55 protein-coding genes, 1 pseudogene and 1 riboswitch (2 of these 57 running past the window's edge) are annotated in these 55,908 nt (G+C 71.4%); of the genes and pseudogenes, 29 read left to right on the top strand and 27 right to left on the bottom strand.

Features of this window, described 5'->3' with window-relative positions; all coding sequences use genetic code 11:
• Both OG456_RS42660 and OG456_RS42655 read right to left on the bottom strand, forming a co-directional pair.
• Positions 1-691: the 5' portion of an FAD-dependent monooxygenase gene (locus OG456_RS42660; RefSeq protein ID WP_266570455.1), read on the bottom strand. The gene continues 521 nt to the left of window position 1, outside the view; the window shows 691 of its 1,212 coding nt (coding positions 1-691); its start codon is at positions 689-691; its stop codon lies beyond the left edge, outside the window.
• A 119-nt stretch (positions 692-810) separates the two neighbouring features.
• Positions 811-1,605: an AraC family transcriptional regulator gene (locus tag OG456_RS42655; RefSeq protein WP_266570454.1), complete on the bottom strand. Its 795-nt coding sequence runs from the start codon at positions 1,603-1,605 to the stop codon at positions 811-813.
• Between the two features lie 58 nt (positions 1,606-1,663).
• Between OG456_RS42655 and OG456_RS42650 the strand changes: the two genes are divergently transcribed.
• Together OG456_RS42650 and fusA are read left to right on the top strand one after the other, a co-directional pair.
• Positions 1,664-2,146: a DUF2000 domain-containing protein gene (locus OG456_RS42650; RefSeq protein ID WP_266570777.1), complete on the top strand. Its 483-nt coding sequence runs from the start codon at positions 1,664-1,666 to the stop codon at positions 2,144-2,146.
• 375 nt (positions 2,147-2,521) lie between these two features.
• Positions 2,522-4,621, top strand: coding sequence for an elongation factor G (gene fusA / locus OG456_RS42645; RefSeq protein ID WP_266570453.1), 2,100 nt, complete (start codon positions 2,522-2,524; stop codon positions 4,619-4,621).
• A gap of 68 nt (positions 4,622-4,689) precedes the next feature.
• Here the strand turns inward: fusA and OG456_RS42640 are convergent, their stop codons facing one another.
• Positions 4,690-5,688, bottom strand: a complete 999-nt coding sequence (locus OG456_RS42640; protein ID WP_266570452.1) for a zinc-binding dehydrogenase — start codon at positions 5,686-5,688, stop codon at positions 4,690-4,692.
• Positions 5,689-5,922: 234 nt separating this feature from the next.
• Here OG456_RS42640 and OG456_RS42635 point away from each other — a divergent pair, with 234 nt between their 5' ends.
• Both OG456_RS42635 and OG456_RS42630 read left to right on the top strand, forming a co-directional pair.
• Positions 5,923-6,894: a class I SAM-dependent methyltransferase gene (locus OG456_RS42635; RefSeq protein WP_266570451.1), complete on the top strand. Its 972-nt coding sequence runs from the start codon at positions 5,923-5,925 to the stop codon at positions 6,892-6,894.
• Positions 6,891-7,394, top strand: a complete 504-nt coding sequence (locus tag OG456_RS42630; RefSeq protein WP_266570450.1) for a hypothetical protein — start codon at positions 6,891-6,893, stop codon at positions 7,392-7,394. The genes OG456_RS42635 and OG456_RS42630 overlap by 4 nt, the downstream gene beginning before the upstream one ends.
• A 24-nt stretch (positions 7,395-7,418) precedes the next feature.
• On the opposite strand, the gene OG456_RS42625 is transcribed toward OG456_RS42630, so the two are convergent.
• The 4 genes from OG456_RS42625 to OG456_RS42610 form a co-directional block, all read right to left on the bottom strand.
• Positions 7,419-9,044: an amidohydrolase gene (locus tag OG456_RS42625; protein WP_266570449.1), complete on the bottom strand. Its 1,626-nt coding sequence runs from the start codon at positions 9,042-9,044 to the stop codon at positions 7,419-7,421.
• Between the two features lie 77 nt (positions 9,045-9,121).
• Positions 9,122-9,781, bottom strand: a complete 660-nt coding sequence (locus OG456_RS42620) for a TetR/AcrR family transcriptional regulator (RefSeq protein ID WP_266570448.1) — start codon at positions 9,779-9,781, stop codon at positions 9,122-9,124.
• 147 nt (positions 9,782-9,928) lie between these two features.
• Positions 9,929-10,258, bottom strand: coding sequence for a deoxyxylulose-5-phosphate synthase (locus tag OG456_RS42615; RefSeq protein ID WP_266570447.1), 330 nt, complete (start codon positions 10,256-10,258; stop codon positions 9,929-9,931).
• A gap of 44 nt (positions 10,259-10,302) precedes the next feature.
• Positions 10,303-11,196, bottom strand: a complete 894-nt coding sequence (locus OG456_RS42610) for a LysR family transcriptional regulator (protein ID WP_266570446.1) — start codon at positions 11,194-11,196, stop codon at positions 10,303-10,305.
• Between the two features lie 615 nt (positions 11,197-11,811).
• On the opposite strand from OG456_RS42610, the gene OG456_RS42605 reads away from it, so the two are divergent.
• Entirely contained in the window at positions 11,812-13,146 is a 1,335-nt protein-coding gene (locus OG456_RS42605; protein WP_266570776.1) for a transposase, read from the top strand.
• On the opposite strand, the gene OG456_RS42600 is transcribed toward OG456_RS42605, so the two are convergent.
• Complete coding sequence (locus tag OG456_RS42600) at positions 13,080-13,823, bottom strand: YitT family protein (protein ID WP_266570445.1); 744 nt, start codon at positions 13,821-13,823, stop codon at positions 13,080-13,082. The two genes, OG456_RS42605 and OG456_RS42600, sit on opposite strands and share 67 nt — an antisense overlap.
• 102 nt (positions 13,824-13,925) lie before the next feature.
• On the opposite strand from OG456_RS42600, the gene OG456_RS42595 reads away from it, so the two are divergent.
• Both OG456_RS42595 and OG456_RS42590 read left to right on the top strand, forming a co-directional pair.
• Positions 13,926-15,413 carry a PLP-dependent aminotransferase family protein gene (locus OG456_RS42595; RefSeq protein WP_266570444.1) on the top strand — a complete coding sequence of 496 codons (1,488 nt, stop codon included), beginning with the start codon at positions 13,926-13,928 and terminating at the stop codon, positions 15,411-15,413.
• Positions 15,414-15,439: 26 nt separating this feature from the next.
• The gene (locus OG456_RS42590; protein WP_266570443.1) at positions 15,440-16,015 is read left to right on the top strand and encodes a hypothetical protein; all 576 of its coding nucleotides are present in this window, start codon (positions 15,440-15,442) and stop codon (positions 16,013-16,015) included.
• Here the strand turns inward: OG456_RS42590 and OG456_RS42585 are convergent.
• Entirely contained in the window at positions 15,963-16,841 is an 879-nt protein-coding gene (locus tag OG456_RS42585; RefSeq protein WP_266570442.1) for a bifunctional 5,10-methylenetetrahydrofolate dehydrogenase/5,10-methenyltetrahydrofolate cyclohydrolase, read from the bottom strand. The genes OG456_RS42590 and OG456_RS42585 overlap by 53 nt on opposite strands.
• Before the next feature lie 22 nt (positions 16,842-16,863).
• A riboswitch (ZMP/ZTP riboswitch) is annotated at positions 16,864-16,954 on the bottom strand.
• Positions 16,941-17,837, bottom strand: a complete 897-nt coding sequence (locus OG456_RS42580; RefSeq protein ID WP_266570441.1) for a helix-turn-helix domain-containing protein — start codon at positions 17,835-17,837, stop codon at positions 16,941-16,943. It overlaps the preceding riboswitch by 14 nt.
• A 97-nt stretch (positions 17,838-17,934) precedes the next feature.
• Here OG456_RS42580 and OG456_RS42575 point away from each other — a divergent pair, with 97 nt between their 5' ends.
• Both OG456_RS42575 and OG456_RS42570 read left to right on the top strand, forming a co-directional pair.
• The gene (locus OG456_RS42575) at positions 17,935-18,729 is read left to right on the top strand and encodes an NAD(P)H-dependent oxidoreductase (protein ID WP_266570440.1); all 795 of its coding nucleotides are present in this window, start codon (positions 17,935-17,937) and stop codon (positions 18,727-18,729) included.
• A gap of 85 nt (positions 18,730-18,814) precedes the next feature.
• Positions 18,815-19,108: pseudogene (locus tag OG456_RS42570) on the top strand (NAD-dependent epimerase/dehydratase family protein); the annotation flags it as partial.
• Positions 19,109-19,207: 99 nt separating this feature from the next.
• On the opposite strand, the gene OG456_RS42565 reads toward OG456_RS42570, so the two are convergent.
• A complete protein-coding gene (locus OG456_RS42565; protein WP_266570439.1) occupies positions 19,208-19,915 on the bottom strand; it encodes an SDR family NAD(P)-dependent oxidoreductase in 708 nt (235 codons plus the stop codon).
• A 207-nt stretch (positions 19,916-20,122) separates the two neighbouring features.
• The gene (locus OG456_RS42560) at positions 20,123-21,049 is read right to left on the bottom strand and encodes a helix-turn-helix domain-containing protein (RefSeq protein ID WP_266570775.1); all 927 of its coding nucleotides are present in this window, start codon (positions 21,047-21,049) and stop codon (positions 20,123-20,125) included.
• Between the two features lie 185 nt (positions 21,050-21,234).
• Here OG456_RS42560 and OG456_RS42555 point away from each other — a divergent pair, with 185 nt between their 5' ends.
• From OG456_RS42555 to OG456_RS42530, 6 genes are all read left to right on the top strand, one after another.
• The gene (locus OG456_RS42555) at positions 21,235-22,311 is read left to right on the top strand and encodes a trans-acting enoyl reductase family protein (protein WP_266570438.1); all 1,077 of its coding nucleotides are present in this window, start codon (positions 21,235-21,237) and stop codon (positions 22,309-22,311) included.
• A 361-nt stretch (positions 22,312-22,672) separates the two neighbouring features.
• Complete coding sequence (locus tag OG456_RS50945; protein WP_354006147.1) at positions 22,673-22,999, top strand: hypothetical protein; 327 nt, start codon at positions 22,673-22,675, stop codon at positions 22,997-22,999.
• Positions 23,000-23,254: 255 nt separating this feature from the next.
• On the top strand, positions 23,255-23,818 hold the full coding sequence (locus OG456_RS42545) for a winged helix-turn-helix domain-containing protein (protein WP_266570436.1): 564 nt from the start codon (positions 23,255-23,257) through the stop codon (positions 23,816-23,818).
• A gap of 134 nt (positions 23,819-23,952) precedes the next feature.
• Positions 23,953-24,801, top strand: coding sequence for an oxidoreductase (locus OG456_RS42540; RefSeq protein WP_266570435.1), 849 nt, complete (start codon positions 23,953-23,955; stop codon positions 24,799-24,801).
• 355 nt (positions 24,802-25,156) lie between these two features.
• Complete coding sequence (locus tag OG456_RS42535) at positions 25,157-27,157, top strand: hypothetical protein (protein WP_266570434.1); 2,001 nt, start codon at positions 25,157-25,159, stop codon at positions 27,155-27,157.
• Positions 27,158-27,264: 107 nt separating this feature from the next.
• Positions 27,265-27,768 carry a GNAT family N-acetyltransferase gene (locus OG456_RS42530; protein ID WP_266570433.1) on the top strand — a complete coding sequence of 168 codons (504 nt, stop codon included), beginning with the start codon at positions 27,265-27,267 and terminating at the stop codon, positions 27,766-27,768.
• A gap of 223 nt (positions 27,769-27,991) precedes the next feature.
• Here the strand turns inward: OG456_RS42530 and OG456_RS42525 are convergent, their stop codons facing one another.
• The gene (locus OG456_RS42525) at positions 27,992-28,879 is read right to left on the bottom strand and encodes an alpha/beta fold hydrolase (protein ID WP_266570431.1); all 888 of its coding nucleotides are present in this window, start codon (positions 28,877-28,879) and stop codon (positions 27,992-27,994) included.
• A gap of 94 nt (positions 28,880-28,973) precedes the next feature.
• Between OG456_RS42525 and OG456_RS42520 the strand changes: the two genes are divergently transcribed.
• Entirely contained in the window at positions 28,974-29,561 is a 588-nt protein-coding gene (locus OG456_RS42520) for an ABATE domain-containing protein (RefSeq protein WP_266570430.1), read from the top strand.
• A gap of 182 nt (positions 29,562-29,743) precedes the next feature.
• Here the strand turns inward: OG456_RS42520 and OG456_RS42515 are convergent, their stop codons facing one another.
• On the bottom strand, positions 29,744-30,211 hold the full coding sequence (locus tag OG456_RS42515) for a nuclear transport factor 2 family protein (RefSeq protein WP_266570429.1): 468 nt from the start codon (positions 30,209-30,211) through the stop codon (positions 29,744-29,746).
• 146 nt (positions 30,212-30,357) lie between these two features.
• Between OG456_RS42515 and OG456_RS42510 the strand changes: the two genes are divergently transcribed.
• The 3 genes from OG456_RS42510 (at position 30,358) to OG456_RS42500 (ending at position 31,914) form a co-directional block, all read left to right on the top strand.
• Positions 30,358-30,795: a nitroreductase/quinone reductase family protein gene (locus tag OG456_RS42510; protein WP_266570428.1), complete on the top strand. Its 438-nt coding sequence runs from the start codon at positions 30,358-30,360 to the stop codon at positions 30,793-30,795.
• An 86-nt stretch (positions 30,796-30,881) separates the two neighbouring features.
• Positions 30,882-31,418 (top strand): NUDIX hydrolase family protein, encoded by a 537-nt coding sequence (locus OG456_RS42505; RefSeq protein WP_266570427.1) that lies wholly within the window; start codon positions 30,882-30,884, stop codon positions 31,416-31,418.
• 142 nt (positions 31,419-31,560) lie between these two features.
• The gene (locus tag OG456_RS42500) at positions 31,561-31,914 is read left to right on the top strand and encodes a DUF1330 domain-containing protein (RefSeq protein WP_266570426.1); all 354 of its coding nucleotides are present in this window, start codon (positions 31,561-31,563) and stop codon (positions 31,912-31,914) included.
• Positions 31,915-31,938: 24 nt separating this feature from the next.
• Here the strand turns inward: OG456_RS42500 and OG456_RS42495 are convergent, their stop codons facing one another.
• On the bottom strand, positions 31,939-32,448 hold the full coding sequence (locus OG456_RS42495; RefSeq protein ID WP_266570425.1) for a hypothetical protein: 510 nt from the start codon (positions 32,446-32,448) through the stop codon (positions 31,939-31,941).
• Between the two features lie 142 nt (positions 32,449-32,590).
• Here OG456_RS42495 and OG456_RS42490 point away from each other — a divergent pair, with 142 nt between their 5' ends.
• Both OG456_RS42490 and OG456_RS42485 read left to right on the top strand, forming a co-directional pair.
• On the top strand, positions 32,591-33,022 hold the full coding sequence (locus OG456_RS42490) for a PPOX class F420-dependent oxidoreductase (protein WP_266570424.1): 432 nt from the start codon (positions 32,591-32,593) through the stop codon (positions 33,020-33,022).
• A 207-nt stretch (positions 33,023-33,229) separates the two neighbouring features.
• Complete coding sequence (locus OG456_RS42485; protein ID WP_266570423.1) at positions 33,230-35,917, top strand: SpoIIE family protein phosphatase/ATP-binding protein; 2,688 nt, start codon at positions 33,230-33,232, stop codon at positions 35,915-35,917.
• Between the two features lie 37 nt (positions 35,918-35,954).
• On the opposite strand, the gene OG456_RS42480 is transcribed toward OG456_RS42485, so the two are convergent.
• From OG456_RS42480 to OG456_RS42470, 3 genes are all read right to left on the bottom strand, one after another.
• Positions 35,955-37,049, bottom strand: coding sequence for a DUF6183 family protein (locus tag OG456_RS42480; protein ID WP_266570422.1), 1,095 nt, complete (start codon positions 37,047-37,049; stop codon positions 35,955-35,957).
• 18 nt (positions 37,050-37,067) lie between these two features.
• Entirely contained in the window at positions 37,068-37,487 is a 420-nt protein-coding gene (locus tag OG456_RS42475) for a hypothetical protein (protein ID WP_266570421.1), read from the bottom strand.
• Positions 37,488-37,582: 95 nt separating this feature from the next.
• On the bottom strand, positions 37,583-39,007 hold the full coding sequence (locus tag OG456_RS42470) for a hypothetical protein (protein WP_266570420.1): 1,425 nt from the start codon (positions 39,005-39,007) through the stop codon (positions 37,583-37,585).
• A 61-nt stretch (positions 39,008-39,068) separates the two neighbouring features.
• Here OG456_RS42470 and OG456_RS42465 point away from each other — a divergent pair, with 61 nt between their 5' ends.
• Positions 39,069-39,851 carry a TetR/AcrR family transcriptional regulator gene (locus tag OG456_RS42465; protein ID WP_266570419.1) on the top strand — a complete coding sequence of 261 codons (783 nt, stop codon included), beginning with the start codon at positions 39,069-39,071 and terminating at the stop codon, positions 39,849-39,851.
• An 80-nt stretch (positions 39,852-39,931) separates the two neighbouring features.
• A complete protein-coding gene (locus OG456_RS42460; RefSeq protein ID WP_266570418.1) occupies positions 39,932-40,987 on the top strand; it encodes a CdaR family transcriptional regulator in 1,056 nt (351 codons plus the stop codon).
• Positions 40,988-41,002: 15 nt separating this feature from the next.
• Here the strand turns inward: OG456_RS42460 and OG456_RS42455 are convergent, their stop codons facing one another.
• Positions 41,003-41,539: an RNA polymerase sigma factor gene (locus OG456_RS42455; RefSeq protein WP_266570417.1), complete on the bottom strand. Its 537-nt coding sequence runs from the start codon at positions 41,537-41,539 to the stop codon at positions 41,003-41,005.
• 257 nt (positions 41,540-41,796) lie between these two features.
• Between OG456_RS42455 and OG456_RS42450 the strand changes: the two genes are divergently transcribed.
• Positions 41,797-43,890 carry an acyltransferase family protein gene (locus OG456_RS42450; RefSeq protein ID WP_266570416.1) on the top strand — a complete coding sequence of 698 codons (2,094 nt, stop codon included), beginning with the start codon at positions 41,797-41,799 and terminating at the stop codon, positions 43,888-43,890.
• Here OG456_RS42450 and OG456_RS42445 read toward each other — a convergent pair.
• Both OG456_RS42445 and OG456_RS42440 read right to left on the bottom strand, forming a co-directional pair.
• Positions 43,874-45,064: an amidohydrolase family protein gene (locus OG456_RS42445; RefSeq protein ID WP_266570415.1), complete on the bottom strand. Its 1,191-nt coding sequence runs from the start codon at positions 45,062-45,064 to the stop codon at positions 43,874-43,876. The two genes, OG456_RS42450 and OG456_RS42445, sit on opposite strands and share 17 nt — an antisense overlap.
• A gap of 193 nt (positions 45,065-45,257) precedes the next feature.
• Positions 45,258-46,052: a phytanoyl-CoA dioxygenase family protein gene (locus OG456_RS42440; RefSeq protein WP_266570414.1), complete on the bottom strand. Its 795-nt coding sequence runs from the start codon at positions 46,050-46,052 to the stop codon at positions 45,258-45,260.
• A 35-nt stretch (positions 46,053-46,087) separates the two neighbouring features.
• On the opposite strand from OG456_RS42440, the gene OG456_RS42435 reads away from it, so the two are divergent.
• Entirely contained in the window at positions 46,088-46,981 is an 894-nt protein-coding gene (locus OG456_RS42435; RefSeq protein WP_266570413.1) for a helix-turn-helix domain-containing protein, read from the top strand.
• Between the two features lie 107 nt (positions 46,982-47,088).
• Entirely contained in the window at positions 47,089-47,715 is a 627-nt protein-coding gene (locus OG456_RS42430) for a hypothetical protein (protein WP_266570412.1), read from the top strand.
• Here the strand turns inward: OG456_RS42430 and OG456_RS42425 are convergent.
• The gene (locus OG456_RS42425; RefSeq protein WP_266570411.1) at positions 47,703-48,557 is read right to left on the bottom strand and encodes a helix-turn-helix transcriptional regulator; all 855 of its coding nucleotides are present in this window, start codon (positions 48,555-48,557) and stop codon (positions 47,703-47,705) included. The genes OG456_RS42430 and OG456_RS42425 overlap by 13 nt on opposite strands.
• A 188-nt stretch (positions 48,558-48,745) precedes the next feature.
• On the opposite strand from OG456_RS42425, the gene OG456_RS42420 reads away from it, so the two are divergent.
• Positions 48,746-49,231: a hypothetical protein gene (locus OG456_RS42420; protein ID WP_266570410.1), complete on the top strand. Its 486-nt coding sequence runs from the start codon at positions 48,746-48,748 to the stop codon at positions 49,229-49,231.
• 81 nt (positions 49,232-49,312) lie between these two features.
• Positions 49,313-49,723 carry an SgcJ/EcaC family oxidoreductase gene (locus tag OG456_RS42415; protein WP_266570409.1) on the top strand — a complete coding sequence of 137 codons (411 nt, stop codon included), beginning with the start codon at positions 49,313-49,315 and terminating at the stop codon, positions 49,721-49,723.
• An 81-nt stretch (positions 49,724-49,804) separates the two neighbouring features.
• Here the strand turns inward: OG456_RS42415 and rox are convergent, their stop codons facing one another.
• The 5 genes from rox to OG456_RS42390 form a co-directional block, all read right to left on the bottom strand.
• Positions 49,805-51,232 (bottom strand): rifampin monooxygenase, encoded by a 1,428-nt coding sequence (gene rox, locus OG456_RS42410; protein WP_266570408.1) that lies wholly within the window; start codon positions 51,230-51,232, stop codon positions 49,805-49,807.
• Between the two features lie 571 nt (positions 51,233-51,803).
• Complete coding sequence (locus OG456_RS42405; protein WP_116513102.1) at positions 51,804-52,304, bottom strand: hypothetical protein; 501 nt, start codon at positions 52,302-52,304, stop codon at positions 51,804-51,806.
• A 213-nt stretch (positions 52,305-52,517) separates the two neighbouring features.
• A complete protein-coding gene (locus OG456_RS42400; protein WP_266570407.1) occupies positions 52,518-52,697 on the bottom strand; it encodes a hypothetical protein in 180 nt (59 codons plus the stop codon).
• A gap of 51 nt (positions 52,698-52,748) precedes the next feature.
• A complete protein-coding gene (kdgD, locus tag OG456_RS42395; RefSeq protein WP_266570406.1) occupies positions 52,749-53,681 on the bottom strand; it encodes a 5-dehydro-4-deoxyglucarate dehydratase in 933 nt (310 codons plus the stop codon).
• Between the two features lie 201 nt (positions 53,682-53,882).
• Entirely contained in the window at positions 53,883-55,064 is a 1,182-nt protein-coding gene (locus OG456_RS42390; protein ID WP_266570405.1) for a mandelate racemase/muconate lactonizing enzyme family protein, read from the bottom strand.
• A 206-nt stretch (positions 55,065-55,270) separates the two neighbouring features.
• On the opposite strand from OG456_RS42390, the gene OG456_RS42385 reads away from it, so the two are divergent.
• Positions 55,271-55,908, top strand: the 5' portion of a protein-coding gene (locus OG456_RS42385; protein WP_266570404.1) for a LysR substrate-binding domain-containing protein. Its footprint extends 238 nt past the window's final position; the window shows 638 of its 876 coding nt (coding positions 1-638); the start codon lies at positions 55,271-55,273; its stop codon lies off the right edge, out of view.

Genomic DNA, 55,908 nt, shown 5'->3' with positions numbered 1-55,908 from the left:
ACGCGAAGATTCCCTCCAGGCGGCGCAGGGCCTCCGGCTGGGGCAGGCGGTCGAGTTCGAGGCCCTGCCAGGTCGCCTTGGAGCACTCGACGACGCAGGTGCTGTGCTCGCCGCTGTACCCGTACGCGTAACACCAGATCCAGCCGTGCGCGGTCTGTGCGAAGGCGAACGTGAAGGAGCGGAACACCTTGGTCGTGCCGAGCCAGAGGTAGGGGTTGCGGCCCAGGGTGGTGTGCGTGCCGAAGTGGCCGGCATGGCGGTCGCGCAGCGTGCTGTTGGCGCCGTCACCGGCCACGATCAGGTCGGCCTCGGGCAGTTGCTCGCGGTCGGGGACCTCGCGGCCGTACTCGATGTCGACGCCGAGGGACCCCGCGCGGCGGGCGAGGATGTCGAGGAGCTTGTGCCGGCCGATGGCGAAGCCCTCGTCGCCCTCGTGGGTCGTGGTGCGCTCCCCGACATGGGCGACCCCGTCACGCCAGCGCAGCGACCCCTCGCTGATCGCGGACGCGGAGTGCGGGTCGTGGCGCCTGAGCCGCTCCAGCATGTCCGGCCAGTAGGTGACGCCCCAGCCGTAGGTGGAGCCGGCCGGGTTCCGCTCGAAGACGGTGATGTCGTGCGAAGGGGCCTGGAGCTTCAGCAGGATCGAGAAGTACAGGGTGGCGGGTCCTCCACCGACACAGACAACCTTCACGCACACTCCCTGGGTCTTGTCGCGGCCCGGCCTCGGCGTCCGGCGGCATCCGTGCAACGACGGTAGGGGGAAGTGGTTCCGCGAACGTGTGCAACACCCGCTAAAAGCACCCGAAGTGCTCAGGGGGCGGTGCGGGCGTAGCGGCCCGGGGTGGTGCCGAGGACCCGCTTGAAGTGCCGGGTGAGGTGCGGCTGGTCGTAGAACCCGGCGGCGGTCGCCACCTCGCCCGGCGGCTGCCCGCCGAGGAGCAGACGGCGCGCCAGATCGACACGGCGGGACATCACGTATTGGTGCGGCGGGATGCCGAAGGCCCCGCTGAAGGCGCGTACGAGATGGGTCGGGTGGGCGTGGACGAGACGCGCCGCCTCGTCCAGGGCGATGCCGTCCAGGAGCCGTGCGTCCAGAAGGTCCCGCAGGTCGTGGGCGATGCCCCGGCGGGGCGGCCCGGTGTCGGGGACCCCGGGGCGCAGGTGGGTGCGCAGCCGTTCGCCGATCAGGGCGAGGCGGCTCTGCGCCTCGAACTCGTCGCCGGGGTGGGCGAGGGCGCTGTGGAGCCGGCTGACGCGGGTGCGCAGGACGGGGTCGGTGAGGTCGGGTCCGTCCACCGCCGCTCCGATCAAGGTCTCGTCGAGCAGCGTCATGTCGAGGTAGAGGACGCGCTTGCGGAAGCCGTGTGCGGTGGCGGGCGACCCGTTGTGCGGCACGCGCGGCGGAAGCAGGCTGACGGTGTCGTTCGGTGTGCCGCGCTCGTGGCGGTCCAGGCGGTAGCGGACCGCGCCGTCGTCGACGATCAGCAGCGTCCACGCGTCGTGGACGTGCATGGGGTACGCGTGCTCGGTGAAGTGGGCGTGGAACACCTCCACGACACCCGCGACCCGCGGGCGCCACGCGGAGATCTCCGGCCGGGGCACCATGCAAGGAACGTACAAGACCGGACCGGCCTGGACAGCGCAGTCTCGAAGCATGAGAACGATGGACGAGATCCCCACCGACGTTGCGAGCCCGGCGCCGGCCGCGGCGGATGATCATTCCGGCCCCGCGCCGGTCCGTTTCGACACCAAGATCGCCGTCCTGCTGCGCGACGACCTGGAGCCCTGGCAGCGGCTCAACGTGACCGCGTTCCTGGTCAGCGGGCTCGGTACGGCGGCCCCCGAGGTGGTCGGAGCCCCGTACGAGGACGCCGACGCCACCGCGTACCTGCCGATGTTCCGCCAGCCGGTGCTGGTCTTCGAGGGGGCGAAGCAGACTCTGGCCACGGCACACGGACGTGCCCTGTCGCGCTCGCTGCCGACGGCCGTGTTCACGGCGGAGCTGTTCGGCACGGGCAACGACCGGGACAACCGCGCGGCGGTCCGGGCCGTGCCCGCCGACCGGCTGGACCTGGTGGGCATGGCCGTGTACGGCCCGCGCAACGCCGTCGACAAGGTCCTCAAGGGGGCGCGGATGCATCCCTGAGCGACGAGCCCGCGGGCCGCTTTTGGACGAGTCCGGGGGCCGGTTTTAATCGGGTGCCCGGCACGGGTCCGGTTCCCTACACTCGCCACGTATTCACGCCGCTGCCCTTCGTCGCAGCGCGCGCCGTGACAAGTGAGGGGAGCCGGGCCGTGCGTCACCGCACCGCTGTCGTCGTTCCCCGGTCACGGTTCGAGGTGATCCTGGTGTCTCGGTGCGCCCGGCACCGGCTGCGCGGCCGGTACCGGACCCCCGCGACGAACATCTGACACCTCACGTGTCCGCACGCCCTCGAACCGACCCTTCGGCGGGGCTCGTTGCGCTGTCCGTCCGGTAATCGCGCTGCCTCTGTGTGGAACCACCCGAAAGGCCACAGGCGTGCGTACCGACCTGCACCGTCATGACACCGACCCCCTGACCGCCGTCCGCAACGTGGGCATCCTCGCCCACGTCGACGCCGGCAAGACCACCGTCACCGAACGGATCCTCTACACCACCGGCGCCACCTACAAACGCGGCGAGGTCCACGACGGCACCACCGTCACCGACTTCGACGTCCAGGAACGCGAACGGGGCATCACCATCTCCGCCGCGGCCGTCAGCTGCGCCTGGGACGGGCACCGGATCAACCTGATCGACACCCCGGGCCATGTCGACTTCGCCGACGAGGTCGAGCGCTCCCTGCGCGTGCTGGACGGCGCCGTCGCGGTGTTCGACGCCGTGGCGGGCGTCGAGCCGCAGAGCGAGTCGGTCTGGCGGCAGGCCGACCGCCACGGCGTGCCGCGCATCGCCTTCGTGAACAAGCTCGACCGTGCCGGTGCCGACCTCGACACGGCGGTCGAGTCGATGCGCCGGCGCCTCGACACGGTCCCGATGGTGGTCCAGTTGCCGGTCGGCCGCGAGGACGCGTTCACCGGTGTCGTCGACCTGATCCGCATGCGCCTTCTCACCTGGCGCGAGGGCGGCGACACCTACGAGGAGGGGCCGGTACCGGAAGAGCTGCGCGAGGAGGCGCGGCGGCGCAGGCGGCTCCTCGAGGAGACGGTGGCGCAGCTGCATCCCGGCGCCCTGGAGGAGTTCTGCGACGGATCGGCTCTGTCCGCCGGGACGTTGGCAGGAGCGCTGCGGGATCTGACACGCGGCGGTGAGGGCGTCGTCGTGCTGTGCGGATCGGCGTACCGCAACCGCGGTGTCGAGCCGCTCCTGGACGCGGTCGTCGCCTACCTGCCGTCACCGCTCGACGTGCCCGCGGTCCGCGGGGCCGTCGGCGACGACGAGCAGGAGCGGGCCTGCGATCCGGCGGCACCGCTGGCCGCGCTGGTGTTCAAGGTGCAGGCGACTCCTCGCGGGCGGCTGACCTATCTGCGGGTGTACTCGGGAACGGTTCACAGGGGAGAGGCGGTGTGGGATGCGGGCGCACGGCGTACGGAGCGGATCGGCCGGATCCTGCGCGTCCAGGCCGACCGGCACACCGAGGTGGAGCGCGCGGTGGCCGGGGACATCGTCGCGGTGGCCGGAGTGAAGGCCGCCCGCAGCGGCGCGACCCTGTGCGCACCCGACGCGCCTGTCGTCCTCGAACCGCCCACGGTGGCCGAACCGGTCGTCTCCGTGGCGGTCGAGGCACGCAGGAACGCCGACAGCGCCCGGCTCGTGTCCGCGCTGGCACGACTCGTCGAGGAGGACCCCTCGCTCGTCGTCAGGACGGACCGCGAGAGCGGCCAGACGGTGCTCTCGGGCATGGGTGAACTGCATCTGGAGGTGGCGGTGGAGAAGATCCGCCGGGCCCACGGCCTGGAGGTCGGCGTCGGCAGGCCGCAGGTGGCCTACCGGGAGACGGTCTCGCGCGGGGTATCCGGTCTGGTGTACCGGCATGTCAAACAGGAGGGAGGAGCAGGCCAGTTCGCGCACGTCGTCATCGACGTACGGCCGCTGCCGGCGGCGCAGGACGGCGCGGGCGACGGCGCGGTGGACTTCGTGTTCCGGTCGGTCGTCACCGGCGGACGGCTGCCGCGGGACTACGTCCAGGCCGTGGAGGCCGGGTGCAGGGACGCCCTGAGCGAGGGCCCCCTCGGCGGCCATCGGGTCACCGGGGTGCAGGTCACGCTCACCGACGGGTCCACGCACCCCAAGGACTCATCGCCGATGGCGTTCCGTACGGCGGGCCGATTCGCGCTCAGAGCGGCCTTCCGGGCGAGCGTCATGGCGCTCCTCGAACCGGTCGTCGAGGTCACGGCCACCGTGCCCGAGGACGCCGTGGGCGGGGTGCTCGGGGACCTGGCGGCGCGACGCGGACAGATCTCCGCCTCCGCGATGCGCGCGGGCACCGCGGTCGTCACGGCGACGGTGCCGCTGGCCGAACTCTTCGGCTACGCGTCCCAGTTGCGTGGCCGGACCCAGGGCCGGGGCACGTTCACCAGCCGGGCGACCGGCTACGCGCCGGTGCCGGGTGCGGTGTCCGATCAGGTGGTTGCGCGGTAGCCGCGAGAGCGATGGCCCCGTCCGTCCGAGGGCGGGCGGGGCCGTCCGGCCCAGGTGCGGGCAGGAGTTCAATCGGCCACGGACAGGACCGTCTTCGCCGGGGCCGTCCGGCTCTCCAGGGCCTCGTGCACCTTGCCGGCGTTCTCCAGCGGCTCGACCGCGGGCAGTGGCTCGTCCAGGATGCCGCGGGCCACCAGGGAGATGACGGCGGTGAGTGCCTCGGTGCAGGTGGCGGGGCGCAGATGGGCGACGCCGCCGATGCTCAGGCCGGACACCGTGCGCGTCGCCAGCCAGGTCTCGTCACCGGAGAAGGGCCGGTCGTCGCGGCTGGCGTTGCCGAGGACGACGTGGCGTCCGAAGGGGGCGAGGCGCCGGAACGCGGCGGCGCGCAGCGGGCCGCCCACCGGGTCGATGACGACGTCCACCGATCCGTCCGGCGTGAGCCGGTCGAGAGCGTCGGGCAGCGCGTCCGCGACCACCACGTCCGTGCACTCGTCCGGCGCCCGGTCCGGGTCGCGGCCGACGACCCCGATCACCTGCCGGGCCGGGAAGAGCGTCGCCATCCGCGCCGTGGTGGCGCCCAGGCCACCGGTCACCCCGAGGACGAGGACCCGGTCCCGGGCGTCGAGCCGCGCGACATCGTGCAGGGCCACCCACGCGGTGACGCCGTTGACGAGGGCGGCGGTGACGCGTCGCAGGTCGACGCCGTCCGGCACCGGCGCGGCCATCGTGTGGTGCGCGACGGCGACCTGCGCGTAGCCGCCGGCGCGCTGTCCGCGCCCGAAGTCGTTGAGCAGCGCGGCGACGCTCCGGCCGACGGTGAACCCCTGGACATCGCGGCCCACGGCGCGCACCCGGCCGGTGACCTCGATCCCGGGGACCATCGGCGTCCACAGCGGGAACGCCCCCGAGCGCAGCAGCGTGTCGACGAACCCGACGCCCGCGTACGTGACATCGATGCTGATCTCCCCGGGACCCGGCTCGGGAACGGGACGGCGTGACACGGTGAGAGCGGAGGCGGGCCCGAACTCGTCGACCCCGGCGGCGAGCATGGTCTCGGCATTCATCAGCGGATCTCCTCTCCAGACAGCCCGGCAGTGCATGGTGTCGGGACCCGGCCGCATCCCCGGGGAAGGCGCCCCGGTCCACGACCGCATCCCTACGGACCGACCTTGCCACCGCGGCGGCCCAACGGCGGGACCACACGCGAGAACACGACACCGGGCCGCCGGCACCACCTCCCGTTTCCCGCCTCCCGGGGCGCGGCGGCGACGTCCTCCCCAGCCGCGTACCTTCTCCCTGTGCAGCTCATCGAGATATCCGATCTGGTCGTGGACCACGACCCCGGCACGCGCGCACGCCTGCCGGTGCGGGGCGCCGACGTCGTCGCGCGGCTCGTCGCCGCGGGTGACCGCAGTGGTGCCCGTATCGCCGCCGGGCTGGCGTGCGACGACGACGGGAACCTCGATCCGCTCGCCGTGGACCGCCGGCTCGTCGCCGTCCACACCGAACTCCAGCGGCTCAGCGAGGAACTGCGCCTCGGTGACCGCATCGCCGAACTCCTGCGTCCCCTGCTCGCCGTGATCCGCGCCGCCGGGCGGACCGACGGCCCGCTGCGGGTCGTCGACGTCGGCTGCGGCCTCGGCTACCTCGTGCGGTGGCTGGCCTCGTCGGGTGCCCTCGGCGCCGATGTCGACCTGGTCGGTGTGGACTTCAACGCGGCCCTGGTCACCGAGGCCGGACGGCTCGCCCGCGAGGAGGGACTGCCCTGCCGTTTCGTACGGGGTGACGCGTTCGCCCTCGACGAGCCCGCCACCGTGTACGTGTCGACGGGCGTCCTGCACCACTTCCGGGGCGACGACCTCGACGCCTTCTTCGCCGCCCAGGCCACGCCGGGCACCGCAGCGTTCTGCCACTTCGACATCGCCGCCACCGGTCTCGCCCCGATCGGCGCGTGGGTCTTCCACCGGGCGCGGATGCGTGATCCGCTGGGCCGCCACGACGGCGTGATGTCGGCCCGCCGCGCCCATGACGACGAGACACTGCTGGCGGCCGCCGCCCACGCCGACGGGCTGACCCCGCTCGTGTACGAACCGCGGGGCCGCAGCAACCCGTTCTGCACCACGCTGCGCCCCGTCATCGGCGTACGCCCGGACCTGCTGCCGCCGCTGCGGGCCGAGCTGGGGCCCGGACCGTCGGGCCGCCTGGTCGGGCGTGCGGACACCGTGGGCGGGACACCCCAGGGGGCTTCGGCGGGGGAGGGCGCAGGGTGAACGCCTTCCTGCTCGCCGCTCTGGCGCTCGTCGACGCGGCGTTCGCCGGGTTCCGTGCCTACACCGGGCGGGACGGCCGCATCCGTAAGTCGAAACGGGCCCTGCTCGCGGCCCGCCGCGGTCTCGCGCTCGGCGCCCCTGCGCTGCTGATGAGCGCGGCCCTCGCCGTGACGCTGCTCGTCGCCGCGGCGGACCGGGGCGCGCGCTACGCCGAACTCGACGCCGCCGCCCACCGGATGCTCCTGTGCTACGCGCCGTACGCGGTGATCGTCGCACTGAGCTTGGGCTGTTATCTGTGGGGCCCGTTCCGGGCCGGCACTCTCGCCGTGGTCGTCGGCCTGGGGCCGCTGACCCTGGTGCGCCCGCTGGTGGTGCTCGCCGGGGCGGTCGCGGCCGCGTGGGGTTCGCGTCCGGCGGCCTCGGTGGCGACGGTCGCGGCGGTGGGGGTGCTCCTGGTGGAGCCGTTCGTCCACCGCCGCTGGTACGCGGAGCCGGTGTGAGCGGCGCCGCGTACCAGCGGACGACTACAGGCTCGCGTCGCGGTGCGTGGGGCGGCCGTCGAGGACGGTGAGCAGCACCGGCAGGTCCGGCAGCACGGTGTCGGCCGTGGTGAGCGGGTTGTCGGCGAGAACGGTGAGGTCGGCGCGATGGCCGACGGCGATCCGCCCGGCCTCGTGCTCCTTCCCCGCCGCGTAGGCCGCGTTGACCGTCAGACCCTGGAGCGCCTCCAGCGGCGTGAGCGCCTGCTCGGGTCCGTGCGGGTCCTGGGTGAGGTCGCGGCTCGGGCGGCGGTGGCGCGCGCCGGCCATGACCCCGAGCGGCGGATACGGGGCGATCGGCCAGTCGGAGCCGAGGACCACGGTGGCGCCCGAGTCCCGCAGATCGCGGCAGCGCCAGGCGCGGGACGCGCGCTCCTCACCGAGGCGGCGCGACCAGTTGTCGGTGTGGTCGGCCCGGGTGAAGTCGCAGCAGTGGGTGGGCTGCATGGACGCGATGACGCCGAGCGCGGCGAACCTGCCCAGGGTGTCGTCGGGCACGGTCTCGATGTGCTCGACCCGGTGGCGCGGCCCGCGCCCGCCGGCGGCCTGCGCCTTCTCGACGGCGTCGAGGACATGGCGTACGGCGGCGTCGCCGATCGCATGGGTGGCGGTCGGCACTCCGGCGCGGTGCAGCTCGCCGACGATCCGCGTGTAGACCTCGGGGTCCGGCCAGAAGGCGTGGGTGGGCTCGCCGTGGCAGTCCGGGCGCTCCAGCCAGGCCGTGCCGTTGTCGATGGTGCCGTCCATGAAGATCTTGACGCCGTCGGTGCGCCACAGCGCGCCGCCGGCGCCCTGCTGCTCGATGAGCGCCCGTACTCCTTCCGCGTCGGTGCCGGGCTGGCACCACGGCGCGACCCGCAGTCGGAGCGCGAGCTCACCGGCGGCATCGAGCTCGGAGAACAGGGCGAGGCTGTCGCCGTTCGCGTCCATGACGTGACCGCCAGTGAGCCCCGAGGCGGCCATGGCGCGCAGCGCGGCGGCGAGCCGGTCGCGGCGCTCCTCCCGCGTGGGCTGCGGGGCGACCCGTTCCACCAGCTCGCAGGCGGCGTCCTCCTGGAGGAGACCGGTGGGACGGCCCCGCTCGTCGCAGACCACCTCGGCGGAGGCCTGGCCGAAGGTGCGCGGGCCGTCCACACCGGCCAGTTCCAGCGCGCGCCGGCTGGCCAGCATGGAGTGGGCGTCGAACAGCAGCAGAAGGGCCGGTACTCCGTCGAGGACGGAGTCGAAGGGGGCGATCCCGACGGGCCGGTCGCCGAAGACGTTCGGGTCGAGCCCCCAGCCGTGCAGCCACGCCCCCGGCGCCAGGTTCCGCACCTCGGCGGCGAGCGCCGCGCGCACGTCCTCCACGTCGGCGCAGCCCGACAGGTCGAGCCCGCCCGTCAGCTCGGCGCCCGAGACGGGGTGGAGATGCCCGTCGACCAGGCCCGGGGTCACCACGGCGCCCTTGAGGTCGATCACCGTGGTCGAGGCGTCCACGTGCGCACGTATGCCCTGGTCGTCGCCCAGGGCGGTGATCCGGCCACCGGACACGGCGAGGGCCGTGTGCGGCAGGAACGCGCCGGTGACCGGGTCGAGCAGGCGGGCGGAGAGCAGGACGAGAGGGGTGGGCACAGCGGCTCCTCGGAGGGCGGGTGGGGGCGGCCGGGACGCGGATTCCAGCCGGTGGGTGGTGGCCGAGACGCGGGTCCCTAGCCGGTGGGTGACGCCGTGAGCGGCGCGTCGGATCGGGTGAGCGTCCCGTGCGGAAGGCCGAGTTCGCGTTCCGCTGTCGTGGCGGCCATGCGCGACACCTCGGCGGGACGGTTGCTGGTGTCGGTGTTGGCGTGCGCTCCGAGGCCGTCGAGCACGACCAGGATCTGAATGGTCGTCAGATACGGGTCGCCCGTACGGAATTCGTTCCGGTCGACGCCCTGCCGGATCAGGTCGGTGAGCCGCTCGCGCCAGGCCGCCTCCTGCTCGGCGACCCGGTCGCGCAGGACGGGCCGGTAGCGGCTGAGGTGGCGCGCGTTGATCCAGAGGCGGCTGATGTTGTCGTAGGACGCGCCCGCCGCGCGTGCGAAGAACCATCCCAGGTGCAACGTGGGCGTCCCCTGGGCCCGCTCGGCGGGCAGGAGGCTGTCGAGCTCGGCGCTGGAGGCGCTGCCGAAGGCCTCCGCTACGAGGTCGTCCGCCGAGGGGAAGTAGTGGCTGATCAGTCCGGGGCGGACGCCGAGCTCCTCGCCGATCCGCCGCAGTGTGACGCACTCGAGTCCCTCGGCGAGGGCGACCGCGGCGGCCGCGTCGACGATCTCCGCACGTCGGGCGGCCGGCGTCTTCCGAATTCGCTTGTGCTGGACGCTTGACGGCATACCCGGGATGCTATTGAGTGTGCGACCAATAAGCAAGCGGGGGGTCGGTCAGGGGTCAATGGCTCACCACCGCGCAGCGGCCGCCGCGCTCCGCGTCAACGCCGCTCGACACGACGGCGCCCGTCGGCGCTGACCGGGCCCGCCGATCTACGGCACGTCGTACCGCTTGAGCGCGCGGGCGACGGGCTCGCCGGACCGCTCGGCGTACGCAAGGCGCTCGCGCACCTCGCGCAGGCCGCGGGGCCGGAACCCTGGGCCGCCGCAGCAGCTCTTGTGGAAACCCACGCCCGCGTGCAGCAGAACCGAGAGCGTCCGCCACGCGGCGGTGTCGCGGCGGCGCGGCGCGGCGAAGGCCGACCCGGCGTGGATCATCGGCTCGGCGCAGCGCGGACAGATCCGCTCCCTGTCCCGGTCGTAGGGCTGCTTGTACGAGACCCGGCAGGGCAGGCACACGTATGAGGTCTTCCCATGGGGCATGCCGCCACGGTAATCAAAGCCGTCCGCGGTTTCGACGCAATTCTTCAGCCCGTATGTGCGTCCGACATCGCACCGGCCGCGGCGAGATGGTCCAGGGCGGAGTCCGCCAAGGTGCGGACGGCCGGGTGCCAGGGGCGGGCCCGGGGTCCGGTCAGCACGAGGCGCCGTGAGGTCTGGGGGCGCAGCGGCAGCAGTGCCAGGTCGGGCGGGATCAGGGAGCGGGACACCTCCGACAGGACGGTCACGCCGATTCCGGCCTGCACCATGCTGATCAGGGTCGCCAGATCCCGTACCCGGTGCGTGGGGGTGAACCGCAGCCCGGCGAGACGGTGGATCGTCCTGATGCGGTCCTCGCAGCCGTTGGGCGAGATCAGGAACGGATCGTCCTCCAGGTCGCGGATGTCGACGGCCGGCTCGCCGGCGAGGGGATGGTCCAGGGGCAGTACGGCACGGTAGCTGTCCGCGGCGAGCTGGATGCCAGGGCCTGGGGGAGGGTCGATCAGGATGGCGGCATCGGCCGTCTCGTTCTCCAGCCAGGCGGCGATCTCGGCGCTGTCCCCCTCGAAGACCCGGACCGTGACGCGGGGTTGGTCCTCGCCCCAGTGCCGCAGCAGGCCGGGGACCAGGCCCTGGCAGACCGTCGGGGTGGCGGCCAGGCGCACCGTGCCCGTCATGGTGGCGGCGTCCGCCGCGAGTTGCTCCACGGACCGGGCCGCCGCCACCGCTGTCCGGGCGTGCGGCACGACCCGCTCGCCGAGCGCCGTGGTCCGCACCGGAGCGGCCCGCACCAGCAGCGGCGCGCTCAACTCGCGTTCCAGGGACGCGACGGCGTGCGACACCGCCGACTGACTCAGACCGAGTTCGGCCGCCGCCGCGCTGAATCCGCCCGCGTCGACGACGGCGAGGAACGCCCTCAACTGGGAAAGGTTCACGGTCATGCGTGGGCCTCATATACCTATGACACGTATGCGTTGGATCAATGGTGCCAGGTCGGTCACGCTTGGTCCCTGCCGCCGCCTCCGGCGGACACACCCCCAGGCACCTGCTCAGGAGAAGCCATGCCTTTCATCCGCGTCACGGTCACCGACACCGCACTTACCGCCGACGTACTGCGCACCCTCGCCGAGGGCCTCACGGGCCTGGCCGTGTCGGCGCTGCGCAAGTCCGGCTCCCGGACCATCGTGCACGTCGACCTGGTGCCGGCCGACCGCTACTACGTGGACGGCAGGCCGCTGACCGGTGGCCTCGACGCCCATGTCGAAGCCACCGTCACGGCCGGCACGAACAGCGCCGCGGAGAAGGCCGCGTTCATCGCGGAGGCGGGCGAACTGCTGACCAAGGCCCGGACGCTCCGCGCCCACGGTCCAGAGGCGGCGGCACTCCGCCGCTGCGACACCAGGATGCGATTCCTCCCCGGCGTAAACGCCGGGGCATCCTCGCAAGAAGGAGGTGAACCTTCTCGGCCGGCTCGCGCTGGCGTGCCTCGCCTTCGACTCGGAGTTCCCGGTCGACAGCAAGTCGCCGTATCTGCCCAAGTGTCTCCTCGACCGGGCCTGGTACGGCGAGTTCGAGCCGGGTATGCCCGGTGGACGTTCCGCCTGCGTGTGTCGTCCACCGCGCTCGCTGCGCTGAGGGACGAGTGGGACCGGTGTCGGTGGGTGTGGAACGAGTGCGTGGCCAAGTCACAGCAGGTACACGCCGGGAACAAGACCCTGTCTGAGGGCGTCGGCAAGGAGACGTGCGGTCCGGCACAGCTCGACAAGATGCTGACCGAGGCCCGTGCCGGGACGCCGTGGTTGCGTGAAGGCAGTTCGGTGCCGCAGCAGCAGATCATCCGCGATTTCGGGAAGTCCAGGGCGAAGGCGCTGAAGGACATCCGTGAGCGCATTCCTCAGCGGCAGCGGGCCGGGATGCCGGGGTGGAAGAAGAAGCGCGAGGCCGCGGCGAGCCTGAACTATACGAAGCGCGGGTTCCGTCTGAGGGGCGGCCGTCTGCATCTGGCCGGGGGTATCGTCCTGACGCCTGTGTGGTCGAGGGACCTGCCCGCCGAGCCCTCCTCGGTGCGTGTGTATCAGGACGCGGTGGGGCACTGGTACTGCTCGTTCGTGGTCCCGGCAGAGGTGCGGCCGCTGCCTCAGACCGGCCGGGTGATCGGTGTCGACTGGGGCGTGAAGGAGACCGCGACCACCACCTCCGACGGCCACGACCTCCCCCACGCCCAGCATGGGAAGAAGGCCCAGGGCCAACTGTCCCGGTACGACCGCATGATGGCCCGCCGCAAGCCGAAGAAGGGGCAGGCCGGATCGAAGGGCTACCGGGAGGCGAAGAGGTGGCGGGCGAAGGCCTACGCGAAGATCGCCCGGCAGAGGCAGGACACCGGCCGCAAATGGGCCAAGCGCGTCGTGACCGAGCACGACGCCATCGCGGTGGAAGACTTCCGGCCCAGGTTCCTCGCGAAGTCGAGGATGGCCCGCAAGGCCGCTGACGCGGCGATCGGCGCCACCAAACGGGCCCTGACGGAGATGGCCCGCAAGCATGGCCGGATCGTGCACTTGGTGCACCCGGCCCACACCACGATGGACTGCGCGCACTGCGGAGCGAGAGCCAAGCACGCACTGCCGCTGTCGGAACGAACGTATACCTGCACCGCGTGCAAATCCGTCTCCCCCAGAGACAAGAACTCCGCCCGCGTGATGCTCGTCCGGGCTGGTCTCAACCCGGCTGATGCTGAAGGCGTAAGACTTCCAGGAGCGCTGCTCCCAGAGGCCGCCCGAGTCAGGAATCTCCTCATTCATGAGGGGGAGGATTCAACGCACAGACTCTACGAAGACCTGCGGGAGCCGGTGACAGGCGAGCCCGTGCGTGCGGTCCGGGTCGGGCTCGTGTAGGCGAACCGGGGCAGGAAGAACTGCGTGACGGGCCCGACAGCAAGGGCGTACAGCACGGTGCCGAGCCCCACGCCGCCGCCGAGCAGCCACCCGATGGCGAGCACGGAGACCTCGATGAACGTACGGACGACGCGGATGGAACGTCCCGTCAGAGCGGACGCACCGGTCATCAGCCCGTCCCGGGGCCCCGGCCCGAACCGTGCGCCCACGTAGACGGCGACGGACAGCGCATTGGCGAATATCCCGGCGAGGAGGAGCCCGACGCGCTCGGGAAGTGCCAGGCCCTCGGGGACGAGCGCGAGCCCGAGGTCGGACGAGAAGGCGATGACGACGATGTTCGCGGCGGTCCCGAACGTCGGCCGCTGCCGCAGAGGGATCCACAGCAGCAGCACGGACACACCCACGACCGCGGTGAGTGTGCCGAAGCTCAGCGAAGTGTGCTTCTCCAGACCCTCGTTGAGAACGCTCCAGGGACTCAGACCCAGCGCGGCGCGGACCATGACGGCCATGCTGAATCCGTACAGGGCGAGGCCGATGAACAACTGGGGCAGGCGGCGGAGCGGGCGTTCGCCGAGGCGTACGTAGGTGAGTGGGGGAAAGGGGCGGTTGCGCCCGATCCCTTCGTCGCCCGGCGCCGCCCGCCCGGAGCGGGCCGTCGTGTCCGTGTCCTGCCGCATATGTGCCTGCCTCCACCGTGGGTGTCGTGGGCCTTCAAGGCCATTGCGGCAACTCTGTAGAGTGATTGGCCCGGATGACATGGCCAATCTCGGGAGAATGGTTTGACTGACGCGAACGCCTTCCTGCCGGTGGACAGAGTGGGCCGCGCGGACCGGACCCTGGGCAGCCGTCAGCTCGCCGCGATGCTGCCCGACACCGCCGGCACGAGACCCGCCTACCGCCACCTCGCGCAGGCGATCAGCACGCTCATCCTGGACGGACGCATCGCCCTGCACGTCAGACTCCCCGCCGAGCGCGAACTGGCCCTCGCCCTCGACACCAGCAGAACCACCGTCACCGCCGTGTACGACCTGCTGCGCGAGAGCGGCTACGCACACAGCCGCCAGGGGTCGGGCACCTGGACCGCCCTGCCCGAAGGCCGCACCCCCAGTGGCATCACCCGCCTCCTCGGCCCCCAGGACACCGCGATCGACCTTGCCAGAGCGTCCCCCGGGCTCCCGCAACAGGCACTCGTCGACGCCCTCGTGCACATCACCCCGCAACTCGCCGAGCAGGCACACACCCCTGGCTACCACCCCTACGGCCTGCCCGACCTGCGCGCCGCCATCGCCGAGCGCTACACCCGACGGGGCCTCGCCACCCTGCCCGAACAGATCCTGGTGACATCCGGCGCACAGCACGCGCTGACACTCGTCCTGGGACTGCTGAGCAGCCCCGGCGACCGGGTCATGGTCGAGAACCCGTCCTACCCGAACGCCCTCGAGGCGCTGCGTCGAGCCCGGCTGCGTACCGTGTCCGTCCCCGTGACCGACACCGGCTGGGACATCGAGATCACCGAATCGGCCTTCCGCCAGGTCGTGCCCCAACTGGCCTACCTGATACCCGACTTCCACAATCCGACCGGCTGCCTCATGCCCGAACACGAGCGGGCACGCGTCCTGCGCGCGGCGGAGCGGTCCGGTACCTGGCTGGTCATCGACGAGACGCTGGCCGACCTCGCGCTCGACGTCCCCCCGCCGCCTCCCTTCGCCTCCCACGCCGCGAAGGGTGGCACCGGCCAGGTCATCAGCGTCGGCTCGATGAGCAAGACCCACTGGGGCGGCCTGCGCATCGGCTGGCTGCGCGCGCCCGCACGGCTCGTCACCGAACTCGCGGGCCAGCGCGTGGCCACCGACATGGGCGGATCGGTCGTCGACCAACTCCTGGCACTCGCCCTCCTGGACCGGGCCGACGGGATTCTGTCGCTCCGACTCGAGCAACTACGGTTGCAGCGCGCCGCGTTGGCCGCCGCACTGACGGAGCACATGCCGCATTGGTCCTGGCAACTGCCGCCCGGCGGTCTGTCGTTGTGGGTCGACCTGGGTGAACCGGTGGCCTCCGCGCTGTCCGAACGGGCCCTCGACAACGGCGTCCGCATCGAGAGCGGCGCCTGCTTCGCGACCGACCCCGGCATCTTCGAGCAGCGGATGCGCATCCCGTACACGACCCCGGCGGACACCCTGCGCGAAGCCGTCCATCGCATGGCGACCGCGCTCGCCGCCGGCCTTCCGCCGGCGTCCACCGCGCGACGGCCGCACTGGGTCGCCTGAACATCAGGGACGAAGGAGATCGCTGCATGGTGTACGGAGGCGAGCGTCCCGGGACCGGTCCGCTCTTTCGCCTCGCATGGCGTGGATCCCACTACCCGGGCCGCCCCGTCGACGATCTGTGGATCGCCGTCGACACAGATGCGGACGGCGGCTGGTGGTTCGACGCGCACTTCCTGGGGCGCCTGCCGCTGGGTCAAGGCGCGCCGCGAGCCGCCGAGTTCGCCCGATGGCTGCTTGCGGCGCCGCCGACGGGCCTGTACGAGTGGGAGTTCACGCTGATCGACCGTGAACCGCAGACCGGATCCCCGCGGATCGCCGCCGGCACACTGCTGACCGTCGGGTTCCTCCTGGGGCGCGAGGAACCCGACGGTCCCGAGTATCTCCAGATGCTGCCGTGGGGAGAGACGGCCGTACGGCACCTCGGCTTCGAGGTGTGCGCACCGCTGGAGTGCGAAACGCTGCCGCGCGCCGCACTGGAGGTGGCGGCCGCCGGACTTCTCGACGCCGCCACCGACCAGAGATCCCGGATGCGCGATCGGCGCGGCCTTGTCAGACGAGTGAGCGATCGAGGCCCGCACCGAGCTGGTGGTACGCCGCGGTGACCGTCTGGGCCAGGAGGACCGCGATGGTCATGGGGCCCACCCCGCCGGGGACGGGAGTGATCAGGCGGGCCCGCTCGGCCGCGGTGTCGAAGTCGACGTCGCCGACGTTGCCCGCGTTGTAGCCCGCGTCGAGGACGACCGCGCCGGGCTTGATGTCCTCGCCGCGGATGAGCCGGGGCCGGCCCACGGCCGCCACCACGATGTCCGCCTCCCGCACGTACGCGCTCAGGTCGGCCGTGCGGGAGTGGCAGTACGTCACCGTGGCGTCCCGGGCGAGGAGAAGCATCCCGGCCGGCTTGCCGAGGATCGCGCTCCGGCCCACGACGACGGCATGCCGCCCCGCGACATCGACGTCGTACTCGTCGAGGAGCCGCATGATTCCACCCGGTGTGCAGGAGACGAACCCGGGCAGCCCGAAGGCCATCGCGCCGAACGAGGTCATGGTGACGCCGTCGACGTCCTTCTCCGGTGCGATCGCCTCGAAGGCCGCGCGTTCGTCGATGTGCGGGCCCACGGGGTGCTGAAGCAGGATTCCGTGCACCGAGGCGTCCTGCGACAGCTCGCGGAGGGTGGCGACCAGCTCCGCGGTCGTCGTTTCGGCGGGGAGCTGGACGCGCCGCGACTCGATACCCGCCTTGGCGCAGCGGGCCTGCTTCATACGGACGTACGTGACGGAGGCGGGATCCTCGCCCACCAGTACGGTCGCGAGGCAGGGCGCCGAGCCCGTGCGCCTCACCAGCTCCGCCGCTCTGCCCGCGGACTCCTCGACGAGGCGCCGGGCCGTGCCGGTGCCGTCCATGAGGTGGGCTGTCTGTGTCGGGGACATGGTCGCCTCCCAGGCGTCATTGACCATTCGCCCAGGCGCACGGCATACATCGACCCTTTGGCCAGGCCGCTCCCCGGTGGTTCTCCACCCCAGCGCCAGTCACGGCCTGTCCGCCACTGTAACGGTTTCGGTCAGCCGTGCGAGAGCCGCGGCCTCCGCGCTGCCGTCCCCGGCGCTGAAGACGTGCACGACCAGGCCCGTCTCGCCGGGCGCGGCCGGTACGTGCAGTGTCTCGAAGTCCAGGGTGAGCAGCCCGGCCACCGGGTGCCTCAGGCGCTTGCGCCCCGCCGCGCACATCACGACCTCGCCGCTGTCCCAGATACCCCTGAACTCCGTGCTGTGTGCGGTGAGTTCGGCGATGAGGCCGGCCAGTTCCGTGTCGTCGGGGTAGCGTCCCGACCAGACGCGGAGCTGGCCCACGGCCTCCGCCGCCCGGTCCTCCCACTCCGGGTGGACGACGCGCGAAGCGGGGTCGAGGAACAGGTACCGCGCGTTGTTCCGGTCGCGGCGGGCCGGCTCGGCCAGGCCGCCGATCAGCTCGGCGCCGAGGGCGTTCCACGCGACCACGTCCAGGCGGTGGTTCGTGGCGAAGGCCGGGAAGGCGGTCATGGAGTCGAGGAGCCGCCGCAGCATCGGGCTCACCCGGGCATCGGGCGCGGGGCCCTGCCGGGCGCCTGCCAGGGTGGCGAGATGCCCGCGCTCCGCCGTGTCGAGGCCGAGCGCCCCGGCGAGGGCGTCGACGACCTCGGCGGACGGCTGGGTGGCGCGGCCCTGTTCCAGGCGCACGTAGTAGTCCACGCTGATCCCGGCGAGCTGTGCCAGCTCCTCGCGGCGCAGTCCGCGTACCCGTCGGCGACGGCCGCCGGAGAGCCCGACGTGCTCCGGTGTGACGCGGGCGCGGCGGGCGCGGAGAAAGTCACCGAGGCCATGCTGCGAGCCGCCGGTGGTGAGGGTGGTGCCCGCGTCTGCTTCCCCGATGTGGTTCACGCCGTCCATGGGCCCAAGTATGCGTGGCCCTCGCAGTACCAGGATGGGCGTTCCGCCGTTGACCAGGGTGCTGGCTGCCCCGACGCGCCTGGACCACCGTGGTGGCATGAACGACACGACGCCTCAGCGGCCCAAGAAGATCCTCGTGGTCAGCGCCCACCCGGAACCCCGTTCGCTCAATTCCGCGTTGACCGACTTCGCGGTCGAGCACCTGCGCACGGCAGGACACGAGGTGAAGGTGTCCGACCTCTACGCGATGAAGTGGAAGGCGACGGTGGACGCCGACGACTTTCCCGAGCGCACCGGAGCGGGCCGGCTGCATGTGATGGCCGACTCCGAGCGGGCGACGCTTTCGGGCGCTCTGTCGCCCGACATCGCGGCGGAGCAGGAGAAGGTGCGCTGGTCGGACGCGGTGGTCCTGCAGTTCCCGATGTGGTGGTTCTCGGCGCCCGCGATCCTCAAGGGCTGGATCGACCGGGTCTTCACGAGCGGCTTCGCGTACGGCCCCGCGGTCCCGCCGCCGTACGGCGAAAGCTCCCTTCCGGGGAGGCGGGCGCTCGTGTCGGTGACCGTCGGCGCGCGCGAGTCGGCGTTCTCCGATCGAGGCATCCACGGAAGCCTCGAGGACGTCCTGCACCCCATCCAGCACGGCCTGTTCTGGTTCACCGGCATGAATCCGTTGGAGCCGTTCGCGGTGTACAGCTCGAACGAGCTCCCCGAAGACCGCTTCGTCACGGCCCGGACGGAGTACGCCCGACGGCTGGACACACTCTTCACGGCCACGCCGGTCCCCTTCCGGTCGCTCACGGACGGGGACTACGACCACGACATGCGGCTCCTGCCCGGGGTGGAGACACCGGGCACGAGCGGGCTCGAGCTGCACGTCCGCGACCAGGTCTGAGGACCATCGTGCCCCGCCCCCTCTCCGTATTTGAACGCGTTCAAATATCTGCGCTAAGGTGGTGCCGACACGATGAGGGGGCTCCATGGAGATCGTGATACCCGGCGGCACCGGGCAGGTAGGGACGATCCTGAAGCGTGAACTGGCCGAGGCGGGACACGAAGTCGTGGTCCTCACACGGCGGCCGGTGCGCGACGGGGAAACGCGCTGGGACGGCGAGACCCTGGGCCCTTGGGCCGACGTCGTCGACGGCAGTGACGTCGTGATCAACCTCGCCGGACGCAGCGTCAGCTGCCGTTACACCCCCGCCAACCTCCGGGCCATGATGGACTCGCGCGTGCGGTCCGCCGAGGTCGTCGGCGAGGCCGTCGCCGCCGCCGACCTCGCGCGACGTGTACGCGGGGGACGTGACGTCACGCGGGACATGGCGGACGGGCTGGTGTGAGGCGGGGGCGTCTCCGTCCGGCGACCTGCGCCGTCACCAGGGGAGGGGGCCCTCCACGGCGACGTACGTGCCGGTCGGGCCGTCGGGGCCCAGCTGGGCCATGCGCACGATGATCTCGGCGCCCTCCTCGACGGTCTGGGTGCCGGTGTGGGCGTTGAGGTCCGTCGCGGTGTAACCGGGCTCGACCGCGTTGATCCGCATGCCGGGGAACGCCTTCGCGTACTGCACGGTGATCATGTTCACCGCCGTCTTCGACGCCGGGTAGGCGATTCCGGGGTACGCATGGGTCGGCGTACCCGCGTCGGTGACCCGGGCCAGCGAGGCCAGGCCGCTGCTCACGTTGACCACGACCGGCGCGTCGGACTTCTGCAGCAGGGGCAGGAAGGCGTGGGTGACACGCACGACGCCGAAGACGTTCGTCTCGAAGGTCGACCGCATCTCGTCGGCGGTCACGTCCGCGGCGCCGATCACGCCGCCGTCGGGGGTCCGGCCCTCGATGCCGGCGTTGTTGATCAGCACGTCGAGGCCGCCGTCGGCCTCGATCGCCTTGGCGGCGGCTGCGACGGACGCGTCGTCCGTGACGTCGAGCTGGACCCAGAGTGCGCCGAGCCGCTCGGCGGCGCGGCGACCGCGCTCGGGGTCGCGGCTGCCCACGTAGACGGTGTGGCCTGCGGCGACGAGTCGACGGGCGGTCTCGAATCCGAGACCCTTGTTCGCTCCGGTGATGAGTGTTTTCGTCATGACACCAGCGTGCGGCGGAGCGGCGCGGTCAGCCAGGCGTCCCGTCTTCCTGGGACCGGCAGTACCAGGCGGGTGCCGGGCGCGGCCCCAGGTGGGCTCCCAGGCGTCGTACCGAGACTCGTCCCGTCGAGTGTCACCTCGACCTCAGCTTTAGGGTGAGGGTTCGGTGATGTTGTGGGGTGCGCATCGTGCAGGGAGCGGCGCGTGTCACCGGCCGCCGAACGTCCTGCGGTAGGACTCGGGCGGCAGGCCGGTGACGCGGGTGAAGTGCCGCCGTAGCGTGGCGGAGGTCCCCATGCCGGTCCGTGCCGCGATCCGCTCGACGGTCTCGTCGCTCGACTCCAGCAGCTCCTGCGCCTCCCGGACGCGCTGACTCAGCAGCCACCTCAAGGGCGCCGTCCCGGTGACGGCATGGAAGTGCCGCACCAGGTTGCGGCTGCTCATGCCCGCCTGCCGGGCCATGTCCTCGACGGTGAGCGGCTGGTCGATCCGCGCCAGCACCCAGGGGAGCAGATCGGCGAGCGGATGGTCGCGCCCGTGCGTCACCGGCGCCGGGATGAACTGCGCCTGGCCGCCGTCCCGATGGGGCGGGGTCACGAGGTGTCGCGCGAGGGCGTTGGCCACCGTCGCCCCGTGGTCCGTGCGGACGATGTGCAGGCACAGGTCCATTCCGGCGGCCTTCCCCGCGGACGTGAGGACGCTGCCCTCGTCGGTGAACAGCACGTCGGCGTCGACCCTGACGCGCGGATACCGTTCCGCGAGTCTCGCCGTGTGCGCCCAGTGAGTGGTGGCGCGGCGTCCGTCGAGGAGTCCGGCGGCGGCCAGGACGAAGGCGCCGGTGCACAGCGAGGCGATCCGGGCGCCGGCCGCGTGAGCGGTGCGGAGGGCGTCGAGCAGCTCCTGCGGAGGCTCCTGCTCGACGTCGCGCCACGCCGGGACGATCACCGTCCGGGCATCGGCGACGGCCTCGAGTCCGTGGGTGGTGTCCGCCCGCAGCCAGTCGCCGACGCGGGACCCGGCGGGTCCGCAGGTGGTGAACGAGTACCAGGGCGCGGCCAGGTCGGAGTGGTCGGAGCCGAAGACTTCGAACGCCCCCGCGGCCTCGAAGAGCATCGTGCCCTCGGGGAGTGCCATCGCCACGGAATGCGCCACGGAATGCCCGACGGACTGCGCAGCGGAATGTGCAACGGGACGTGCCACGGGATGCATGTCCGAAACTGTACGCCCCACGTCATTCCTGCCACTGGTTGGGCGGGCTCGGCGCCAGGATCATTGCTGCCGAACCGCACACCACCGCCCCTCGGACACTGGAGCCAACGATGAGCAACACCCTCTCGGGACCCGCCGCGCACACCACGGCCGGGTCGCTCGCAGGTCGGCCGGTCGTCGTCTTCGGCGCCTACGGACACACCGGCCGCTTCGTCGTGACGGAGCTCCTGAGACGGGGCGTCACTCCGGTGCTCGTCGGGCGGGACGCGGGCAAACTCGACGCGGTGAGCGCCCTCGCTCCCGGCGCGCCCGTCCGTCAGGCGTTCCCGGACGACGCGGCCTCCCTCGACCGGGCCCTCGAAGGTGCGGCGGCGGTCATCAACTGCGCGGGACCGTTCCTCGACACGGCCCGTCCCCTCGTGGACGCGGCGCTCCGCGCGGGCATTCCCTACCTGGACGTCGGTGCCGAACAGGCCGTCACCGCCGCCTTGTTCGACACGTACGGCGAACGCGCCAAGGAGGCGGGCGTCGCCGTCGTTCCGTCCCTGGCGTTCTACGGCGGGCTGGGTGACCTCCTCGCCACCGCGGCCCTCGGCGACTGGCCGGACGCGGACGAGATCACGCTCGCGTACGGCCTCGACAGCTGGCACCCGACGCAGGGCACCCGCCGCACCGGCGAGAGCAACGCCGGGCGCCATCTCACCTACACCGCAGGAAAGTTGAGCCCCTTCTCCTATGCGCAGGAGGTCTCTCCGTGGAACTTCCCGGAGCCGCTCGGCAAGCAGGACACGGTCGTGTTCGCGACGGCCGACCAGGTCACGCTCCCGCGCCATGTACGCACCCCCGAGGTGCGCGCGGTGATGAACCTCGCGCCGCTGCGTGACATCCGCGCGGAGGACACCCCCGAGCCCGTACCCGTCGACGCGGACGGCCGTTCCGCGCAGTCCTTCCTCGTGGAGGCCCTCGTGACCCGCGGTCACGAGACGCGCCGCGCGGTGGCGGGAGGCCGTGACATCTACGCCGTCACGGCGCCGCTCGTCGTCGAGGCCCTCGCGCGGCTCCTCCGAGTTGACCGGGCGGTGACGGGCGTGGTCGCCGTCGGCGAGGCGTTCGACGCCGAGAGCTTCCTGCGCGCACTCACCCCCGACCACCTGACGCGCCTCGAGCTGCCTACCGGGGCGAGCTGAGCCTGGCGTCTCGCACGGAGCGGTGTATGAGGAGGGGGAGTGGCGTGACCGGTCAGCGGGCAGCGGATCCGGTCCGCCTTCCGCGCCAACTCGGCCGTAAGCAGGCGGCTGTTGACGGGCCGCCTAGCGGTTGGCTTTCGGCCAAGACGGGGCCCGGTGAGAGCCAGGTCGCTCAGGGGGGGCCACGGCGAACCGGATGTTCCCCGGAATTTCGCGCAGCAGGGCCCACCGCCCGGGGTCGTGGGCCAGGGTGCCGATGACGATCACCGTGGTGTCCAGACCGGCCGGCAGCATGGCCCGCACCAGGAGCGTCGCCTGCTCGGCTGTATTCGCCAGGCGCGTGGTCAGCGGCAAGGAGGCGATGGCCGCCGCGGGCGTCCCGCGTGTCCCGCTCGTGGCCAAGGAAGGTCTCGCCCTGCTGGACGGAACCTCGTTCTCCTGTGCCCAGACCGCGACCGTGACGACCTGCTCGCCGACCAAGACCACGCCGGGAACCGGACGATGCTGCTGTGCGTGCCGCGAAGCGCCGGACCGAGGCTCACGCTCGACGTGTGCCGGAGCCGATGCGCGGCGAAGGGGGGCAGGAAGCTGCGTCGGGCGGGCCGTCGTCGCCCGGATGTGTGTCCTGGGAAAGATCCCCCTCCAATGGCGTGGCCAGGAGCGGACGCGGTCGTTGGGCAGCGCATGAACGACCCGCGCAAAAGCGTTCCTGCGCCCCGACCGCGTCACGCTGCCCCGCTGGGCACGGGCCGGGCCGCCTCGCCGACGCCCATTTACGACGCCCTCGTGCACCAATGGCGCGCCCTGCAGCGGGAGGTCCCGCGCCCGCCCACCACACGGCAGGGCTGGGTACGCGTCGACCCCCAGGACCTGTTCCACCGTGGTTGAGCCAGTCCTACAAGAACCATTGCACAAGAACTCTTGTGTAAGTAGTCTCGTCCATATGGCCCCTCCGATCACCGATTCCCGGGTGCTGGCCGCCATGGCCCACCCGGCGCGCCGCCGCCTGCTAGACCTGCTGAAACTCGACGGCCCTTCCACCGCCAGCGCGCTCTCGCAGGCGACGGGAGAAGCCGTCGGCAATGTGAGTCACCACCTGAAGGCGCTGGCCGCCGCGGGGCTGATCGAGGAGGCCCCCGAACTCGCCCGCGACCGTCGCGAACGGTGGTGGCGGAGGACCACGCCGAAACTCCTGTGGTCCTCCGTCGACTTCGCCGACGACGCGGCGGGGGAGGCCGTCGCGAACGCCGCCGAGTCCCTCAACCTCGAACGGCAGATCGACCAGGTGCGCCGCTGGGCCGATCAGCCCCAGTCCGAACAGCAGCGCTGGCCGCTCGGCCCCTTCGTCGCCGAGGTGTGGCTGCGGATGACCGATGCCGAACTCGCCCAGTTCAAGGACGAGATCGTGGAAGTCATGGACAGGTGGGCCGATAGGGAACTCCCCGACGACGGTCAGAAGCGGGAAACCGTCTTCACCTTCGCCCGTGGGGTGCCGGGTCACCCGTAATCCGTATCCGTATCCGTATCCGTATCCGTATCCGTATCCACATCCGCATCCGCATCCGCATCCGCGAACAGCGCACTTGGCACGTACGACCCCTACCGCACACGCAGTCAGTCGGGCTCACGAAAGCAGGAGACATGTCTGTTTGGTTCATCACCGGTGCCTCGCGCGGTCTGGGCGCGGAGATCGTGCGGGAGGCGCTGGCGCGAGGGCATGACGTCGTCGCCACCGCACGCGACGCCGAAGCCGTACGCCGCGCGTTCCCGGACGCGTCCGACGCCCTGCTCGCCGTCGACCTGGACGTCACCGTGGAGGCGACGATACGGGCCGCGGTCGATGCCGCACTCGCGCGCTTCGGACGCATCGACGTCCTGGTCAACAACGCGGGGCGCGGCCTCCTCGGGGCGGTGGAAGAGGTCTCGGACGAGGCCGTACGTGCCGCGTTCGACATCAACGTCTTCGGGATGCTCGGCACGCTGCGGGCCGTACTGCCCACGCTCCGGGCCCAGCGGTCGGGTCACGTGATCAACATCGGCTCGGTCGGTGGTTTCGCCACCGCTCCCGGCGTCGGCCTGTACGGCGCGACGAAGTTCGCCGTCGAAGGCATCACCGAGGCGCTGCACGGCGAACTCGCCCCCCTGGGCGTCCACGTCACGGTCGTCGAACCCGGCGGCTTCCGCACCGACTTCCTCGACGCGTCGAGCCTCTACACCGAGCCCCACATGATCGACGACTACGCCCCCACGGCAGGCGCCACGCGCAAGGCCCTCGCGGACGTCAACCACCGCCAATCCGGAGACCCTGCCAAGGCGGCGGCCGCCGTCGCCGGCCTCGCCGAGAGCCCCGAACCCCCGCTCCGCCTCGTGCTCGGCCCCGACGCCGTGGCCCGGGTCGAGGCCAAACTCGACCTCGTCGCCCGCGAACTCGACCGGCACCGCGCCCTGGCCTTGTCCACGGACCTGCCGCCGTCGAACCACCCGGCATGACGTAGGGGCAGACCCGCCGACCACCGGAACCCGCACTCACGGACGCTGAGCTCTCCGACCTCGACGTGGACCAGCCGGGCCCGAGCAGCCCCGCCGGATCGCGCTGCATCTCCGCGCCCAGGGCCCCGCGCCACTCCGCCAGCCCGGCCGCGGCCCTTCACGCCTGGGGTGATCTGCTTGAAGTTGCTCGAAAGTTCCATTGACCGAGCAATTTCAAGCAGATAGCTTTCCTTCGTCCTCAGATCGTCAGTTCCTCGCGTCAGCTCCCCTCGTCACGTCCCGGAGCTGCGGGCGGACGGGGCGGTGGGCCGGCGGAACCACCGGCCGCGCCCGCCCTCGTACAAGGAGAGTCCCGTTGCCGGCGCGCTACCACCTGCGATTCCAGCTTCCTCCCCGCAAGGACCCGGCCGAGGCGGTCGCGCACGCCACCGCCCTGGCCCGGGCCTGCCAGGAGGCCGGGATCGACGAAGTCGTTCTCCTGCTCGCCGCCGAGGAGGTGTTCGACGGCAATCTCGCAGGTGAGGCCGAAGACCGCTGGTACGAGACCACGGCCACCGTCAGCGACATCCTGCGCGACGCCGGACTCGACGTCAGCCTCAATCCCTGGGTGACGACCGGCCACGCGGACCGCGGCCGCAAGGACGCCCACGGCTTCCTGCCGATGGTCTCGCCCACCGGCAGGACCGCTTCCGCACAGGCATCGTTCACCTGCCCCAGATGGCGCGAATGGCTGTACGCCCACTACGGACGCTTTGCCGGACTCGGCTTCCGCGTGCTGTGGCTGGAGGACGACTTCCGTTTCCACAACCACGCCCCGCTGGACTGGGGCGGCGGCTTCGAGACCCCGGTCCTGGACCGGCTGGCCGAACTCGTCGGCCGTCCCGTGACCCGCGACGAGGTCGTGCGGGCGATCACCGAACCCGGCCCGCCGCACCCGTGGCGCGCCCTCCTCCAGCAGGTCTGGCGCACCGTCCAGACGGAGATCGCCGAGCGGCTGAGCGAGGTCGTCGAGGAGCGTTCGTCGGGGCGGTCCCGGCTCGGGCTGATGAGCTCGCTGCCCGACGTCCACTCCGTCGAGGGCCGCGACTGGCCGTCGCTGTTCCAGGCCCTGGCCGTACAGGGCCGGGCCACGCACCGCCCGCACTTCGCCCCGTACAGCGACAGCGCCCCGCGCACTCTCAGCGGCCAGATGTGGCTCCTGGAGTCCCAGCGCGCGCTGCGGCCCGCCTGGGTCGAGTCCGAGCCGGAGATCGAGAACTGGCCGCACACCACCTGGTCGAAGTCGGACGTGCAGACCTGGTCCGAGATGACCACGGCCCAACTGTCCGGCGCGGACGCGCTGTTCCTCAACGTGCACCCCATGCAGGCCGGCCGCCCCGACCGCTTCTCCGGCACCGCACAGCTGCTGCGCCGCTCACGCCCGGCCCTCGACTGGATCGCGGGACGCCACTCCAAGGAGGGCCGGACACTCGGGGTCGGGCTGCCGTACCGGCAGGACGCCGCGGCCCACGTCCGCACCCGGACCGGCACTCTGGACGAGCTGCGCACCGGCCCGCGCGGGGCAGCCGACTTCCTGCTGCGCTACGGCATCCCGGTGACCGCCTCAAAGGCTCCGGTGCAGGCTGTCTTCGGCGCGCTGGCCTGGACGTTCGACGACGACGAGATCCGGGAGATGCTGACGGGCGGACTGCTGCTCGACGGAGTCGCGGCCGATGTGCTGACCCAGCGCGGATTCGGTGATCTGCTCGGTGTCCAGGTCGCCGAGGTCGTCGACCGCGAGGACGCGCAGGCGACGGACCCCTTCAGCTTCGAACAGATCACCCACCACCCCGACCCCGACATCGTCGGCACCCTGCTGAGCGTCAACACGCAGCCCGCGCTGGCCCGTCTGCGCCCGCATCCGGAAGCCGTCGTGTGGACGCACATCCTCACACCGGGGGAGGACGCGTGGGGCGCCGGAAGCTGCGGATACGTCAATGAGCTCGGCGGGCGCGTCGCCGTACTCGCCGCGACCGACCCCGCCGACCTGCCCCGCGACGACTTCGGGCAGCGCGTCATCCACGCCGTCATCCGGTTCCTGGAGGGACCGACCCCGACACTGCCGCTCGTCAGCGGCGGACCGCACCTGATCCCGCACCTGTCGCAACAGGACGGGGTGACACGACTCGCCATGGCCAACGGCAGCTTCGACCCCGCCGTGCCTCACGTGGACATCCCCACACCGCCCGACGCGGTGTCGTCGATCCGCCTCGACCCGCTGAAAACCCCGGAACCGGCGAGCGTCCTCCGCGGAGAGAACGGCGTCACGGCCGAGACGGAACTGCCGCATCGCGCTTGGCTGATGCTGGCCTGGTGAGCGGCCAGGCCGGACGTCGCGTGACCGGGGGCCGCGTGACGGGCGGCCACCCGGCCCATGGCCGAAATTCACTTGATCCGCTCTCCCGGGGCGCAGAGGGTGCAGGCATGACGACGGAGCTTCGCCTGGAGGCGATCACCCCGGCCAATTTCGAGACCGCGACAGCCCTCGAGGTCCGGCCGGACCAGCAACACTTGGTCGCCCCTGTGGTGAAGTCCCTCGCCGAGGCCTACGTGCATCCCGGAGTGGCCTGGCCCCGGCTGATCGTGGACGGCGGCCGGGCCGTCGGCTTCCTCATGGCCTTCTTCGACATCGACTTCGCCGGGGACGGTACGGGCAATGACGTGCGTTCCGGACTCTGGCGCCTGAACATCGCTGCCCGTGAACAGGGGCGGGGGTACGGCCGCTTCGCGGTCGAGTCCGTCGCGGACGAGATCCGGCGCCGTGGCGGAACCCGTCTCACGGTCACCTGGCACCCCGGTGCGCGCGGCCCGGAAGGGTTCTACCTAGGGCTCGGGTTCCGGCTGACCGGCGAGACGAGCGGGGATCAGACGGTCGGGGAGCTGGACCTGGCTCAGCAGCCCGCGGCCGGCCGGTCCCGGACGGCGTAACTCAGGGCGCCGGGCGGGTGTCCTGTGCGTACGGTCGGCGATGGGCGCCCTGACCGGACGGCGCACCCGGGCGGCCTCGCGGGCCACTTCGCACGTACCGCGAGGCCGCCCATCACCACATCGGGCGGGGGAGGGGGCTCTTGCCGACAGCCCTCGGACAGGCTGGACTTCGGAGATCCCGACAGGGCCCGTACGCGCTCCGGCCTAGGCCGTCCACGGAGGGTCAGGCGCGGTCCAGGAAGTCTGCGATCAGAGGGGCGATCTGCGGCAGGTGGTCCTCCAGGGCGAAGTGGCCCGTCTCGAAGAGGTGCAGCTCCGCGTCCGGGACGTCGCGGAGATAGGCGCGGGCCCCCGGCTCGGGGAAGAAGGGGTCGTTGACGCCCCAGGTGATCAGCGTCGGCGGTCGGTGCTCGCGCAGCCACTCCTGCCAGTCCGGATAGGCGGCGACGTTGCTCTTGTAGTCGTAGGCCAGGGCGAGTTGGGCCTGCTTGCGGCCGGGCAGTTCCAGGAAGTGCTGGTCAAGGAGCCAGCCCTCGGGGGCGACCAGCGAGGGATCTGAGGTGCCGCCCTCGTACTGGGAGCGGGTGGCCTCTTCGGTGAACAGGCCCATGATGGTCTGCCCGGCCCCGGGAGTGTCCGGGGTGAGAGCGGTGAAGTCACGCGCCGCGTCCGACAGGCCTTCGGCGTAGGCGTTGCCGTTCTGCACGATCAGGCCGGTGATCCGCTCCGGGTGACGCAGCGCGAGACGGAAGCCGACGGGCGCGCCGAAGTCGAAGAGGTACAGGGCGAACCGGGTCAGGCCGAGGCGTTCGACGAAGCCTTCGGTGACGGCCGCGAGCCGGTCGAAGCTGTACTCGAACCCCTCGGGCGCCGACGTGTGACCGAATCCGGGGTAGTCGGGCGCGATGAGGCGGTAGTGCACGCCCAAGGCGTCGATCAGGCGCCGGAACTGGTGCGAGGCGGACGGAAAGCCGTGCAGCAGGAGCAGCACGGGGGCGTCGGCGCGCTCCGGAAGGGATTCCCGGTAGAAGACCTCGACGCCGTCAACGTCGATGCGCTGGTGGGCAGTTCGGGCGGGAAGGGCGACGCGGGGTGCGGTCCGGGACTCCATGCCACATGCCTCCGGGGCGAGAAAACGCATTAGATGAATGAGTTATAGCGACCTCTCTTCTAATGTGTCAATGGCGGGATGTAGCATTAGGCGCATGAGTGACGGCGAACCGCTGACCGGCGAACCCTTGGCCCTGGACCTCGTCAACACCCGACCCACGGGGCCTGACGGCCGCCCCGCCGACCTCATCGACACGCCACGACGGCTGGCCGCCTGGCTGGACCTCGAAGCGGACCGACTCTCCGGGGACTTCAGCCGTACCGCCCCGAGCCCGGACGACCTCGCCGCCGTCCACGCCGTCCGTGCCCACATCGAGGCCGCCCTCCGCGCGGTGGCCGACGGAAACGAGCCGCCCCCCTCGGCCTTGCGCGCGCTGACCGAGGCGCAGCGCCTCGCGCCTGCCGTCCGCGAACTGGCCTGGGACGGCGCCGCCGTGACGGCGACTCCCCGACGGGCCGGAGCGCTGGGTGTCCGCCTCGCCGCCCACCTGGCGGAATCCGCCGCCGACCTCCTCACCGGCCCCGGGGTCGGCAAGGTCAGGCGGTGCGAGGCCGAGGACTGCGTGCTGCTGTTCCTGCCGGCCCACCCCCGCCGCCGCTGGTGCTCGGCCGCCCGCTGCGGCAACCGCGCGCGCGTTGCCCGCTACTACCAGCGCCACAAGTCGAGCGCCGCGAACAGCTAGGCAGGGGTGGGGAGTTGAGTGCCGTCCCTTCGTAGCCGCACGTGTCCGTCCGTTCGCGAGGCGTGCTTCCGATCACGTCCGGAGTCTGTGAAACTTGAACAGTCACGCTCGTCGTGGCAGCCCCCGCCGTCCCCTATCCCCGTGACGGCGGGGTGCTACGCCGTCACGTCGCGCGGGCGAGTTCAAAGACCGAGATCGGTGAGGCCCGGGTGGTCGTCGGGGCGGCGGCCGAGCGGCCAGCGATACTTGCGCTCGGACTCCTCGATCGGCAGGTCGTTGATGCTCGCGTGGCGCGTGCGCATCAGGCCGTCGTCGTCGAACTCCCAGTTCTCGTTGCCGTACGAACGGAACCAGTGGCCGGAGTCGTCATGCCATTCGTACGCGAAGCGGACCGCGATGCGGTGGCCGTCGAAGGCCCACAGTTCCTTGACGAGGCGGTAGTCCAGCTCGCGGTTCCACTTGCGCGACAGGAACTCCACGATCGCTTCCCGGCCGGTGATGAACTCGGCGCGATTGCGCCAGCGTGAGTCCTCGCTGTAGGCCAGGGCGACCTTCTGCGGGGAGCGGCTGTTCCAGCCGTCCTCGGCGAGGCGCACCTTCTCGATCGCGGTCTCGCGGTTGAAGGGCGGGAGGGGTGGGCGTGTGGACATGGCTGCCTGCCTTCCAATGGTCAACTGGGGCCGTTCTACAGGAGAACGTAGGCTTCCGGCGCGTGCGCCACCAGGACGAGGTCGCGTAGGACGCGTTCGAGCAGGACAAGATCGAGCAAGGCACGTCGGAAGAGGAGGAGGGGCGGATGGCGAAGTCGTACCGTGTCGGACCCGGGACGCGCGCGGTCAACAGGGTGTTCCTGACCATGACCCGGCTGGGGATGGGCAAGGGCTACCGCTACATCCTGACCGTGAACGGCAGGAAGTCGGGCCGCCCGTACTCCACCCCGGTCGACGTGATGTCGGCGGGCGGCGAGCGCTGGCTCGTCGCCGCGTACGCAGTGAGCAACTGGGTGCGCAACGCGCGCGTCGCCGGCGAGGTCGGCCTGAGCCGCGGCGGCCGTTCCCAGAAATTGCGCGTGGTCGAACTCGGCCCCGAGGAGAGCGTCCCCGTGCTGCGGCAGTACCTGCGGGAAGTGCCGCTCACCCGGGCCCACTTCGACGTGACCCTTGATTCGGCCGACGAGGAGTTCGCCGCCGAGGCGGCACGGCACCCGGTGTTCCGTCTGGTGGCGTTTGCCTGAATTCGCGTACGACCGTCCATTCCCGATCGGGGTGTTGCCGGGAGCGGCGTGCGTGACGCGGCAGACGGTGAAAGTACGATCGCCCAATGTCTGATACGACCGAGACCACGCCCGGCTGGCTCACCTCCGACGATCTTGAGCTGGCGCGCGCACGCATGCCGATCCTTTACGTCGAGGCCGTACCGGTGCGAGTCGACAACAATGGTGAAGTCACCCACATCGGACTGCTGTTGCGCATCGGGCGGGACGGGACGGTCAGCCGCTCCTTCGTCTCCGGCCGGGTGCTGCACCACGAACGCGTCCGCGACGCGCTGCTGCGTCATCTGGAGAAGGACCTAGGCCCGGTCGCCCTGCCCCGCGTACCGGCGTCCCTGCAGCCTTTCACTGTCGCCGAGTACTTCCCGACGCTCGGCGTCACGCCGTTCCACGACCCGCGCCAGCATGCCGTGTCCCTCGCGTACATCGTCCCGGTGACAGGTGACTGCCGGCCCCGGCAGGACGCGCTCGACCTGGTCTGGTTCACCCCGGAGGAAGCCTCGTCACAGATGGTCCAGAACGAGATGCCGGGCGGGCACGGCGTCCTCCTGAAGCAGGCCCTCGCATACGTGGGGGCCCTTTCCTGAGCATGGAACGGGTGGGTGGCCGGCGAACGCTGTGACGCCCCGCCGGCAACTACCTCAGAGGTAATCGACCCCTCGAACGCCCGCGGGCTACGTTCGGGTCCTCGTCTCCGCACCGCGAGGACCTGAACGAGGGAGCCCGACCGTGCCCGCCTATGGCTTCGCGCATCTTCGCAGCCGCCGGCATCACGCCGACATCATCGAGTACTTGGAGCGCATCCAGGCCACGCTCGACCCCTTCGAGGGCCGCTTCGTCATCCATGGCCCGCCCGCCGAAGTGGTCGAGGGGAGCTGGCCCGGCAGCATGGTGCTGATCGAGTTTCCCGGCCTCGCCGAGGCGCGTGCCTGGTACAACTCGCCCGCGTACCAGGACATTCTGCGGCTGCGGACCGACCACGTCGAGGGGGATCTGCTGCTGATCGAGGGCGTCGGGCCGGACTACGACCCGACCGAGCGGGCCGCGAAACTGCGTGCGGAGGCAGGGCGGTCGGGCGTGTAGCCGAGGCCGGAACGCGCCCGGCCCTCAGGACGCTGTCGGGGTCGGAGAGGCGTCTGCCCGGGACTTCGAGCGGGCGCCGTCGCACACGAGGTTGACGCCGATCGTGACCGGAGTCGTGGGGGACGCCGCGGTGGTGGGCGGGAAGGTGGCCGCCGCCGTCCAGTTGCCCTTGCGCAGGGTGAGGGACGCGCTGCCCAGGTTCCGGCCGCTCTTCCAGCCGTGTTCGGAACGGGCACGGGCGAAGCCGGCCTTCAGCGCCGCAGCGGCCTTCGCCGACTCACTGCCGCCAGTCAGCCGCTCGGTGCACTCGATCACGATCTGATCCTGCGGCGCCCGATCGAGCGTGACGCCCGCCGCCGCGAGCGCTGATGTCAGCTCGCGCACCGCGGTGTCCGCCGACAGGCGCGGTTCCGCCGATCGTGACGGAAGCGGGCCCTTGTCGTCGATGAGTTGGGTACAGCCCGTCGCGGCCGCTGTCGCGGTCACCGCGATGACCATTGCCACAATGTGCGTCGTCACCTGACGGCGTCGCATGATCCCGTCCATCCCCTCGAAGCGCCCAACGGCAGACCAGTCTCCCATCCGCGCGCTGCGGGCTGCGGGGGCCCGGTCCTGTGATGCGGTGTGCGTGTGTCCAAGGGGAATAGAGGCATCGGATCGGGACTATGTTCTGTATATGACCGACACTTCGTTCAACCCGCGTACGCTCCTCGCCCAGAGCCGACTCGGTGTTCTCGCCACGATCAAGTCGGACGGCCTGCCTCAGCTTTCCCCCGTCATGCCCTTCTACGACGAGGAGGCCGGTCTGCTTCACGTCTCTATGACCGAGGGGCGGGCCAAGACGGCGAATCTGCGCCGCGACCCGCGCGCCGCACTGGAGGTCACCAGCGCCGACGGCTGGTCGTGGGCCACGGCCGACGGCCCGGTGACGCTCGTCGGACCGGGAACCGACCCGAACGGCCCCGAGGTCGAGGCCCTCGTCAACTACTACCGCGCCGCGTCCGGCGAGCATCCCGACTGGGACGAGTACCGGTCGGTGATGGTGACGGACCGCAGGGTGCTCATGACGATGACAGTCACGCGCGTGTACGGGTCCCAGGCAGGCTGACGCGTTTGCCGGGTCACGCCTCGTGAGCGAACTCGTCCCTATTGCTGCCCTCTGTGAATCCCCGGCCGGCGCTTCGCCCTTGATTACGCACAGTGCTACAAAGGGGATATGACGCAGTCCCTCGGGCGGCCTGCCGCCCGACAGGGGGGCGCAGTTTCCGGGGAGCCGCAGCCCTCCTGGGGACAGAGCCTCCGCTCCCTCGTCAGCGTGCACAGCGTCGCAGGCCAGGTGTTTCTGCTGCAGCTGACACTGACCGTACTGCTCGTCGTCGCGGCCGGCACGGCACTCGTGCTCCAGGCCAGGGACTCCGCCATGAAGGATGCCGGTCAGCGCTCGGTCGCGACCGCCGAGGCGTTCGCCCACTCCCCGGGGACGGTGGCCGCCATGAAGTCCGCCGACCCCGGCGCCGTGCTCCAGCCCAGTTCGGAGGCGACCCGCAAGGCAACCGGTGTCGACTACGTCGTGACGTTCAGCCCGTCGGGCATCCGCTGGTCCCACCCCGACCCGCGCCTGATCGGCAAGCACGTGATCGGCTCGTTCGCACCCGCGCTCGCCGGCCATACGGTCACCAGCACCTTCAACACATCCGTCGGCCCCGCCGTGAACACGACCGTCCCGGTCATCGACACCGACGGCTCCGTCGTCGGCCTCGTGAGCGTCGGGATCACCGTGGAGAACGTGAACGCCGGGGTGTCGGGCAGACTGCCCCTGCTTGTGGGTTCCGCCGTGGGCGCGCTACTCATCGTGACGGCCGGTTCGGTCCTCGTGAGCAAGAGGGTGCGGCGCCAGACCCACGGCCTGGACCCCGCCGAGCTCTCGCGCATGTACGAGCACCATGACGCGGTCCTGCACGCCGTGAAGGAAGGCGTGCTCATCACCAGCGGGGACGGCCGTCTGCTGCTCGCCAACGACGAGGCGAAACGGCTCCTCGCACTGCCCCCGGGTGCGGAAGGGCGACCCGTCGCGGAACTCGGCCTCCCCCCGCACATGGCCGAACTCCTCGTCACCGAACGTGTCGTGACCGACGAGGTGCACCCCGCGGGCGACCGCCTGCTCGCGGTGAACGTGCGGTCGACCGCCCTGTACGGCGGGCCCGCCGGCAACGCGGTGACACTGCGGGACTCCACCGAGCTGCGGGCCCTCGCGGGCAGGGCACAGGCGGCCAGGGAACGCCTGCAACTCCTGTACGACGCGGGCATGCGCATCGGCACGACCCTGGACGTCGTACGCACCGCGGAGGAACTGGCCCAGGTCGCCGTCCCCCGCTTCGCCGACGTCGTCAGCGTCGAACTCCTGGACGGCGTCGTGCAGGGCGGCGAGCCCAGCGGAGACACCGCCGAAATGCGCCGCACGGCGGTCACGGGCATCACGCGCAAGGACGTGTTCTACCCGGTGGGCGAACTGATCCGGTTCGTCCCGTCGACGCCGATGGCGAGGTCCATGAGCGCCGGCCACGCGGTGCTCGAGGAGGATCTGGGTGCGACAGGCGCCTGGCGCATGCAGGGCCCCGAGCGGGCCCGGCGGATTCTGGAACACGGCATCCGCTCACTGATCAGCGTGCCCCTGAGCGCACGCGGCGTCGTGCTCGGCCTCGCGAACTTCTGGCGCATGGAGAGCACCGGGTCCTTCGAGTCGGAGGACCTGTCGACCGCCGAGGAGCTGGCGGCACGCGCCGCCGTGGCGATCGACAACGCCCGCCGCTTCACCCGCGAACACGCCATGGCCGTCACCCTGCAGCGCAGCCTGCTGCCCGGCGCGCTCCCCGAGCAGTCCGCCCTCCAGGTGGCCCACCGGTACCTGCCCGCCGAGGCGGGGGTCGGCGGCGACTGGTTCGACCTCATCCCGCTGCCTGGCGCCCGCGTCGCCCTGGTCGTCGGCGACGTCGTCGGGCACGGCGTACGCGCGGCGGCCACGATGGGGCAGCTGCGCACCGCCGTCCACAACTTCTCGTCCCTCGACCTGACCCCCGACGAACTCCTGAGCCACCTCGACGATCAGGTCACCCGCATCGACGCCGACGCCGCACGCGACGGCGAGGGCGACGGCGCGGGAATCGTCGGGGCGACCTGCCTGTACGCGATCTACGACGCGGTCACCGGACACGTGACGATGGCCTCGTCCGGCCACCCGGGGCCGGCCGTGGTCCTCCCCGACGGCACCGTCACCCTCCTCGACGTACCCGTGTCCCCGCCGCTCGGGCTCGGCGACAGCCTGCCGATGGAGACCCTCGAACTGCTCCTGCCCGAAGGGTCCCAACTCGTGCTCTACACGGATGGTTTGATCGAGGACCGCCACCGCGACTTCGACACGGGCATCGAGATGCTGCGCGCCGCCCTCGCCCACGGCGCGGACCGCACACCGCAGGAGACCTGCGCGGAGGTCCTCGGCGCGGTGATGCCGGAACGGCCCGACGACGATGTCGCCCTGATCGTGGCGCGCACCCGGCTCCTCGACCCAGGCCGAGTCGCCGAATGGGACGTGCCCTGCGACCCGGCGGCCGTCGCGCCCGTACGCTCCGCGTGCCTGCGCCAGCTCGAGACGTGGGGCCTGGACGGGATCGCGTTCACCACCGAGCTCGTCCTCAGCGAGCTCATCACCAACGCCATCCGCTACGGCACCCGGCCCGTCAAGGTCCGCCTGCTGTACGACCGCAACCTCATCTGCGAGATCTCCGACGGCAGCAGCACCGCACCCCATCTGCGCCGGGCCGCCACCACCGACGAGGGCGGACGAGGACTGTTCCTCGTCGCCCACTACGCCGAACGCTGGGGAACGCGCTATTCGCCGCGCGGCAAGGTGATCTGGGCCGAGCTGTCCCCGCACGCCGGAGAGCCGGAACCCGCACCGGACCTAGGCGACGACTTCTTGGATCAGTGGGCCGAACCGGAGATCTGACGGGACGCCGCGCCCGGCGTCATGCCCTGGTGCCCGGTCAGTCGGTGTCCGTGGCGGCGAGGACGGCGAGCCGGCGACGGTCGGGCGAGAGCGCGGCGATGCCGTAGTCGGCGCAGGCGTCGTTGTGGAACCACTCCGCGTCGGCCTCGAAGTGGAACCACGTGCTCTGGCTCACGTGGCGCTCGACGTCCTCGGCGCTCGCGCCCTCGGCGGTCCCGCTGAGGCCCGCCAGCGAACGCCAGGCCCAGAGTCGTCCGTAGGCGCCGTGTACGCCCTCGCCGTACATGCCGCCCATCGACGCCGTGGCGAAGAGCAGCCGCCAGATCTCGTCCACCGGGCGGGCCGCGATCTCGAAGCGGGCCGTGGGGCCGAGCCCGTCGACGCAGGGCATGGGAAGGGTCGGGAGAAGAGCCGGTACCTGCTCCGGCGAGATGGCCTCGTCGAGGCGGAAGACCCACGCCCCGTGGTCACCCCACTCCCCGGCCTCCGGGGCGGCGACGATGCTCGTGTGCACGGCCGTGGTGGCGACGTCCTGAAGGGCGGAACGCCGGGACGAGCGTGGTGTGGGCGGATCCATCCGGCCCTCGGCGGGCAGGCCCGACCCGCCACCTCTGGCGGACCCGCGCAGTGAGCGGCTGGGGAAGTCGACGGCGGTCTCCATGTCGCGGAGCTGATCCGGCAGCCACGCGAGGGCGGACCAGCCCGGCCGGACGATCGTCCAGGTGCGCAGCGGCCGGAAGTCGTCGATGTCCACGCCGCGAAGGATCAACTCGTGGAAGAGACAGCCCCGCAGCTCCTCGAGGCGGTCCGTGCGGGGACGGTCGAACACGATGGCCGCCAGGTCGGCGGGCTCCTGGTGCTCGGCGAGGAGCGATGCGACGAAGCGCGGGTGGAGGCCGGTCGACGCCTGCTCGTCGAGGAGCCGGAGCAACTGCGTGAGGCTGTCACGTCCGCGGGTGAGAGCAAGTACGCGTACGACATGGGCCAGGTGGCGTCCGTACTCCCGCGCCTGCTCGGCGGCGGCGTCGCGCCGGTCGGCGAGCCGCGCGCCCAACTCCCGCAGAGACGAGGTGTCACCGCGTGCCGCGCGCGCCTCGACCTGATCCCAGTCGAGCGGGACGAGATCATCCATTGCGTCCTCCACGGTCGGTCACCCTACGGGGCGGGGTTCGCGGCGGGTCACGACGACCTGGACGTCGTCCTCGTAGATGACGTGGCCCGGGTCGGTGGACCGGACCATGCGGCATTCGACTCCGTGTGCGGCGAGGATTTCCAGGTAGCCGTCGACGCGCTCTATGAGGTGCGTCGCCGTCGGCTTGAACCAGGCGGTGGCGGTGGGGTTGACCGCCGGGTCGTAGACCGTCGGGTCCGTGTTCGAGGGGTCCGGGTACGCGAGGTCGTACCAGGCGTTGTTCTCGCGCCGGAAGAGTTCCTGCTCCTCGCTGAGCCTGCCCGCGCGGCCGAGCCGGTTGACCAGACCGAACACGCCCGTGAAGTGTCCCCGCTCGTTCGGCGTGACCGCCTGGAAGCGTACGTACTCGGTGGGGCCGCCGCTGCCTCGAGTCGTCATCGGGCGATCTTCGCATGCCTGAGCCGGCGGCTTCCGTGCGGTGGTCCCGCGGGAGTCACAAGGCCGCGGGCCGCGCCTGACGGACCGTCCACCGGCTATGTCGGCCCGGCGGACAGGAACACGGGGGTCACGGACACGGGGAAGCGGACCAGCGACCCGTCACGCGTCACCGGCACGGCGACCCCGAACGCGTCCACGGCGTGCGCCTCCGCATGCGGCCAGGGACGTTCGATCCGCGTGGGCGGCTCGTCCTCACCGGTGAACACGTCCCCCGCCGTCCACACGACCTCCAGGGGGCCGCGCCCGGGCCGAGACACCTCGTAGACGTACAGATCCGGACGTACCCCGGCTGCGAGGCGGCGCACGCCGTCGGCGCCGTCCAGATGTCCGGCCAGGCGGGCGAACGCGTCGGCCGAAGGGTGGTGTACGGCCAACTCCGGTCCGTCGTAGTCGAGCAGGGCGAGCTTGCCGAACAGGAATCCCATCATGTTCAGCCGGTCGCGGTAGCCGGGGATCTCGGGCGCGAGGTTCCAGCACACGGTGCGGGTCACGCCGGTGGCCAGGGCGAGAACGTTGCGGGTCACGACCTGGCGGCAATTGATCCGGTCCCTGCGCGCGGCGAGTTCCGGCGGGCAGTCCTCGAGGAACATCCGCAGCGAGTCCGGGAGTTCGGCCTCCCGGGCGTACAGCGCCCGCATGGTACTGCGGTCCGGCGGCTCCGCCTGTGCACCGGTGGCGGGGGACATGAACGCCGCCATCATCTCCTGCTGGAAGACGGCCTGGGCCTCGGGGAACTCGAACAAGGTCGGCCCGTTGTACTCGCCAGCCACCACAGGCCGTTCGTAGCCGTGCCGGCGCATCATCGCGCGCACGGACTCCACGTGTTCCGGGATGTCGTGCGGGTCGCCGTACAGGTGCACGGAGAAGAGGTCGAACGCGTCGCGGCCGTGCTCCACCACGTGGTCGAAGAAGGCGCGCTCCTCGCTTCCGGGCGGGCTCGACAGCACGTCGTAGCCGCAGCCGCCGAGGACGATCCGCGCGCCGGGGTCGGCCTCACGCACCGCGCGCGTGAAGGCCGTCAGCTGCTCGACGTACTCGGGCGCGGTGCCGTCCCAGAGGAGGCCCGTATTGCTCGGCTCGTTGTTGCACTGCCAGTAGTCGATACGGCCCCTGCAGCGGGTCACCAGGTGGCTCACGAAGCGCGCGTACTGCGCGGTGTCACGTGCCGGAGACGACGGCAGGAACGCCGAAGGGTTCCGCGTGGCCCAGGGCGAGCTCGAACAGACCGTGACCCACGCCTCGTCGGCGGGGTCCAGCTGGTCGAGGATCGCGTCCACCACGGTCCAGTCGTAGCGGCCGGGTTCCGGCTCGACCTGTCCCCAGTAGACGTAGACACGCACCAGCGCACCGCCCAGTGCCCGGATCTGCGGGACGAAGGGATCCGGCTTGCCGAACATGCCGTAGCTGATCCCCCGGACGATGCCGAGCCGGATCCCGGCGGGTGCGGCGGTTGGGTCCATGACGCTCTCCTCACGCTTACGTTTATGCCATAAACTCTAGCTGATGACATAAACTACAACCATGAAGGACGAGCGGACAGCGGCCGGGGACTTCGGTACGCCCTTGATCTGGACCCGTACGGAGCCGCCGAAGCGCCGGCAGAGTCCGCTGGAGCGGGACGACATCGTGCGGGCCGCGACGGCCGTCGCCGACGAGGGCGGAGCGGAGGCCCTGACCATGGCCGCGGTCGCCCGACGCCTCGGGCCGTACACACCGATGGCGCTGTACCGCCACGTGATGAGCAAGGACGGACTCGTCGACCTGATGCTCGACGCCGCCACCGCGGAGGTTCCCGTGCCCGCGGAGCCGGGCCCCGACTGGCGCGCCGACCTGCGGGGGATCGCCACGGAGAGCTGGGCCATGGCGAAGAGACACCTGTGGTTCGCGCAGCTCGTCCCGACCCGCCCCCCACTGGGTCCCCACATGCTGCGCCGCACCGAGTTCCAGCTCCGGGTGCTCGTCGGGCGCGGCGCCGCACTGGGCGAGGCCGTCGCGTACGCCGCTCTGCTCGACCGCCATGTCTTCGGCGGCGCGCAGCAGGAGGCCGAGGAGCACGCCATGCGCCGCTGGCTGGGAATCGACACCCCGGAGCGGCTGGCCGCGGCGGTCAACGCGGTCAGGGGAGTGGCGGAACAGGGCGGGCACGAACTGCTGGCGCGATGGATGGAGGAACCGTCCGGGCCCGATATGGACGAACAGTTCACCCTCAGCCTGACGTTCCTGCTCGACGGCATCGAGGCGCGTCTGCCGAACCCGGAGGGGTGTCAGGGGTCTGGCAGCACATCACCCTCACCGAAGCAGTAACCCTCGGACCCCCCTGGCCCAACACCCCCGGACCTGCGCTAAAAAGGCGACAACGACTCATCAAGATTCCAGGGGCGAACGTGGCGGACCAGGGCATACCCGACGCATCTCTCGACGGTTACGTCCGCCTCCTCGCCGCGGCCGCCGCCACCGGACGGCGTCCGACGCGCGACGAACTCGATTCCCGCCGCGCCGTGGGCGAGCGCGCCGCCGAGGCGGGCCACGGTCTGCGCGCCCTGGTCGGCGCACACCTGGACGCGACGCGCTCGCACTGGCCGGCCACCGGGTCGCCCGACAGCGTGCTCGCCGCCGTCGCGCAGGCCGTCGACGCGTTCGCCGAGGGGTACGAAAGGGCGCAGCGCCTCGCCGTACGCCAGGAGGAGGCCGCACGCCGGGAATTCATCGACGACCTGCTGTACGGGCGCAGTGACCTCGGCCTGCTCGCCCAGCGCGCCGAACACTTCGGGTTGCGCCTGTCGTTCGAGCACGCGGTGGCCGTCGCGCAGGGAACCGTCGCGTACGACGAAGGAGACGCGGTTCTCCGCGAGGTGGAGCGCGCGCTCATCGGCCGCTTCGGAGACCGCAGCATTCTGCTGACCACCAAGGACGGCCGTCTCGTCTGTGTCGCCCCGGGCGACCAGGACGAGGTCCTCGCGTTCTTCGCCAAGCAGGCCTTCGCCGCCGCCGACGGGTGCCAGGTGGCGATCGGGCGCCCGCAGCCGGGCGCCGGTGGCGTCGTCCAGTCGTACGAGGAGGCGCTCAACGCCCTGAACCTCGCCGAACGGCTGGAACTCGACGCCCCCGTCCTGCGGGCCGCCGACCTCCTCGTCTACCCGGTCCTCACCCGCGACCGCCAGGCGATGGCCGACCTCGTGCGCAGCGTGCTGGGCCCGATGCGCGACGCCCGCGGGGGAGCGCAGCCCCTCCTCGACACACTCACCGCCTACTTCGAGGCGGGCTGCGTCGGCGCCGAGGCGGCGCGCCGGCTGTCGCTGAGCGTGCGCGCCCTCACGTACCGGCTGGAACGTATCCACCACCTGACCGGCGCCGACCCGTCCGACCCGGTCCACCGCTACACGCTGCAGACCGCGGTGATCGGAGCGCGCCTCCTCGACTGGCCCTCCGTCGCCCTCTGAACCGTCCTTCGCGGGCTACGCGTCGACGGACGCCCGCAGCCGCGCCCTCGCCCGCGACAGGCGCGAGCGGACCGTGCCCGGTGCCACGCCCAGAATCTCGGCGGCGGCCTCGGAGTTGAGCTCCGACCAGCCGCACAGCAGGACGACATCGCGTTCGGCACGGTTCAGCCCGCCCAGCGCCGTGCGGGCGGCGGCGACCTGCTCGGCGTCCGCGATGCGGTCGACCACCTCGTCCGCGAAATCCGGCTGGTTCTCGCAGGCGGGCAGCCTGGCCAGGGCCGCACGGTGACGGCGGGCCGAGCGGGACTGGTTGCGCAGGACGTTCAGGCCGACGCCCAGGACGAAGGGCCGCAGCGGGGCGTCCTCGCGGCGCACCGTCTGCCGGAGCCGCCATATCTCCAGGAAGGTCAGTGAGACGACGTCCTCGGCCTGCGCCCAGTCGCCCGTCGCCCGCAGGGCCATGCGGTGCACCTCGGGAGAGGTGTCGTCGAAGAGCTCCGCGAAGGCGTCGGCGTCGCCCGCCCTGATCCGGGCGCGCAGTGAGTCCTCCATGACCGGATGTCTCCGTTTCGCGGCAGCTGTTGCGTGAGCCAGGCCATGGTGCCGGGCGCCGGCGCAACACCGAACCACGCGGAGGCGCCCTGACGGTGAACACCTAGTTGAGCGCTCAAAAAGAAAGATGCGTGGCCGCAACACGAGGGGCCGACCGGACAGTCCCAGACGTGACCAGGACTCCATACGCCGGAAATCGCGCAAGAACGAACACCGCACACACAGCAACCGATCCCGCCGCGCGGTCGACGGGGACGGTGGAACAGAAGCCGGCGACCGGCTCCGGGCGGACCTCACCCCCGCCCGGGGCGACACACTCCGGCCCTGCGCAGCGCCCGGACATCCAGGGGCTCCGGGCCCTCGCCGTCACGCTGGTCGTCCTGGGCCACGCCGGGGTCACCCGGTTCAGCGGCGGCTACGTCGGGGTCGACGTCTTCTTCGTGATCTCGGGCTTCCTCATCACGTCCTCGCTCCTGCGCGAACTGTCCTCCACGGACCGCGTATCGATCCGTGCGTTCTACGCCCGCAGGGCGCTGCGCCTGCTCCCCGCCTCGGCCCTCGTCGTCCTGGTGACCCTCGCCGGATCGTGGCTGTTCCTGTCGAAGGTCCGCTTCGCCGAGTACATGAGCGACGCGTTCGCCAGCGCCCTGTACGCCGTCAACTTCCGCCTCGCGGCCACAGGCACCGACTACCTCGCGGAAGGCAGCCCTCCGTCCCCGTTCCAGCACTTCTGGTCGCTGGCCGTCGAGGAGCAGTTCTATCTGCTGTGGCCGCTGCTCCTGCTTCTCGGGTGGCGGCTGTCCCGGCGGCGCCGCGCGCTCCTGGCGATACCCCTGGTGGCGCTGTGCGTGGTGTCGTTCGGGCTGAGCGTCTACGTGACCGGGCGGTCCGCGCCTTGGGCCTACTTCGGATCGCACACCCGCGCCTGGGAGCTGGGCGCCGGAGCGCTGGTCGCGCTCGCCCTGCTCCGGCCTCCGCGCCTGCCGGCCGGCGTGGCCGTGGCGATGACGTGGGCCGGTCTCGCCTGCGTGATAGCCGCCGCGCTGCGCTTCGACGCCGACACGCCCTTCCCGGGAACGGCCGCGGCGGTACCGGTCATCGGCGCCGCCCTCGTCATCGTCGGCGGCGCCTCGTCCGCGTGGCCGGGAGCGCGCCGGATGCTCACCGCACGGCCGGTGACCTGGCTCGGCGGCGTGTCGTACAGCTGGTACCTGTGGCACTGGCCGTTCCTGGTCATCGGGCCGAAGGCGCTGGACCGGCCCGCCGGCACACACCTGGAGCTCGCCCTCGGGGTGGCCGCGCTGCTCCCGGCCTGGCTGACCCTGCGTCTGGTGGAGAACCCGGTGCGCTTCCACCGGGCCCTGCGCGGCCGCCCAGGCCGAGGGCTGCGGCTCGGCCTCGCCCTGAGCGCCGTCACCGCCTCCACCGCGCTGGTCGCGGCCGCCTTCCCGCCGTCGATCAGCTCCGGCGAGCCCGCCCCCGTACTCAAGGACGCACTCGCCTCCGCCCCCGACCCCGGCGCGCGCCTCACACAGGCCCTCGGCACGACCGGTATCCGCCTGCCGGACAACCTCACGCCGCCATTGACGGGGATCACGGACGTACGGTCGGCCGTGTACCGGGACGGGTGCCACCAGAACTACGCCAGCACGAGCACGCCCATGTGCGTGTACGGAGACAGGTCCTCGAAGCACGTCGTCGTCCTCTTCGGCGACTCCCACGCGGCCCAGTGGTACCCGGCGCTCAACGTCCTTGCCGTACAGCACCATTGGAAGCTGATATCGATGACCAAGGCCTCCTGCAAGGCGGCGACGGTCACCACGCTCAACGCCCACCGTCCCTACGCGACATGTGACCGCTGGCGCGCCGACGCGCTCGCGCGGATCGAGAAGCTCCGTCCCTCCCTCGTGCTCGTGTCCTCCTCCGACGCGGGCACCCCGGCGACGACGATGCGCGACCCGCTCGCGGGATGGACCGACGGCTATGTCCGGACGTTCCGCCGGCTCGCGCCGTCCGGCGCGCGGGTCGTCGCGCTCCTCGACACACCCTGGCCCCGCGAGGACGTGCTCGACTGCGCTGCCATCCACCCGCTGCACCTGCGGGACTGCTCGGTCCGCGTGCCCGAGGCGCTGCACGACGTGACCCGCAGGAACGCCACGAAGGCAGCGGCACGTTCGACCGGCGTCACCGTGATCGACCCGCAGCCCTGGCTGTGCACCACGCACGGCGACTGTCCCGTCGCGGTGTACGACACCTTCGTCTACCGGGACGAAAGCCATATGGCCGAGGGCTACGCCGAAGCTCTGGCGCCGGTCCTGGGACGGGCGTTGGGGGTCAGGAGCGGCGACTGAGCACCTGTCCGCCCAGGACAGTCACGTCGAGGCGGGTCAGGGCTGCCATGTCGGTGAACGGGTCGCCGTCGACGACGACGAGGTCGGCGTCGTACCCGGTCCGGACGCGCCCTTTGCGGTCACCCAGACCGCAGGCCCTCGCCGCCACCGACGTCGCGGTGGCGAGGGCGCCGGCCGCGGCCATGCCGCCCGACACCAGGTCCATGACGGCCCGGGGCAGGCTGCCGTGCGGTGTGCCCGGGCCGATGCCTCCGTCCGTCCCGGAGACGATCGTGACGCCCGCCAGATGCGCGCGGACGACCCGCCGGCGCAACGCGTCGTAGCCCAGGCCCGCCTTACGCATGCGTTCGATGAGGTGCGGCGCAGGCACGGCCCCCGGCGCACGGCCGAGCGTCGGGCACACCACGATGCCCTGGGCGGCCAGTGCCGCGATGGCCTCCTCGGGCACGTGCACGCTGTCGGCGGTCAGGGACGTGCAGTGCTCGATGCCGTCGACGCCGGCGGCGATCGCGTCCCGGATCGACACCAGGGCGTGCGCGTGAGCGGTGACGGGAAGTCCCGCGGCGTGTGCCTGCCGGACGACTAACGCGAGTTCCTCGGCCGTGAACTGGCCCTGGTCGACAGAGGATCCAGGGGTGAGCGTGCCGCCCCCGGCCATGATCTTCACCACGTCGGCGCCGCGCTCGGCCCGCTCCTGGACGGCGGCGCGCAGTTCGTCACTCCCGGACGCCTCACCACCCATGTGCCGGCAGGGACCGCCCCGGCTCGTGACGGGCGGCCCCGACGCCACCACGGTGGGCAGGCCGGTACGGGGACGACGCGCGCGCCAGTCCAGGACCGACCACGCCACGTCCCCGAGGTCGCGCACCGTAGTGACACCGGCGGCCAGCTGGGTCCGCAGGGACTGCTCGATCGTGCCGAACAGGTCGTCCTGGGACACCTCGCCGAGCCGCTCCAACCCGCCCGGTTCGCCGTCGCCGACGAGATGGACGTGCGCGTCGACGAGGCCGGGAAGGAGTGTGCCCGACGGACGGTCGAGGACCTCGACGCCCGGCGGGATCCCGAACCCGGCCGCCTCGACCCCGGCGATCCGCCCACCGTCCACGAAGACGACCCCGGCGCCCTCGACGACAGCACGGCCGTCGAAGACCCGTGCGATGCGAAGAGCCAGCATGGCGGTCCTCCGGCGCGGGCGTGTGAGCGGCGCGTCGGGTACGCCTACGCGCCGGCCAATGGGCCAGGTCCCCCCGCCGCCCTGTCGGCGGCCTGTCCCGGGGCCAGCTCACCACGCCCGGCCTCCGGCGGCACGCCGCCCGATGCCATACGAGGCGTGCCCCGTCGCCCGTGAGGTGAGCTGACCGGGGGACCTAGTGCGGCGACGTGACCGGGAACTCCGTACCGCAGGGGCCGCCCCCCTCCGCCTCGGCCAGGAAGACCTCCTGGCCCTCCAGCGTGAACGTGCGGTAGTGGCGGGCGATGCGGCGGGCCGAACGCGGGGCGTAGTGGCACACGAAGCTGCGGCGGAACCGGTCCGTGGTCGTGTTCGGCTCGGAGCCGTGGACCAGGCTGCCGTTGAAGAAGAGGACATCGCCCGGCTCCATGTCGACGGGCACGCGGGCGAGACCGGCCGGCGGCGGCACGTATTCCCTCGTGAAATACGTGTCCGGGTCGGCCTCCTCGGGACAGAAGAGGTCCATGAGATGGGTGCCCGGCACGACTTCGAGCCCCCCGTTGTCGCGGTCCACGTGGTCGAGCGCCACCCAGGCCGCGACACAGGTGCCCGGCTCGACCCGCAGATAGAAGTTGTCCTGGTGCAGCGCCTGCCCGCGCGCGCCGGGCGGCTTGAAGTACAGCATGCTCTGCGCTGCTATCGGCTCCTCGTCGATCAGCTCGGCCACGGTCGCGGTGATCCTCGGGTCGAGCAGGTAACGCATGGCGGTGTCGTCGATCAGGTGCGGGTGCATGATGCGCGGGTACTCGCGTAGCGGATCGTGTGGGCCATCGGGATCCTGCGCCGACGGCTGGAAGTGCCCTGGAACTGCGCCCCGTTGCGGGTATTCCATGAAACCGGCACTGAGCGCGGCCACTTCATCGCGTGACAGGAGCCGACGGGCGATCGCGTAGCCCGAGGCCCGGAAGGCCGGGATGTCGACTGTGTTCATGCGACGACCGTAGAACCGTCCTGGTGTGCCAGGGTATGCGCGTGTCCGCCACAGACCTTCGTGAAACTGCTGCGCCGCCGCCGGGCGTCCTGATCGTCGGCCGCCACGACGGGCAGCCCGACTACGCGGTCCGCAGGACGGCCGGCGCCCCGAGCTGGCTCCTGCTGTGGACGGAGTCCGGTGCCGGTCACGTCCGCCAGGGCGGCGTCGAGACGACTGCCGGCCCCGGGAGCCTGGTGCTGCTCGCGCCGGGCGTACATCACACCTACCGGACAGCGCCGGACGCCGCGCACTGGGGGCTGTGGTGGGCCCACTTCCTGCTGCGCCCCGGCTGGGAGCAGCGCCTGCGCCCGTACGACCTCGGCAGCGGCTGCCATGTGATGCCCGACCTCCACCCCGGAGCGCGTACCGGCGTCGCCGCGGCGCTGCGGCAGGCCCACGCCGACAGCCGCTGGACCGGCACGGGCGCTCCGCCCCGCCCGGTGAGTGCCACGCGCCGCGCCGCACCGGCCTCGGTGGCGACGGGACCTGACGCCGTCGCACTGGCCCTGGGCTCCGTCGAACGCGCCCTGCTGCTCGCCACCTCCCCGTCCGGCGGCACCGGCCCCGGCGACGCGCGCGTGCGCCGCGCCCAGGCCCTGATCGACGCCGACCCGGCAGCCGCGCACACCGTCGACTCCCTTGCCGCGGCGGTGGCCCTGTCACCCTCGCGGTTCGCCCACCTCTTCGCGAAGGAGACCGGTTCCACGCCGATGCGGGCCCTGCGGGAGGCGCGGCTGCGCCATGCGGCGTGCCTGCTGACGAGTACCGAACTCACCGTGGCCCAGGTGGCCGCGGCCTCGGGTTTCGCGGGGCCCTTCCACTTCAGCCACGCCTTCCGCGGCAGGTACGGAACCCCGCCGAAGGCATACCGGTCCGCCGCCGGGTGAGGGCGGGCCCACGGCACGGACTCGGTGTCACGCTTTGGCGGACAACATGATTCGGCGGGCCTCACTGCCTGCCCGGCGATGGCAGAGTTGATGGAAGAGTCCTGCCCATGCTGACCTTGACGACGCCGCGGCGCGGACGCTGCGCCGCGCTGGTACTCCTGCTGAGCGCCGCTGTGGCGCTGACCGGTTGCGGCGAGGAGCGCGCCGCGGACACGGCGGCCGGACTGCCGACCTCACCCGCGCGTTCGAGCCGGCCTCCCTCGCCTTCTCCCACCATCACGTCTCCCCCCGCTTCCGCTTACGTGGAGCCCGGAGTCGTCGACGGTGCTCCGCACATCGGCGACAACAACGCCTACCGCCGCACGGGCCCCATGTCGCCCGCCGGTGAGAAGGCCGCACGGCGGGAAGCCGCCCGCATCGAGCCCGTGCTCAAGCGGCTCTGGGGACAGAAGGAGTGGGACCCCGAGAGCGTCCGCGCTGCGCTGCTCAAGCTCGGGTACGCGGAGGAGGGGAGCGGCGACACGGGCGAGCGGGCCGGCGGGACGCTCGGCGTACGGGGGATGGACGCGCGCTACGAGACCGACCACTACGTCACGCCCGACGGCGCACAGGTCGGCCTGCGCGTCCGTGCCGACGCGTGCGTCACGGCGTTCGTGCAGGAGACGAACTACGGGGTCAAGGTCAATGGCCCGTACATGGAGACCGGCTGCTTCGAGCCGCCCTACGGCCACTGAGCGCGGGACTGCTGTCCGGCGAGTGTCTGGGTGCCGATGACGCCGAGGAGCGCGAGGCGCTCGGCGTCCTGGGTGCCGGGCTCGGCCGTGTAGATGATGATGCGCAGGCCGCTGCCCGCGACGTCGAGGATGTCGCAGTCCAGCGTCAGGGCGCCCACCTCGGGATGATCGATGGTCTTGCGCGACGCCTCCGCCTTTCCGACGGCTCCGGAATCCCACAGCTCGGCGAAGCGGTCACTGTTCGCGCGCAGTTCCGCGATCAGCCGCCGCAGCCGCTGGTCCTGCGGATAGCGGCTCGCCGCCGCACGCAGGTCCGAGACCTGCGCGGTCTCTAGCGCGCGCAGTGACTCCCGCGTGTGACGGACGCGGCCGGCCGGGCCGAGGAAGTTGCGCCACACCGCGTTGCGTTCGTCGCCGTGCCGCTCACCCATCAAGGCCGTGTACAGGGGATTGGCCAGCAGCAGCGTCCAGGTGGCGTCGGAGACCGCGACGGGCGTCCCGGTCAGCCGGTCCAGCATCCGCTGGACGCTCGGCGTGATGAAGGCGGGCACCGTGCCCTGCCCCGGCGGTACGAGCCCGGCCAGGTGGAACAGGTGCTCGCGCTCGCCCGCGGACACGCGCAGCGCCCGGCCCAGCGCCTCCACGACCTGTTCCGAGGGGTTGGTCGCGCGGCCCTGTTCGAGGCGGGTGACGTAGTCGACGGAGATACCGGCCAGCATGGCGAGCTCCTCGCGGCGCAGCCCGGGCGCGCGTCGGCCACCGCCGACGGGCAGCCCGGCCGCCTCCGGCGAGACCCGGTCGCGCCAGCGCCGCACCGTGTGCCCGAACTCCGTGGTCGCCATGACTCCACTGTGCACCGCCCGGCGCGGATCTACCTGGTACTGGGAGTCCCACCCGGTGAGCGCGAACCCGTGAAGATCAGGCGGGACCACAACCTGTTGAGGCCTTCGAAGGTCTACTCCGGTCAAGGCGGCCGAGCTCCGCTCCATGAACTCGCCCGCGCCGAACGCCTGTGAAGGGTGCCTGGCTCGTGTTCGTCTTTCTGGCACTGCCCGCTCTGCTCGCGATCCCCGTCTGGGTCGTCGCGGTGGTCGTCAAGTTCGTGTCCGTCGCCCTTCCCGGCCGCCGGGCGGACTGGTCACGAGATCTGCTGCGGTGGTGTGCCGCGATGGCTGCGGCAGCGGCAGTCGGCCTGTACGTGCTCGGCCTCGGCGCGGTGCAGCTGTCCGCGCACGAGTCGGAGAGCGGCGCCTCCTCGTCTCCGGCGCCCTCGTGCCGTGACGCCGACGTCGACGACAGCACCCTCCAGCACCTGGTCGGGCACCGGACTTCCTACGTGCCGCTGCGCTTCGACTGCGTGCTGGACGACGGAACCACGTACCCCAGCAGCAATGCCTACGCGTGGCTGAACGGCCTCACCGCCGCGTTCGGTGTAACCGCCGGCGTACTGGTCGTGACGGCCGGGTTCGTCACGGAGCGCAGGGCCCGGGCACATGCGAACGGAGCTAGCGTATGAGCGTGGGGGGAGAGACGAACGGGTCGGGGAGACGGGGCGACTGAGACGCGCGCCGCGCGTCGAAAGGACGGTGAGCCGGCCATGACGGACGACGAGCTGCAGATTCGGGCCCTGGTCGAGCGATGGGCCGCGGCGGTGCACGCGGGCGACATGAAGGGCGTCGTGGCCGACCACGCCGACGACATCGTGATGTTCGACGTACCGCCGCCCCACGACGGCGTACGCGGCCTCGACGCCTACCGCGAGACGTGGCCGCCGTTCTTCGAGTGGCAGGCGCAAGGGGCGGTGTTCGACCTCGTGTCCCTCGACGTCACCGCCGGCGACGATGTCGCCTACGCCCATGCCCTGCTGCACTGCGGAACCCCGGACGACCTGGCCGCGCAGCCGGAGAACCGCCTGCGCCTGACGCTCGGGCTGCGCAAGCAAGAGGGACGCTGGACCGTGGCGCACGAGCACCACTCGTTCCCCGACACCTCGGGCAGCGACGCGTAGGCCACGAGCCGTGGAGCGGGGGCCGGTTCACGCGGACTCCTGTCCCCTGATCAGGCCCCTGCCCCGCTGGGCCCGGCGCACTCAACTAACAGCAGAACCAAACCACTTGGACAAGTGGTTGCGCAGATCCTGCTGGTCCTCACCGACCCACGTCACGTGACCGTCCGGCCGCAGTAGTACCGCGGGAACGTCCAGTTGGTCGCTGACGTCGACGACGTGGTCGACCCGGTTCGCCCAGCCCGCCACCGTGAGGCTGCCTGTCGGGTCGAGGAGCAGCCCGCGTCCGTCGTGCATCAGCTCGTAGAGACGCCCCTGCTTCAGCTCGACGTCCCGCATCCGACGGCCGAGCAGCTCGTGGCCCTCGCCGAAGTCGTAGCGGACCCCGACCGCGGTGATGATCTCGGTCACGTACCGGTTCACCTCCTCGAAGTCCATCAGCTTCGAGAACAGCTCCCGCAGTGCGGTCGCACCTGGATCGGTCCCCAACAGGGTTATCTGCGCACGGGTGTTGTCCAGCACGCGGGCGCCCACCGGGTGTCGTTCGGTGTGGTAGCTGTCCAACAGCCCTTCCGGCGCCCAGCCGTTGACCGCGGCCGCCAGCTTCCAGCCGAGGTTGAAGGCGTCCTGGACACCGAGGTTGAGCCCCTGTCCGCCGGTCGGGGGGTGGATGTGCGCCGCGTCGCCGGCCAGGAACACCCGTCCGACACGGTAGCGCTCGGCCTGCCGGGTGGCGTCGCCGAACCGGGACAGCCAGCGCGGCGAGTGCGCGCCGAAGTCGGTCCCGGCGATCGCCCGCAGTCGCTCCTTGAAGTCATCGAGGGTCGGCGCTGTCGCACGGTCCTCGGCCACGTCCGCGGCGGGCACGACGATGCGGTACATCCCGTCGCCCTGAGGGATGACGCCGAACCGCAGTTGGGTCTTGCGGACTTCCTCGACGACGGCGGTGATCGTCTCCGGATCCTCGGTCGCGCCCATCTCGCCCAGCAGCGTCTCGATCGTGGCGGGCTCGCCGGGGAAGCCGACGCCGAGCTGCTTGCGCACCACGCTGCGGCCGCCGTCGCACCCGACCAGGTAGCGCGCGCGCAGCTGCGCGCCGTCGGTCAGCTCGACGGTCACCTCGTCTTCGTCCTGGCTCACCCCGGCCACCTCGCACCCGCGCCGGATCTCGGCCCCGAGTTCGAGCGCTCGCTCGTTGAGCAGCCGCTCGGTGACGGGCTGCGAGGCGGTGACGCCGAACGGGTGGGCGGTGTCCAACCGGGCCGGCCACGGCTTGACGATGCCGCCGTAGAGACCGCCGGCGCTGAACTTCTCGCTGACCGCGAGGAACCGGTCCAGCAGGCCGCGCTGGTCCATCACCTCCACGCTGCGCGCGTGCAGGCCCTGTCCGCGGGACTCCTTGGTCGGCTCGGTCAGCTTCTCCAGCACGACCACGTTCACACCGTGCAGCCGCAGCTCACCGGCCAGCATCAAGCCGGTCGGTCCGCTGCCGACAACGATGACGTCGATCATGAAATCCCCTACGTGACGAGTTGAATGACGGCGGGCCGCGCCGCGAAGTCCGACGACGCGCACACGATCACGCATGACCGCGCGTCGACAGAGGTGTAAGCACTTCGCGAATCCCTGATTTCCGCAGGTCCTGGCCCAGGCCGGCCATTCTGCGCCAGGACCGGGGCCTTGCCGCAAGGCCCCCTGTGCGCTATATGTTGAAGAGGGCAAGGGAGCGGACACTCTCCTTGCCCTTAGTCGTCTGCTGCGCGGTCGAGGTCGGTCAGGCCTCTACGGCGACCACGGCATCAGTCCCCGCATCCACAACGTCATTACGACGCAAGCCGGTTGACTTGGTCAGAGCGCTCCGGGCCGTCCGCGCGTAGCCGAGCAGTACTGAATTGCTCGCATCTGCTGAGATCCTCGGGGCGGACCGAATTTCGAGGACACGAATACAGTCGAAGCTGAAAAGTAAAACGCGTCCCGGCGATTGCGGCCGACCTCCGTGCTTTTGAATGCCCCTGTGAAAGGGGGATGCGCGCGTGGCCCGTACCGGACGTCTCCGATACGGGCCATCGGTGTGCGGTGCGGGCTAGTTGACGGCCGCCAGGTCGGTGATCTTGCGGGTCTGGAGGTCCGACTGGACCTTGATCTTGGTGACCTCGGGGTTGGCGCCGTCGCTCCAGGTGAGCGTGACGAGCGAGGTCGCGTGGCCCGCGCCGGAGCCCGTGTAGTCGACCTTCCACTTCACGGGCACGTTCTGCGCGAACAGGATCCCGTCGGCGTGCTCCTTCGCCTCGAACGCGGCGACCTTCTTCTGCGCCGCCGCCGACAGGTAGAAGGAGCGCAGCGCCTTGGCGTTGGCGCCGGCGGCCGGGTCCTCGTTGTCCCAGATCGAGTCGATGTACGCGCCGTAGAAATCGGCGACGCGGTTGGTGGTGCTGCGCGGGTCGCCCTGGGACGGTGCCGGGGCGGCGGCGACGGCCGTGGTGTGGGCGGACGTGCCGGCCAGGGCCGGGGTGATCGCGGTGAGGGAGAGCGTGGCCGCGATAGCGGCGGAGGCGAAGAGAGCGGTGCGGGTGCGAGCGTGCATGGTCGGTGGAACCTTCCCCGTCATTCGGTGCCGCAGTGAATCCTGCGGGCTTCTGGTCACCGGATAAGACTGCACTCGCGGCCCGCCAGTTCCACCATTCTTCGAATTCTTCTTTGCGTGGTCGCGCGAATGGCATTCATGAAATGGTTGTGCGGTCGGATGCAAAAATGACGGCAAAATCGCGCCTGCGTGCAGGGGCCCCTGTATCCGTACTCAGGCCGGGATCCGGTCAGCGCTCGTCGTGGTGCTGGGTGTCGACTCGGCGCTGCCCGGATGGGCGGCGGCCTGCGCGGCCCGGCCGCCGTCGGCTTCTTCGAGGCGGAACTGAAGGCGGCAGCCGTCTCGCAGGCCCTGGTGGCGCGCGGGGTGGACGTGGCGCGGAGCGGTGTTCAAGCTGTGAACCGGCCGGCTCGATGATCCGGTGGCCGGTGCTCCGATGGAGCGTCAGGACGTCTGCGGGTTAAGGCCGTTGATGAGCGCGGCCAGCTCGGCCAGTTCGTCCTGCGTCAGGTCGGTCAGGGGCGGGCGCACCGGCCCCGCGCTGTGGCCGACCGCCGTCATCCCCGCCTTCACGATGCTCACCGCGTAGCCGGGCCGCCGGTTGCGGATCTCGGTGTACGGCAGGACGAAGTCGTCGAGGAGCTTGATGACGCTGTCGTGCTTGCGCTCGCGGACGGCGCCGTAGAACTCGAGGGCGAACTCGGGCAGGAAGTTGAAGATGGCCGACGAGTAGGTGGTGACGCCGAGTTCGAGGTAGGGGAGGGCGAACATCTCCGCGGTGGGCAGGCCCCCGATGTAGGTGAGGCGCTCGCCGAGGCGGGTGTGGATCCGCGTCATGGCGTCGATGTCTCCGACGCCGTCCTTGTAGCCGATGAGGTTGGGGCAGCGGTCGGCGATCCGGGCGAGCGTGGGCGCGGTGTAGACGGCGTTGGCGCGGCTGTAGACGATGACGCCGAGCGACGTGGCGCGGCACACGGCCTCCACATGGTCGGCCAGGCCCTCCTGTCCGGCCTCGGTGAGGTACGGAGGGAAGAGCAGGATGCCGTCGGCGCCCGCGCGTTCCGCGGCCTGCGCGTACTCGACGGCCGTGCGTGTGCCGTAACCGGCCGGGGCCAGGACGGGCATTCCCTCGGGGGCGCTCTGCACGGCCGCGGCGACGACGCGTTCGACCTCGGAGCCCGTCAGGGAGAAGAACTCGCCGGTGCCGCCCGCGGCGAACAGACCGCCCACCTCGTACTCGCCCAGGCGCGTAATGCTGTCGCGGTAGGCGCTCTCGTCGAAGGAGAGTTCGTCGGCCGTGAAGTGGGTGACGGGGAAGGACAGGAGGCCGGATCCGATGCGCCGGCCGAGTTCTGACGGGGTGTAGGACGACGTCATGTGCGTTCTGCTCCTGGAGTCGGGGTGAGGCGTGATGGGTGCCCCTGGTGACGACGCTACGAGCAACGACTCATGCCGGTCCAACACTGATTTCGCATCCGGCGATACCGGGTCGGTATGACGCGTGGAAGGTGCGGGCATGGCTCGTCCGCGCCTCCATAAAGGAGGCGCGGACGGGAAAAGGTGTTGCGTGATGAGGCGTCAGTGGCGCTTGCCGGCCTCGTGGGTCGCCTGGGTCCAGGCGCGGGCCTGGTCGGTGAGGGTGATGCCGAGGCCGGGTCGGGACGGGACGTGCATGCGGCCGTCGCTGATGGTGAGGCGCTCGTTGAACAGCGGCTCCAGCCAGTCGAAGTGCTCCACCCACGGCTCGATCGGGTAGGCGGCCGCGAGGTGGAGGTGGATCTCCATCGCGAAGTGCGGTGCGAGCTGGAGGTTGTGGTGTTCGGCCAGCGCGGCCAGCTTGAGGAACTGCGTGATGCCGCCGATCCGGGGCGCGTCGGGCTGGATGATGTCCGCCGCGTTGTGGCGGATCAGCTCGTAGTGCTCGGCGACGCTGGCGAGCATCTCACCGGTGGCGATGGGGGTGTCGAGCGACGCGGCGAGCGCGGCGTGCCCCTGGGCGTCGTAGGCGTCGAGCGGCTCCTCGATCCAGACGAGGTCGAACTCCTCCATGGCCCGGCCCATCCGCTGAGCGGTCGGCCGGTCCCACTGCTGGTTCGCGTCGACCATGAGCGGGGCGCCGTCGCCGATGTGCTCGCGGACGGTGGTCAGGCGGCGGAGGTCCTGCTTGCGGTCGGGGTTGCCGACCTTGATCTTGATGCCGCCGATACCGCTCGCCAGGGAGGCGGAGGCGTTGTCGAGCACCTGCTCGGTCGGGGTGTGCAGGAAGCCGCCGGAGGTGTTGTAGCAGCGTACGGAGTCGCGGTGGGCACCCAGGAGTTTGGCCAGGGGCAGGCCCGCGCGCTTGGCCTTGAGGTCCCACAGGGCCACGTCGTACGCGGCGATGGCCTGCGTGGCCAGACCGCTGCGGCCCACCGAGGCGCCGGACCAGGCCAGCTTCGTCCAGATCTTGCCGATGTCGCTGGGGTCCTCGCCGAGCAGGTTGTCGGCGATCTCCCTGGCGTGGGCGAACTGGCCGGGGCCGCCGGCTCGCTTGGAGTAGCTGAAGCCGATGCCCTCGTGCCCCTGCTCGGTCTCCAGTTCCACGAAGAGGAACGCCACTTCGGTCATGGGCTTCTGGCGCCCGGTGAGGACCTTGGCGTCGCTGATCGGCGTGGCCAGTGGCAGGGTGACCGAGGAGAGCTTGATCCAGGAGATCCTGTCGAGCGTCGCCTCGCCTGCGACGTGCGCTGCGTTGGTGGTCGTGTGGGTCTTCGTCACCACTTCGTGTCCCTGGGGTGTGAGGCGGATGCGACCGGCCGGCATGCTGCGCGCGCCCTGCCGAGTCGGCGGGTGGGGGCGGCTGCTGTCGGCGCGGGCTGCTGTCGGCCGTGCGGCCGACGGAGGCGTTGACTCCCCTTGAAGCTAGAGTCGGCGATTGATCCACGTCCAAGACCAATTTTGCATGCGCTGATACCCGGAGAGAATCATTGTTCACGCTGGCACAGCTCGTGAGCTTCGTGGCCGTGGCCGAGGAACTGCACTTCACCCGCGCCGCGGAGCGCCTCCGGATGACTCAGCCCCCGCTGAGCCGGCAGATCCAGCTCCTGGAGCACGACCTTGGCGTACAGCTCCTCGAACGCACCAACCGCTCCGTCCGGCTCACCCCGGCGGGCCGCACGTTCCTCAACGAGGCGCGCCACATCCTGCGCCAGTCCGAGCACGCGGCCCTCGCCGTACGGCAGGTGTCGGCCGGCGAGGCCGGAGCCATCGCCATCGGGTTCACGGCGGCCAGCGCGAACTCGGCCCTCGGCACGCTGCTCGAAGTGGCCCGCTCGGCCATGCCCCGCGTGGAGGTGGTACTGCGTGAACTGGTCACCCGCGACCAGCTGGAGGCCATCACCGAAGGCTCCCTCGACCTGGGCATGATCCGCCCCGCGAACACCGGGCCCGACCTGGAGACCCGGCCCGCGGTCAGGGAGGGTCTGCTCGCCGCGCTGCCCACGGGCCATCCGCTCGCCGCGCGCGAGGGCGACCTGCGCGTGGAGGACTTCGACGGGGAGGAGGTCCTGATGTACTCGCCGGTCGAGGCCCGCTACTTCCACGAGCTGCTCGTCAGCATCTTCCG

It is taken from the genome of Streptomyces sp. NBC_01446, from assembly GCF_026340095.1.
Taxonomy (GTDB): domain Bacteria; phylum Actinomycetota; class Actinomycetes; order Streptomycetales; family Streptomycetaceae; genus Streptomyces; species Streptomyces aureus.
This window is presented reverse-complemented; position numbering and strand designations above follow the sequence as displayed.

Coding starts and splice junctions, on each gene's coding strand:
- OG456_RS42655 (WP_266570454.1), bottom strand. CDS start 1,605: ATGGTGCCCCGGCCGGAGATCTCCGCGTGGCGCCCGCGGGTCGCGGGT.
- OG456_RS42650 (WP_266570777.1), top strand. CDS start 1,664: ATGGACGAGATCCCCACCGACGTTGCGAGCCCGGCGCCGGCCGCGGCG.
- OG456_RS42640 (WP_266570452.1), bottom strand. CDS start 5,688: ATGAATGCCGAGACCATGCTCGCCGCCGGGGTCGACGAGTTCGGGCCC.
- OG456_RS42620 (WP_266570448.1), bottom strand. CDS start 9,781: ATGCCGTCAAGCGTCCAGCACAAGCGAATTCGGAAGACGCCGGCCGCC.
- OG456_RS42615 (WP_266570447.1), bottom strand. CDS start 10,258: ATGCCCCATGGGAAGACCTCATACGTGTGCCTGCCCTGCCGGGTCTCG.
- OG456_RS42610 (WP_266570446.1), bottom strand. CDS start 11,196: ATGACCGTGAACCTTTCCCAGTTGAGGGCGTTCCTCGCCGTCGTCGAC.
- OG456_RS42600 (WP_266570445.1), bottom strand. CDS start 13,823: ATGCGGCAGGACACGGACACGACGGCCCGCTCCGGGCGGGCGGCGCCG.
- OG456_RS42590 (WP_266570443.1), top strand. CDS start 15,440: ATGGTGTACGGAGGCGAGCGTCCCGGGACCGGTCCGCTCTTTCGCCTC.
- OG456_RS42585 (WP_266570442.1), bottom strand. CDS start 16,841: ATGTCCCCGACACAGACAGCCCACCTCATGGACGGCACCGGCACGGCC.
- OG456_RS42580 (WP_266570441.1), bottom strand. CDS start 17,837: ATGGACGGCGTGAACCACATCGGGGAAGCAGACGCGGGCACCACCCTC.
- OG456_RS42575 (WP_266570440.1), top strand. CDS start 17,935: ATGAACGACACGACGCCTCAGCGGCCCAAGAAGATCCTCGTGGTCAGC.
- OG456_RS42565 (WP_266570439.1), bottom strand. CDS start 19,915: ATGACGAAAACACTCATCACCGGAGCGAACAAGGGTCTCGGATTCGAG.
- OG456_RS42560 (WP_266570775.1), bottom strand. CDS start 21,049: ATGGCACTCCCCGAGGGCACGATGCTCTTCGAGGCCGCGGGGGCGTTC.
- OG456_RS42555 (WP_266570438.1), top strand. CDS start 21,235: ATGAGCAACACCCTCTCGGGACCCGCCGCGCACACCACGGCCGGGTCG.
- OG456_RS50945 (WP_354006147.1), top strand. CDS start 22,673: ATGGCCGCCGCGGGCGTCCCGCGTGTCCCGCTCGTGGCCAAGGAAGGT.
- OG456_RS42545 (WP_266570436.1), top strand. CDS start 23,255: ATGGCCCCTCCGATCACCGATTCCCGGGTGCTGGCCGCCATGGCCCAC.
- OG456_RS42540 (WP_266570435.1), top strand. CDS start 23,953: ATGTCTGTTTGGTTCATCACCGGTGCCTCGCGCGGTCTGGGCGCGGAG.
- OG456_RS42530 (WP_266570433.1), top strand. CDS start 27,265: ATGACGACGGAGCTTCGCCTGGAGGCGATCACCCCGGCCAATTTCGAG.
- OG456_RS42525 (WP_266570431.1), bottom strand. CDS start 28,879: ATGGAGTCCCGGACCGCACCCCGCGTCGCCCTTCCCGCCCGAACTGCC.
- OG456_RS42520 (WP_266570430.1), top strand. CDS start 28,974: ATGAGTGACGGCGAACCGCTGACCGGCGAACCCTTGGCCCTGGACCTC.
- OG456_RS42515 (WP_266570429.1), bottom strand. CDS start 30,211: ATGTCCACACGCCCACCCCTCCCGCCCTTCAACCGCGAGACCGCGATC.
- OG456_RS42510 (WP_266570428.1), top strand. CDS start 30,358: ATGGCGAAGTCGTACCGTGTCGGACCCGGGACGCGCGCGGTCAACAGG.
- OG456_RS42505 (WP_266570427.1), top strand. CDS start 30,882: ATGTCTGATACGACCGAGACCACGCCCGGCTGGCTCACCTCCGACGAT.
- OG456_RS42495 (WP_266570425.1), bottom strand. CDS start 32,448: ATGCGACGCCGTCAGGTGACGACGCACATTGTGGCAATGGTCATCGCG.
- OG456_RS42490 (WP_266570424.1), top strand. CDS start 32,591: ATGACCGACACTTCGTTCAACCCGCGTACGCTCCTCGCCCAGAGCCGA.
- OG456_RS42480 (WP_266570422.1), bottom strand. CDS start 37,049: ATGGATGATCTCGTCCCGCTCGACTGGGATCAGGTCGAGGCGCGCGCG.
- OG456_RS42475 (WP_266570421.1), bottom strand. CDS start 37,487: ATGACGACTCGAGGCAGCGGCGGCCCCACCGAGTACGTACGCTTCCAG.
- OG456_RS42470 (WP_266570420.1), bottom strand. CDS start 39,007: ATGGACCCAACCGCCGCACCCGCCGGGATCCGGCTCGGCATCGTCCGG.
- OG456_RS42465 (WP_266570419.1), top strand. CDS start 39,069: ATGAAGGACGAGCGGACAGCGGCCGGGGACTTCGGTACGCCCTTGATC.
- OG456_RS42455 (WP_266570417.1), bottom strand. CDS start 41,539: ATGGAGGACTCACTGCGCGCCCGGATCAGGGCGGGCGACGCCGACGCC.
- OG456_RS42445 (WP_266570415.1), bottom strand. CDS start 45,064: ATGCTGGCTCTTCGCATCGCACGGGTCTTCGACGGCCGTGCTGTCGTC.
- OG456_RS42440 (WP_266570414.1), bottom strand. CDS start 46,052: ATGAACACAGTCGACATCCCGGCCTTCCGGGCCTCGGGCTACGCGATC.
- OG456_RS42435 (WP_266570413.1), top strand. CDS start 46,088: ATGCGCGTGTCCGCCACAGACCTTCGTGAAACTGCTGCGCCGCCGCCG.
- OG456_RS42430 (WP_266570412.1), top strand. CDS start 47,089: ATGCTGACCTTGACGACGCCGCGGCGCGGACGCTGCGCCGCGCTGGTA.
- OG456_RS42425 (WP_266570411.1), bottom strand. CDS start 48,557: ATGGCGACCACGGAGTTCGGGCACACGGTGCGGCGCTGGCGCGACCGG.
- OG456_RS42415 (WP_266570409.1), top strand. CDS start 49,313: ATGACGGACGACGAGCTGCAGATTCGGGCCCTGGTCGAGCGATGGGCC.
- rox (WP_266570408.1), bottom strand. CDS start 51,232: ATGATCGACGTCATCGTTGTCGGCAGCGGACCGACCGGCTTGATGCTG.
- OG456_RS42405 (WP_116513102.1), bottom strand. CDS start 52,304: ATGCACGCTCGCACCCGCACCGCTCTCTTCGCCTCCGCCGCTATCGCG.
- kdgD (WP_266570406.1), bottom strand. CDS start 53,681: ATGACGTCGTCCTACACCCCGTCAGAACTCGGCCGGCGCATCGGATCC.